Origin of the sequence: Paractinoplanes rishiriensis (assembly GCF_016862375.1) — a bacterium.
GTDB classification, from domain to species: domain Bacteria; phylum Actinomycetota; class Actinomycetes; order Mycobacteriales; family Micromonosporaceae; genus Actinoplanes; species Actinoplanes rishiriensis.
Window position 1 is genome coordinate 1 of record NZ_BOMV01000080.1, and the last position, 57671, is coordinate 57671.

General features: G+C 68.4%; 47 protein-coding genes and 1 pseudogene (1 of these 48 running past the window's edge). 18 read left to right on the forward strand and 30 right to left on the reverse strand.

Annotation, left to right across the window (positions count from 1 at the left end; translation table 11 throughout):
• Positions 1–1136 precede the first annotated feature (1136 nt).
• Complete coding sequence (locus Ari01nite_RS37615; RefSeq protein ID WP_203787459.1) at positions 1137–1760, reverse strand: hypothetical protein; 624 nt, start codon at positions 1758–1760, stop codon at positions 1137–1139.
• Between the two features lie 555 nt (positions 1761–2315).
• Between Ari01nite_RS37615 and Ari01nite_RS37620 the strand changes: the two genes are divergently transcribed.
• Entirely contained in the window at positions 2316–3041 is a 726-nt protein-coding gene (locus Ari01nite_RS37620; RefSeq protein ID WP_239163348.1) for a winged helix-turn-helix transcriptional regulator, read from the forward strand.
• 230 nt (positions 3042–3271) lie between these two features.
• Here Ari01nite_RS37620 and Ari01nite_RS37625 read toward each other — a convergent pair whose 3' ends face one another.
• Positions 3272–3550 (reverse strand): hypothetical protein, encoded by a 279-nt coding sequence (locus tag Ari01nite_RS37625; RefSeq protein ID WP_203787462.1) that lies wholly within the window; start codon positions 3548–3550, stop codon positions 3272–3274.
• A 547-nt stretch (positions 3551–4097) separates the two neighbouring features.
• Between Ari01nite_RS37625 and Ari01nite_RS37630 the strand changes: the two genes are divergently transcribed.
• Complete coding sequence (locus Ari01nite_RS37630) at positions 4098–4304, forward strand: hypothetical protein (RefSeq protein WP_203787465.1); 207 nt, start codon at positions 4098–4100, stop codon at positions 4302–4304.
• A 1317-nt stretch (positions 4305–5621) separates the two neighbouring features.
• Positions 5622–6794 (forward strand): hypothetical protein, encoded by a 1173-nt coding sequence (locus Ari01nite_RS37635; protein WP_203787468.1) that lies wholly within the window; start codon positions 5622–5624, stop codon positions 6792–6794.
• A 723-nt stretch (positions 6795–7517) separates the two neighbouring features.
• Here the strand turns inward: Ari01nite_RS37635 and Ari01nite_RS37640 are convergent.
• Positions 7518–8525 carry a hypothetical protein gene (locus tag Ari01nite_RS37640; protein ID WP_203787470.1) on the reverse strand — a complete coding sequence of 336 codons (1008 nt, stop codon included), beginning with the start codon at positions 8523–8525 and terminating at the stop codon, positions 7518–7520.
• 996 nt (positions 8526–9521) lie between these two features.
• Positions 9522–12470 carry a tetratricopeptide repeat protein gene (locus tag Ari01nite_RS37645; RefSeq protein WP_203787473.1) on the reverse strand — a complete coding sequence of 983 codons (2949 nt, stop codon included), beginning with the start codon at positions 12468–12470 and terminating at the stop codon, positions 9522–9524.
• Between the two features lie 60 nt (positions 12471–12530).
• Here Ari01nite_RS37645 and Ari01nite_RS37650 point away from each other — a divergent pair, with 60 nt between their 5' ends.
• Positions 12531–12677, forward strand: coding sequence for a hypothetical protein (locus Ari01nite_RS37650; protein WP_203787476.1), 147 nt, complete (start codon positions 12531–12533; stop codon positions 12675–12677).
• 1094 nt (positions 12678–13771) lie between these two features.
• On the opposite strand, the gene Ari01nite_RS37655 is transcribed toward Ari01nite_RS37650, so the two are convergent.
• Positions 13772–14638, reverse strand: a complete 867-nt coding sequence (locus Ari01nite_RS37655) for a hypothetical protein (RefSeq protein WP_203787479.1) — start codon at positions 14636–14638, stop codon at positions 13772–13774.
• A 426-nt stretch (positions 14639–15064) separates the two neighbouring features.
• On the opposite strand from Ari01nite_RS37655, the gene Ari01nite_RS37660 reads away from it, so the two are divergent.
• Positions 15065–15328 carry a hypothetical protein gene (locus Ari01nite_RS37660; protein WP_203787483.1) on the forward strand — a complete coding sequence of 88 codons (264 nt, stop codon included), beginning with the start codon at positions 15065–15067 and terminating at the stop codon, positions 15326–15328.
• Positions 15329–15501: 173 nt separating this feature from the next.
• On the opposite strand, the pseudogene Ari01nite_RS51315 reads toward Ari01nite_RS37660, so the two are convergent.
• Positions 15502–15921: pseudogene (locus tag Ari01nite_RS51315) on the reverse strand (DUF8817 family protein); the annotation flags it as partial.
• 295 nt (positions 15922–16216) lie between these two features.
• On the opposite strand from Ari01nite_RS51315, the gene Ari01nite_RS37670 reads away from it, so the two are divergent.
• Positions 16217–16633, forward strand: coding sequence for a hypothetical protein (locus tag Ari01nite_RS37670; protein WP_203787485.1), 417 nt, complete (start codon positions 16217–16219; stop codon positions 16631–16633).
• Positions 16634–16737: 104 nt separating this feature from the next.
• Positions 16738–17169 (forward strand): DUF6010 family protein, encoded by a 432-nt coding sequence (locus Ari01nite_RS37675; protein ID WP_239163349.1) that lies wholly within the window; start codon positions 16738–16740, stop codon positions 17167–17169.
• Here the strand turns inward: Ari01nite_RS37675 and Ari01nite_RS37680 are convergent.
• From Ari01nite_RS37680 to Ari01nite_RS37700, 5 genes are all read right to left on the reverse strand, one after another.
• Positions 17138–18085 carry a nucleoside hydrolase gene (locus Ari01nite_RS37680; RefSeq protein ID WP_239163350.1) on the reverse strand — a complete coding sequence of 316 codons (948 nt, stop codon included), beginning with the start codon at positions 18083–18085 and terminating at the stop codon, positions 17138–17140. The two genes, Ari01nite_RS37675 and Ari01nite_RS37680, sit on opposite strands and share 32 nt — an antisense overlap.
• A gap of 51 nt (positions 18086–18136) precedes the next feature.
• Positions 18137–18970, reverse strand: a complete 834-nt coding sequence (locus Ari01nite_RS37685) for an aldo/keto reductase (protein ID WP_239163351.1) — start codon at positions 18968–18970, stop codon at positions 18137–18139.
• The gene (locus tag Ari01nite_RS37690; RefSeq protein WP_239163352.1) at positions 18967–19950 is read right to left on the reverse strand and encodes a S66 peptidase family protein; all 984 of its coding nucleotides are present in this window, start codon (positions 19948–19950) and stop codon (positions 18967–18969) included. The genes Ari01nite_RS37685 and Ari01nite_RS37690 overlap by 4 nt, the downstream gene beginning before the upstream one ends.
• A gap of 155 nt (positions 19951–20105) precedes the next feature.
• Positions 20106–20384 carry a hypothetical protein gene (locus Ari01nite_RS37695; protein WP_203787490.1) on the reverse strand — a complete coding sequence of 93 codons (279 nt, stop codon included), beginning with the start codon at positions 20382–20384 and terminating at the stop codon, positions 20106–20108.
• A gap of 184 nt (positions 20385–20568) precedes the next feature.
• Entirely contained in the window at positions 20569–22671 is a 2103-nt protein-coding gene (locus Ari01nite_RS37700) for a sigma-70 family RNA polymerase sigma factor (RefSeq protein WP_203787494.1), read from the reverse strand.
• 171 nt (positions 22672–22842) lie between these two features.
• On the opposite strand from Ari01nite_RS37700, the gene Ari01nite_RS37705 reads away from it, so the two are divergent.
• The gene (locus Ari01nite_RS37705) at positions 22843–23136 is read left to right on the forward strand and encodes an ArsR/SmtB family transcription factor (protein WP_203787495.1); all 294 of its coding nucleotides are present in this window, start codon (positions 22843–22845) and stop codon (positions 23134–23136) included.
• 231 nt (positions 23137–23367) lie between these two features.
• Positions 23368–24951: a right-handed parallel beta-helix repeat-containing protein gene (locus Ari01nite_RS37710; RefSeq protein WP_239163353.1), complete on the forward strand. Its 1584-nt coding sequence runs from the start codon at positions 23368–23370 to the stop codon at positions 24949–24951.
• Positions 24952–25000: 49 nt separating this feature from the next.
• Here Ari01nite_RS37710 and Ari01nite_RS37715 read toward each other — a convergent pair whose 3' ends face one another.
• A complete protein-coding gene (locus Ari01nite_RS37715; protein WP_239163354.1) occupies positions 25001–25990 on the reverse strand; it encodes a glycerophosphodiester phosphodiesterase family protein in 990 nt (329 codons plus the stop codon).
• A 158-nt stretch (positions 25991–26148) separates the two neighbouring features.
• Between Ari01nite_RS37715 and Ari01nite_RS37720 the strand changes: the two genes are divergently transcribed.
• From Ari01nite_RS37720 to Ari01nite_RS37730, 3 genes are all read left to right on the forward strand, one after another.
• A complete protein-coding gene (locus tag Ari01nite_RS37720) occupies positions 26149–26703 on the forward strand; it encodes a hypothetical protein (protein ID WP_203787498.1) in 555 nt (184 codons plus the stop codon).
• A gap of 13 nt (positions 26704–26716) precedes the next feature.
• Complete coding sequence (locus Ari01nite_RS37725; RefSeq protein ID WP_203787500.1) at positions 26717–27022, forward strand: immunity protein CdiI family protein; 306 nt, start codon at positions 26717–26719, stop codon at positions 27020–27022.
• Positions 27023–27132: 110 nt separating this feature from the next.
• Positions 27133–28347: a DUF8189 domain-containing protein gene (locus tag Ari01nite_RS37730; RefSeq protein ID WP_203787503.1), complete on the forward strand. Its 1215-nt coding sequence runs from the start codon at positions 27133–27135 to the stop codon at positions 28345–28347.
• A 40-nt stretch (positions 28348–28387) separates the two neighbouring features.
• Here the strand turns inward: Ari01nite_RS37730 and Ari01nite_RS37735 are convergent, their stop codons facing one another.
• From Ari01nite_RS37735 to Ari01nite_RS37745, 3 genes are all read right to left on the reverse strand, one after another.
• Positions 28388–30490, reverse strand: coding sequence for a galactose oxidase-like domain-containing protein (locus Ari01nite_RS37735; RefSeq protein WP_203787505.1), 2103 nt, complete (start codon positions 30488–30490; stop codon positions 28388–28390).
• A gap of 132 nt (positions 30491–30622) precedes the next feature.
• Positions 30623–31000 carry a hypothetical protein gene (locus Ari01nite_RS37740; protein WP_203787507.1) on the reverse strand — a complete coding sequence of 126 codons (378 nt, stop codon included), beginning with the start codon at positions 30998–31000 and terminating at the stop codon, positions 30623–30625.
• A 350-nt stretch (positions 31001–31350) separates the two neighbouring features.
• Entirely contained in the window at positions 31351–34170 is a 2820-nt protein-coding gene (locus tag Ari01nite_RS37745) for an AfsR/SARP family transcriptional regulator (protein WP_203787511.1), read from the reverse strand.
• A gap of 343 nt (positions 34171–34513) precedes the next feature.
• On the opposite strand from Ari01nite_RS37745, the gene Ari01nite_RS37750 reads away from it, so the two are divergent.
• Positions 34514–35551: a hypothetical protein gene (locus Ari01nite_RS37750; protein ID WP_203787514.1), complete on the forward strand. Its 1038-nt coding sequence runs from the start codon at positions 34514–34516 to the stop codon at positions 35549–35551.
• Between the two features lie 5 nt (positions 35552–35556).
• Complete coding sequence (locus Ari01nite_RS37755) at positions 35557–35829, forward strand: hypothetical protein (RefSeq protein WP_203787521.1); 273 nt, start codon at positions 35557–35559, stop codon at positions 35827–35829.
• Here Ari01nite_RS37755 and Ari01nite_RS37760 read toward each other — a convergent pair.
• Both Ari01nite_RS37760 and Ari01nite_RS37765 read right to left on the reverse strand, forming a co-directional pair.
• The gene (locus tag Ari01nite_RS37760; RefSeq protein WP_203787523.1) at positions 35743–37845 is read right to left on the reverse strand and encodes a tetratricopeptide repeat protein; all 2103 of its coding nucleotides are present in this window, start codon (positions 37843–37845) and stop codon (positions 35743–35745) included. The two genes, Ari01nite_RS37755 and Ari01nite_RS37760, sit on opposite strands and share 87 nt — an antisense overlap.
• A gap of 247 nt (positions 37846–38092) precedes the next feature.
• Positions 38093–39220 carry an NAD(P)/FAD-dependent oxidoreductase gene (locus tag Ari01nite_RS37765; protein WP_239163355.1) on the reverse strand — a complete coding sequence of 376 codons (1128 nt, stop codon included), beginning with the start codon at positions 39218–39220 and terminating at the stop codon, positions 38093–38095.
• Between the two features lie 700 nt (positions 39221–39920).
• Here Ari01nite_RS37765 and Ari01nite_RS37770 point away from each other — a divergent pair.
• Positions 39921–40298 carry a hypothetical protein gene (locus Ari01nite_RS37770; RefSeq protein ID WP_203787526.1) on the forward strand — a complete coding sequence of 126 codons (378 nt, stop codon included), beginning with the start codon at positions 39921–39923 and terminating at the stop codon, positions 40296–40298.
• Between the two features lie 118 nt (positions 40299–40416).
• Here Ari01nite_RS37770 and Ari01nite_RS37775 read toward each other — a convergent pair whose 3' ends face one another.
• The gene (locus Ari01nite_RS37775; protein ID WP_203787529.1) at positions 40417–41253 is read right to left on the reverse strand and encodes an SAM-dependent methyltransferase; all 837 of its coding nucleotides are present in this window, start codon (positions 41251–41253) and stop codon (positions 40417–40419) included.
• A 160-nt stretch (positions 41254–41413) separates the two neighbouring features.
• On the opposite strand from Ari01nite_RS37775, the gene Ari01nite_RS37780 reads away from it, so the two are divergent.
• On the forward strand, positions 41414–42070 hold the full coding sequence (locus tag Ari01nite_RS37780; RefSeq protein WP_203787532.1) for a hypothetical protein: 657 nt from the start codon (positions 41414–41416) through the stop codon (positions 42068–42070).
• Positions 42071–42074: 4 nt separating this feature from the next.
• On the forward strand, positions 42075–42422 hold the full coding sequence (locus Ari01nite_RS37785; protein ID WP_239163356.1) for a hypothetical protein: 348 nt from the start codon (positions 42075–42077) through the stop codon (positions 42420–42422).
• A 22-nt stretch (positions 42423–42444) separates the two neighbouring features.
• Here the strand turns inward: Ari01nite_RS37785 and Ari01nite_RS37790 are convergent, their stop codons facing one another.
• The 7 genes from Ari01nite_RS37790 to Ari01nite_RS37820 all read right to left on the reverse strand — a co-directional run bounded on the left by Ari01nite_RS37790 (position 42445) and on the right by Ari01nite_RS37820 (position 51017).
• Positions 42445–43452, reverse strand: coding sequence for a sugar phosphate isomerase/epimerase family protein (locus Ari01nite_RS37790; protein ID WP_203787534.1), 1008 nt, complete (start codon positions 43450–43452; stop codon positions 42445–42447).
• Positions 43453–43592: 140 nt separating this feature from the next.
• On the reverse strand, positions 43593–44558 hold the full coding sequence (locus Ari01nite_RS37795) for a sugar phosphate isomerase/epimerase family protein (RefSeq protein WP_203787537.1): 966 nt from the start codon (positions 44556–44558) through the stop codon (positions 43593–43595).
• 465 nt (positions 44559–45023) lie between these two features.
• Positions 45024–46208, reverse strand: coding sequence for a Gfo/Idh/MocA family protein (locus Ari01nite_RS37800; RefSeq protein WP_203787540.1), 1185 nt, complete (start codon positions 46206–46208; stop codon positions 45024–45026).
• A gap of 10 nt (positions 46209–46218) precedes the next feature.
• Complete coding sequence (locus Ari01nite_RS37805; protein WP_203787543.1) at positions 46219–47259, reverse strand: substrate-binding domain-containing protein; 1041 nt, start codon at positions 47257–47259, stop codon at positions 46219–46221.
• A gap of 46 nt (positions 47260–47305) precedes the next feature.
• Positions 47306–48319: an ABC transporter permease gene (locus Ari01nite_RS37810; protein WP_203787546.1), complete on the reverse strand. Its 1014-nt coding sequence runs from the start codon at positions 48317–48319 to the stop codon at positions 47306–47308.
• Complete coding sequence (locus Ari01nite_RS37815; RefSeq protein WP_203787549.1) at positions 48316–49827, reverse strand: sugar ABC transporter ATP-binding protein; 1512 nt, start codon at positions 49825–49827, stop codon at positions 48316–48318. Before Ari01nite_RS37815 ends, Ari01nite_RS37810 begins: the two co-directional genes overlap by 4 nt.
• Positions 49824–51017, reverse strand: a complete 1194-nt coding sequence (locus Ari01nite_RS37820; RefSeq protein ID WP_203787552.1) for an ROK family transcriptional regulator — start codon at positions 51015–51017, stop codon at positions 49824–49826. Before Ari01nite_RS37820 ends, Ari01nite_RS37815 begins: the two co-directional genes overlap by 4 nt.
• Positions 51018–51311: 294 nt before the next feature.
• Here Ari01nite_RS37820 and Ari01nite_RS37825 point away from each other — a divergent pair, with 294 nt between their 5' ends.
• Positions 51312–52433 (forward strand): YihY/virulence factor BrkB family protein, encoded by a 1122-nt coding sequence (locus tag Ari01nite_RS37825; protein WP_203787555.1) that lies wholly within the window; start codon positions 51312–51314, stop codon positions 52431–52433.
• A gap of 193 nt (positions 52434–52626) precedes the next feature.
• Here the strand turns inward: Ari01nite_RS37825 and Ari01nite_RS37830 are convergent, their stop codons facing one another.
• The 5 genes from Ari01nite_RS37830 to dnaG form a co-directional block, all read right to left on the reverse strand.
• Positions 52627–53436, reverse strand: coding sequence for an ABC transporter permease (locus Ari01nite_RS37830; RefSeq protein ID WP_438872269.1), 810 nt, complete (start codon positions 53434–53436; stop codon positions 52627–52629).
• A 16-nt stretch (positions 53437–53452) separates the two neighbouring features.
• Positions 53453–54211 (reverse strand): ABC transporter permease, encoded by a 759-nt coding sequence (locus Ari01nite_RS37835; protein ID WP_203787560.1) that lies wholly within the window; start codon positions 54209–54211, stop codon positions 53453–53455.
• A gap of 235 nt (positions 54212–54446) precedes the next feature.
• Positions 54447–55367 carry an ABC transporter ATP-binding protein gene (locus tag Ari01nite_RS37840; RefSeq protein WP_239163357.1) on the reverse strand — a complete coding sequence of 307 codons (921 nt, stop codon included), beginning with the start codon at positions 55365–55367 and terminating at the stop codon, positions 54447–54449.
• Between the two features lie 31 nt (positions 55368–55398).
• Complete coding sequence (locus Ari01nite_RS37845) at positions 55399–55920, reverse strand: hypothetical protein (protein ID WP_203787566.1); 522 nt, start codon at positions 55918–55920, stop codon at positions 55399–55401.
• Positions 55917–57671, reverse strand: partial view of a DNA primase gene (gene dnaG, locus Ari01nite_RS37850; RefSeq protein WP_203787569.1) — the 3' portion only. 105 nt of this gene lie beyond the right edge of the window; only the last 1755 of its 1860 coding nucleotides appear in the window; the start codon falls outside the window, past its right edge — the gene reads right to left on this strand; its stop codon occupies positions 55917–55919. The genes Ari01nite_RS37845 and dnaG overlap by 4 nt, the downstream gene beginning before the upstream one ends.

The window sequence follows — 57671 nt, forward strand, 5'->3', positions numbered from 1 at the left end:
CTTTTACGTCCAATTCCGTTCGCGAACACACTCTCGAGCTGGATCTCAGCTCGGAAACGAGACGCGAAATTGACTTTGCATTGAAGCTCGAGTCGGCATTGGGCTTCCTCGGGCCGGCCTTCGAGGGAACTTCAGCACGATGAAGAAGAACTCCCAACAACTCTGGCTCAAGGTTGGAGTGTCATTCGAGCCTAACTGAAAGATTGGGCGATGAACCGTGGGTCCCACTTTTGTAGCAAGTAGACCCGCGTGCCTTCACCTCAGTATGATCAAGTGCATTGTCATCGGCAAATGAAATTGATCACGGCCTAACGATCATTCGACGACGCTATGTAGTCGAAGGCGTCGGGGCTCTGCGTCGATGCGAAGCCCGGCGGCGAGTCGGCGTGGCCTGCTCTGGTGGAACGGGGTCTCGGTGCTGCATGGCCGTGCGGTCGTTGTTCTGGTCATGTCGGGAGTGAAGCGCCGCACGCCGGTCGTGGTGGTGCGAGAGCCGAGGGCGGCGCCCCTGTCGGCGGAGGGTCGCCTGCAGGCGGTCACCGCCGTGGCCGTCATGATCGACCAGTGGTGGTCGGGTGGCCGGGGCCGCAGCGCCGAGACTGTTTGCGGATCGGATTCGTCCGGCGGCGCTGCGGATGGCCGTCGGTGAGCTGGTCAGGTTAGGCGTCGACGTACGGCCGTCAGCGTCACGATCGGCCCCTGAGCAGTGTGAATGCGGTTCGGGTTCTGCCACATCCGGTCCACCAACAGCACGTGACCTGCAAAAACGTGAAACCGGATGTGGCGGTACCCGAACCACTCCAACCGACTACACCTGAGCTGGGCAAACGTAGGCGCAGCAGGTGCTGACGAAAGGCGAGGCGGACGCCCGTCTGAGCTGTTCGAGACCGGTAGCGAATCGGCCGGGCGTTCCGCCCCAGGTCTTGCCGTCATCGATCGCCGGAACCATTCGTAGGGTGATCCCGAGCCGGGAGCCCTCCGCCGTTGAACATCAAGCTGCTGCGGCCGGCGACCAGAACGCCTCCAAGGGGCGGGGTCGGCACCGCGCCTTATCCGCGGCATGAGCGCGCAGCCGATCAAACCGATAACCGCCGGCTCCTGCCGTGAGTTCTCCCGACAGGCACTCGCAGCGCGAGTCAACGCGCCCAGCGGTCCATTGCCCGAGCGGTCCCCACCAGGCACTCCACCTCGGCCGGGAACCCAGCCAGCGCGTGTGCGGTCAACCGCAGGTGGCCTTCCAGACACACGAGCGCATCCCGTCGCGGCCCGGCCAGAATGAGCGGCGGAAAGCGCTGCCCCCGCCGGACGGCACGAGCAGCCGCGACAAACCTGCGGTTCGAAACACCGAACACCCGTATCCCTGACCGGATGCGCTTGGCTGCGTCGCTGGGCAGCCTGCTGCCAGCCGACAACTCGTTCCAGTATGGGTATTCGATGTAACGCACCCGCGCCAGATCCTCCGGCGTCAACACCGCCCGGATCCAACAAACCTGGCCGGGAAAATTCTCGAACAGATCGCGGTTCTCGCCGTAACCACGAGTGGCGCCCAGCAGCTCACGTCGCACCCGGTTGGCGGCCGGATCAATTAGATCCGGATCGGTCAGCAGGAGCTCGGACTCACCGACCACGGCCAGCGCACGCCGGATCCCCGCACCGAACCGTCGGCTCGTCAACTCACCGAGAAGAAAGCAGGCGACCATCTCGTCCTCGCTGCTGTCACCGATGACCCGCACGCCGACAATTATCACGCCGGTCACCACGATGGAACGGCCTGTCCTCGGCATGGTCCTGAGCCGCCCCGCCGCCCCGCCGCCCGTCACGCTCCGTCGCGAGCCGTTCGCGGCAGAAGAGGACGTCAGATCAGGGCGGCCGAAATGAACTCCTGCAGTGGAGAACGCACCGGGCGTCGACCTGTGCACCGGCTCCTAAAGTCCGGGCATAATCCGTATACGTCCTTGCTGCGGGACGCTGAACTCGTCGTCGATTCGTCCTGCCGCCATGGAGGATGACAATCTGCTTCAGCGGGCGTGACGTTGGACAAGGATTCGAACGGAATGATCCGCATGGCGTCATTGAGGAGTGTGACGACCTGCGGTAGGAGCGTCTCGAGGAGCACGCCGGGATCAGCACGTGTTTGCCTTGCAAGGTCGGGCTGGACTGGCCGGTGGTTGGCGCCAGGGGATCCGAACGCCGGAAAGTTTCTGCATCCCGGCCGCGACCACGGGGGGAAACATGCGACTGCGGAAGGCGAAACATTAGTGCTGGACGCTGCGTTCCTGCTGGACTTACTCCAGCCGGCCGAGAGGTGGGAGCACGTGGAGATTCTGGTACTGACGGGCCAGCCCCAGAGTGAGCTGTCACGCCGGGTGCTACCCGCACTCGACCTGCTGCCGCACGCTCTGCGCGTCGCTGGTCACGACGTGACCTCCTTGGTATCGGGTCCTGATCCTGACGTCGTTCTGGTGGACGCTCGGCGCATGCTGGCCGAGGCTCGATCCACCTGCCGGATGCTGCGGAACACCGGCCTGCGGGTGCCGCTGCTCGCAGTGGTGGAGGAGGCCGGCCTGATCGCGGTCGCCGACGACTGGGGACTCGACGACGTCATACTGGCAACCGCCGGCCCTGCCGAAGTCGAAACACGGCTTCGGCTGGCGGTCACCCGGCTCGCTGCCGTAGCGGGCAGCGCCTCCGGCGCGATGATCAACACCGGCGAGCTTTCCATCGACCCGGAGACGTACGCCGCGAAACTCAAGGGCCGCCCGCTCGATCTCACATACAAAGAGTTCGTGCTGTTGAAGTTCCTCGCGCAACATCCAGGGCGAGTGTTTACCCGGGATCAGCTGCTGCGTGAGGTATGGGGCTACGACTACTTCGGCGGTCACCGCACCGTCGACGTGCACATACGGCGGCTTCGCGCGAAACTCGGCAGCGAATACGAGTCGATGATCGGCACGGTGCGGCAGGTCGGGTACAAGCTTGTGCTTCCGCCTCGGGCTGCAGGTCAGGTAACGGTCAAGGACTTGGAGATCCTTCTCGCATAGGCCGGCCCAGCGTGATCACGGCCTTGTAGGGGCCGAGTCGCGGCCCTGATGGTGGGCAGGGCTCGCCGGGTCCCCGCAACCGCCTGGCGACCCCGTCCGGGAGTTGCGGCCCGACTCCTTCCGTAGTCGCCGCACTCGAGACAGCCGCGGTGTGGCCGGCAGCTGGGCGAGGGTGAGGATCTTGGCCAGGGTGCTCAGGTCGGTCTCGACGGGCACGCGGATCGTCACGTTCACCGGCGCCGCCACCGTGCCGCATAGACCTGCTCGGTGACGTACGCGAGCAGCGCCCGCACCTGCGTATCGGTGCGCAAGCCGGCAGCGAGCTCGAGTAGTGGCCGGATCGCGGCGTCGAACGCCGGGTCCTCGGCTGCTCGCCGTTCCAGTGCCGAACCAGGGGCGAGGACTGCTCCCTGGCCGCGCTCGTGGTCGACAAAGAGACGGGTCAGCCAGGCGGCGGTTGGTCCGACGGAGCTCGATATTGGCCGCAGGAGGTTCGCCGGGTCTTCCAACGCTGGGCTCCCAAGTAGCTGACATCGCCTGACCTGACCGCCGCTGCGTGTGAATCTGCGCGGCGGCGGCAAGGTCCAACGCGCATCTCTTTGCCAGAAGAGGGCGCACGCGTCATCGCGCATGGCTACCGTAGGAAATAGCGCGCGGGTGCCAGGATGGGCATCCTATGCTCTGCCGGTCCTCGCCCAAGGTGCGTTGGCTCCGGATGACCGCACCCGCAATCGGAGAGGGTGGCAGCCCGTTCAAGCCGGGCCGAGTCCGGGGGTCGCTCCAGTTATTGGTGCGACACCAAGCCATCATCGCGGCAGAATAGTAACGCGAGGATTGTCTGATGGTTGCGATTCTCGGGGCGGACGTGTTGAGTTAGCCGGCGCTCCGCGCCCATGGGTATGCCGCAGCATCCCGACGAAGGCCTGCGTTCTGCGCACGCACGACGAAGTCGACGCCCGTTCGTACACTTAGTGTATGGCCGACGACTCCTCCAACTCTCGCCAAGAACCTCCCATAATCATATTCGAACGTCGCCTGGAGCCCCCGCGAGTTCCCATGACCATCCTGGAGGGACCGGGCGGCGTCGGGAAGTCGTGGTTTCCGGAGTTGGTTCTTGCTGGATTGGTTTGGTTGGGTGGAACCGTTGCACAAGGAATCATTGGCAACAGCGCCCATGACGCACTAAAGAACCTTATTATGCGGCTTGAACCATCTAAGAAGAGCTATGGCATAACGCACGAAGACGCAATCTTTCTGGCCTAGCTGGCCCTAACTGTCTGGTATCAGACGGAAGGGCTGCCGATGCCCCCCTTCTGGGGCAAGGCCGTGCGCGCTGCGGATGACAATTGGCTTGTCGGTCTACAAGTACTGAAATCGCCTCACACATACTTTGTTGTGCGAGTGCCGGCACAGAATCCGGAGAGCAGCAGGCTGGAGGTATTCAACTTCAGCTTGGGTGCTCCGGACCAGAGTGGATCAAAACCGCCGCGACATGCTCAGGACGGTGATAGCTTCCCAGACTAATCGACCGCCGTCGCACCGCAACGGGCGCCAATAATGCAAGAATAGGTCAATATACCGATCATCGTTGTCATAAGAATTCGCGACGTCGCCCCCTCCTCAGCGCAAGTGCTGACTTATTCTCCGAAGCGCCCGCCGTGGCGATACGCTGCCGATCCGCTTCGCAGGCGGGTAGCCCCGGTGCACTGCTGCACCGAGGCCCCTCAGATCCGTACGTGTCACTCGTCGCGACTTACGGCTCAAGCAAGCCCGATGGCGGCTCGGGCGTGATGTAACCTGACCGTCGGCCAAGCCACCAGCCCTTATCGCCGTGACGATTCCGCCCCGTGACCGCCGTGCGTCGTCCTCGTCGATACGCCAGCGGGTGGCGTCTCCGACGTGGGCCACGTCCTCGGGTCCGTTCACCCATCACGGGTGTCTAACTTGTCCCTCGGTTCCGGTGGCGTCGGTGCTCCTCGTCCGGTCCAGCCGAGTTCGAGTCCCGCCCTGGATCTTCAATCCGGGCGGACACGTCGCTTCGGATGGCCTCGTCAGAACCGGAGCAGCGTCGACGGCGCCGGCGGCGACCGTGACGCCCGCGCCGCTACGACCCGAGAACTCACGCCGCTATTGCCGGGCTGACTTTCGTCGGGTTGCCAGCTTCGTACGCCCGGGGCGTGCTCGACGCACGATGATCCCGGTCAGCATGGGGTCACGCCCAGATCCCGATACGCTCGTCGGCACCGGACTCCCGGCCTCGTACTCTTGATCACGTCGGCCGGCGTTGTACCCGCAACCGCCCGCCGACCCCGCGGCGGCACGGCGTCAACGCGAATAATGACGGTCCCCTCGGTTGGCGCGCCTTATCGCGGCTAGAAGAGGATACGTGATCTTGGAGTGGTCCCAGCAGGTTGAAATGAGCCGAGTCCGCCGCGCTGCATCGGGAGGGCAATCCACCGTTCGTCCAGTGGGCGAGGTTCAAGTAAAGCCTGTCGGAAAACCGACACTGAATCCATAAGGTCCGGGCTGTTACCTTGCTGGCCGCATCGAAATCGCGAGACTCGTGATCCGGGGATGAGGATGTCCGCCACGGCGTGGATGATCTACCGAATTTTTGCGGCTGTGGTGGTTCTTGCCTCCTATGAATTGTTCCTCCTAGCCGTTCCCGACCGAACCGCCGTGACCGTGGACAATGCGATGGTCACCGCGATCACCACGTTTGCGGCGGTCGCCTGCGGCTGGTACGCGACGCGGACCCACGGTTGGGAACGGCGATGGCGGGTCCTGGCAGCTATCGCCCTCGCGGCGAACGCCACCGGCCAGGGGATCTGGACGGCATATGACCTGGCCGGACGGCCCAGCCCGGCCGTGCCGTCCTGGCCCGATCTGGCCTGGCTGATCACAATACTGGCGGTGATCTGCGGCCTGGCGACCGTCGCCCGGCACGCAACGGCCGGGCAGAAACATCGCGGCAGCCTCGCCGAGGTGCGTCTGATCCTCGACAGCCTTCTTGCGTCTGGCTCACTGCTGCTGCTCGGTTGGATGACCGTTCTTGGGGCCGCCTCGACGCACTCCGTGCTTGCCTTCTGGGTCCCAGCAGCGGAGGTTATTCTAATTACGCAGGTCACGCTCATCTACACCACCCGCCGTATCCCCCGAGAGAATCTACGGCACCTCGCAGTGATCGGCGCTGGCCTGGTCGTCGGCTCGCTGTCCGACATCACGTTCAGCATGTATCTAAACGGCACCATCGCCCGCTATCCACTGGTGGCGAGTATCGGCTACATGATCGGCGCCCTGCTCGTTGCCTGGGCAGCCGCCATGCCAGCGTTCCAACCAGGGCGCAGCGCCGCTCACCAGGCGCCACAGGAGACCACCTGGCTCTCCATGGTGGCGCCCTTGCTGCCGCTGGCACTGGTAACGCTGTTCCTGGCCGGCAAGGTACTGTCCGGAACGACCCTGACCACGATCGAGGCCACCGGCGCCGTAGCGATCTTCGTACTCTGCGCCTTGCGTCAGGCCGTCGCTTTCGTCCGGTCACGCACGCCGGAAGAGCTGCCTGCGCCATCGGTGACCATGCCCGATCACCCGTCACCGGACGACTCGGAACTCGACCGGAGATTGCGCGCCCACATGCTTTCCCTGCGCGTTGAACTGCAGCGCGCCAGCAATCGCACTGCGGCTTGGACATTTGTGGGCGGCGTCGTACTCGGCGTGCTCGGCAACGTCGTCGTCGCCGCGTTCATGAACTGATCGGTGCCGGCGCTTCGGCTGCGGCTCGTCGGCGAGCATCTTCGAGTAGCGACGCAAAGCTCAATGGCCACGTCGATAGTCATGTCTTCATAGCCGCCGACGACCCGGCTGCGGCCGAGTCCCGGAAGACCTCGGCCTCCGCGACACCGCGCCGCCGAAGCAAAGGCGCCGTTTGCCTGACTTATCGGCTCGACCGGCCACGCTCCTTCTAGATGACGCAGAGGTTGCCACGTCAGCGAACCGGACGCGCACAGACGGTCACTTTCTGTAGCGAGCCGTCCGCGGCATAGAGAGAGTGCACTCACTCGGCAGAGGAGCGACCGTCTATCCCGTGGTCGAATCCATGCCAAAGCCGGAACGATTCGCTACAGCCTCGGGCGCGTTCTCGATCCGGTCTGTGGGGGTGGGAGTGTGATCCGCCAGTTGTGGCGTGCGGCTTCTTGAAGCCAGCGCTCGGGCAGGTTGGCGTGGTGGCTGACGATGATGTGTATCTCAGGTGCGGGCTTCTCCGTCAGGTGGCGTGTTAGTTCAGCATTCGCGCTTGCCCGACCTCCGGTTTCGTCGCGGTGGGGCAAGTCGTTCATCGTGTCCGTCTCGACGGGGGACCCTGACCGGCTTGCCGAGTACGGTGACGCTGAGCGTCGGCGGGCTGCTCACCGGTACCAGGGAGTCCTTCGCGCCGCCGTCGGGTCATCTCCGGCGGCGCGCCCGCTGCCTGTGAGGTCACGTTGGTGAGGCGTACGCGACGAAGAATTCGTCGGTCGACGCCGGTGTACCACCGGGATGGAAGCACGCTACGCGGACGTGCACGTCAGTGAGGGCGACCCAGAACCTCTGTAGGCCGCAGTAGTTGCCGCTGGCGCCATACGCGGTGACCTGGACGGTGTCCGGGCCAAGCCCGATCAGTGGGAACTGCACTACCGACTGCCCGGGGCCGACCGAGAAGACCGTGTTGGAGCCGCCGCGCGCGTTGAGGTTCGTCCCATGCGGGCCGAGCGGCGGCGGGTTCCACAGGTATCCGAAGCGCCTGCCTGGGAGGATTCCATCGTAGACCGCCTGCCTTCTCTGGTAGGTCAGCGTGAACTGGGTGTCGGCGCGCGCGCCTGCGGTGTCGAAGCAGAGGACGTTGGCGAGCTGGTCGGCGCCGGCGATCCCCCATCTCGCGATCTTGCATCTGGCGGCGACGCGCGGGTTCACCGCGGTGGCCTGCAGGCTGCCCTCGTCGAATGCGCTGGTGAGGAGTCCGGGCAACCTCACCATGTAAAGACCGACCCCGCCGCGCGTGACGGTGTTGACCGCGCTGGTCGAGTTGTATTGCGCGAGGACGGTGCCGCTGGCCGCGCTGTGGACGGTGGCGAATGCGCCGGCGCTGGGCGGAAGGCTGCCATGGCTGCTGCTGAACACCACCGTGAACGCGGCGTTGGCTCGTACACCTGTGGCGTTGTAACAGTCGACATCCACGAACTCGGTCCCGCCGGGGCGTGCCCAGTCGGCCACCTGGCACGAGCCGTTCGTGTTGATCGCGGTCACATGCGCCACTTTGTTGTGTGCGGCGGTGTTCGGGAAGGCGACCTTGTAGCGGCCAACGGCGTAGTTGTCGATCGTGGTCGCTGCCGGGAACGTGCCGGTGGGTGACACAGCGGCGCCGTCCCACAGCGCGAAGCCGAACCGGTCCGGCAGCGCGGTGGCCGGTGCGGGGAGGGCGAACGCGCCGACAACGACGGCGAGCACCGTGAACGCCGCCAGCCGACGCGGTCGGAGACTACTTGAAGTCACGGACAACTCCTCGAATTTGGATGGGCCATCGAAGCATGCGCATGCGCCAGAGCGCTGTCAGGAAGCCGCTACTGCGCGTGAGCTGATAGATCGTTTGCCCATGCCCGTCACGATGTCGGGGGGCGGCAATACGCCGGTCGAGACTCCCGGAAGTGCCGATTCCGGCGAAAGTATGTCGATCATTCGGGCTCGCCACCCGCCCAATTCATTCCGACACGCCCCTTTGTGCAGCTACAACGCCAGGACGGCATCGCCGCTGTCGGCCATTGCTCGGACAGTCCTCTTCGCGGCACAACAACGGACTAAGCCACCAACGTGCTCAAAATAAGCCTCGATGCCACCGACAAATCGGCGCAGCACCACCATCCATGCGCCTCGGGGAGCCGTTAAAGGCCAAAAGAATAGCAGGATCACTTTGACCGCTGCCTTTCAGGTCGCATTTCACGGCACGCGCCATCCGACTTGATCAGGAGCATTATCATCGGCAGATCCGCACAGATGATCATCGTGTGATCGCCGCGGAGAATGACTAACGCGCAGGCTGGCACAGCGCCTGTCTGCTGCTGAAGCCATCCGCTCAGTGCTGTCGACATCGTTTCGAGAGCGTGCTGCACCCGGCAATTGAGCTGATCGCTCGAGAGTGCGGATCAAATGGGAGGCCTCGGTGACCAAGCGGCTACTGCCGCGGCGTTCGGCGATCTTTCGGGCTTTCGGCAGGTCGGCTGCGGCGCCACAGGCCGCGACTGCCGACGTCGCACCACAAGCAGGCCGAGGGAACTGGGTGGCCACCAACGAACGGAAATACGGCGAGGAGTCGTGCCGGCCCTGAGCTTGCTCTCACAGGGAACCTATTGCCTGCCTTCTTGCCGGACGAGCTGCCGCGGTGAGTCCGCGTGACTGCGCATCCATACCCCGCGTCGCCGGCCCCGATGCGGGGTATGCACAGCGGTCTCACTCGATTGCCTCGGCGGGCATTCCGTCGTCGTTGAGACCGTGCCCGCCGAACTTCATCCCCGCCGGGATCGCGTCGGGCCGCACCTCCAGCATTCCCCACTGCAGCTGGGTGAAGGTGATGGCGTCACCGCGATCGATGACCTCACGGACTGCCGCGGCCGCACCGTCGTGGTCGCCAGTCCGGGTGCGCAGCTCGATGAGCGCCCCCAGGGCCTGGGTATAGCCGAGGTCCGCGACCTCACGGCAGGCCGCGGCCGCGCTGCCAAGGTCGCCGGCTTGCGCCCGGAGGTCGGCCAATTTCATCAACGCGCCGGTGTCGCCGCAGTCGGCGGCCTCGCGGTAGAGCGTGGCGGCCCCCTCATGGTCGCCTGCGTGACCTCGCAGCTCGGCCAGCTTGCACAAGGCTTGCGTGCTGCCCATGCTGGCGGCCTGACGGTAGAGGGCGACAGCGTCGTCGCCTTCCCGCAGCTCGGCCAGGTCGACCAGTACTCGGCTGCCGAGGCTTGCCGCCTCCCGGAAGAGAGCCTCGGCGCCGTCGTGATCGCCGGCCCGCTGCAGCCATTCGATCCACCGCCACCGCCAGTCGGGGTCGCTGCGGTCGACTGCGGCGCGGATGGCCGCGATCGCTGCTTCGCTGTCACCGGATCGCAGCAGCAGGCCGACCAGTAGCGGCGTTGACTCATCGTGGCCGCCGTCGACAGCGGCTCGTGCGGCCACGACGGCCCCATCGAGATCACCGGACTGCTCCAGCAGCCAGGCTAACCGCCGTTGTGAGTCGGTATGGCCGTATCCGGCTGCTGCACGAGCGGCCGCAATTGCGCCGGCCGGGTCACCGAGCTGCGTGCGCATGTCGGTCAGGCGGCCAAGAACACCTGGGTCGCCGCGGTCGGCCGCTTCCCGTGCGGCCGCCATGGCGCCGTCGTGATCGCCGGCCTCCTCGCGCAACCGGGTGGAAAGCCACAGCGCATCGGGACAGCCGCGATTGGCAGCCTCTCTGTCCACCGCGACCGCGCCGTCCCGGTCACCATCTCTCAGACGCATCTCGGCCAGCTCCGAGAGCTTGTAGATGTGACCCGCGTCGACGGCGGCGCATGCCGCCGCGATGGCGCCGTCGCGGTCGCCCGCCTGCTCCAGCAACGGGACCAGCAGGGCCGAAGCGTCAGTGTGCCCGGCAGCGACAGCCGCGCGCATGGCCGCGATAGCGCCGTCGCGGTCTAGCAGCCCGGCCAGTAGCCGCAGCCCGGTCGGATCTCCGTACTCGGCAGCCGCGCGGGCGCCCTCGATGGCGCCGTCGCGGTCGCCAGCCCGCTTCAGCAGGTCGGTTAGCACGATCAGACCGGTGGTGTGGCCTACCTTGAGCGCCTCTCGGGCGGCTGCAACCGCTCCATCGCGGTCACCAACTCTCTCCCGTAGTTCTGCCAGTTGTGCCCATGCCTCGGCGTGGCCCCGACCGGCGGCCCAACGCAGCAGCGTGGCGGCGCGACGAAACCGGCCGCGATCGCTCGCCTCGCGGGCGAGTTTCGTCACCGTGCCGGGATCTGTGATCGCGGTGCCGGCGCTGTCCCAGAAACTGGCCGGAGGGTAGACGGCGCTCCGCTCGAGACGGCCGAGTTGTTCAAGGTAGTCGGCGAGCCGGTAGACCGGCGGTCCGGCGGGCTGGCCGGGCCGGGCCCGCACACGCGTGAGGGGTCCTCGCGTGCCGCGGCAGCCCTGGGCGTTGTAGGCCAGCGCGTGGTCGAGCCAGTCGTCGGGCTGCGCATCCCATTCCTGGTCGTCGAGGTAGCCGGGGCCGGCCTGCTCGAACAGGGCGTGTGGTAAGCCGGGGGGATGCCCCAGCCGACGGGCGTCGATGGCCAACTCGATGACGGCCCGGGCGGCCGGCGGGGCCGTCCGGTAGCGGCGCAGCAGCTCCGGCGCCCCGGCGAAGTATTGCGTGATCCGGCCCGGATCGCCGCGTTGCAGCGCATCCCGCCATCGGGGATCGCCGGACCGGCGCGCCTCGGCGACGGCCTCGGCGGTGAAGCGTTCGGGCACATCAACGCAGATCGCGCCGGGGCCGGTCAGCAGGTCGACGGCCTGCGCGTTACCAGGCCGGGCGGTCAGCGCGGCCCAATACTCGGGCCACAGGGTGGCCAGTATCAGCACCGGCCCGCGCCCGGGCTCGCGAAGCAGGGCACGCAACCCGGCCGCGATGCGCTCCCCGAGGCTGGCGTCGGCCGGGGCCAGGTAGAGCTGGGCCTCGTTCAACCACACCACCGTGTGCGGGCCGACCCGGTCAAGGCCCGCCAGGACCGCCTCCGGCCGGGTCGGATCGTATGGATGCCATAACCGCCATCGGTCCGGCATGCCCTGGTCCAAGTGGCGGGCCAACTCCCAGCAGGCGCGAGTCTTGCCGGTCGACGAGCCGCCCACCAGAGTGATCAGCCGGGACTGCCCGGCGAGAGCCTCTTTCCGCAACCGGGCGTCGTGGGCTCGCAGCACGTACGGCGGGAGTCCGCCGTCGCAGCCCGCAACCTCGACGGCGGGGTGCACCTCCAACGCCAGCGGATCACACTCCCCGATCGGGTCACCGGCGCGGTCCGCCACGGGCGCGGCGCGGGCCGGCCGGCCGCCGCGGTTGGCCTGTCGCTGCCGCCGCGCCGCCTGGTGCAGGTCCCGCCACCACTGAAGGTCACGCCGCGGCAGCCCGGCCTGCTGCTGCAACCACCCGACCAGGAACGCCACCACCCGCGGCTCGGCCGGCACCGCCTTGCCGGTCAGCCAGTCGCTGAGCCGCTGCGGTCTGATCCGCACCGGCGGCCGCTGGGCCGCCGCCTGGCCGACCAGCGTGGCGTACGACGGCCTGTCCGCCGCCCTGTACAGGGCCGCAAGTTCGGCGGCGAACCGGGCGGCGGCGTCCGGACCCGGACCGGACCCGGCGCCGACCGCCGATGCTGAGCTGGGCACCCGCCGACGGTAGCTGATGCCGTCTAGCCGGAAACCGCCCGGATAGCCGATAACAGAGGCATGTACACACTGATCCACATAGGCGCCCTGCTGTACGCCGCAACGACCACAGTGGTGGCCCTGACCGGCGCCCTCTCCGCCGACCCGGAACGCCGCCGCGCCGCCCGAGAGATCCTCCGCCTGCTGCTCCGCCGATCAAGACGCTGACCAGCGCTCAAAGCCGAACTGCGGCGGTGAGGACTGCCAGGGCGTCGGCGGTCACCCAGGGGTTGGCGCGGCGGCTGCTCACGAGACCTGGCAGACCGTGAGGGGGCCCTCGGCTGATCATGCGGGGGGTGGGTGATCGGTCGATGCAGGGTTCTTAGCCGCAATGGAGCATGCCGGCATTCGGCATCGCCGCAGCTGCATTTGGTGATGCAACGACTACCGTTATAGCTGCACAAGCTTGAGCGCATTGTTCAAGTAACTATGGGTGTCCTGAGACGCATTATCGCTCCCGGCGAGAGTGGCTGCCGGTGCATTGTTCTCGGCATTTTGGGGCGCTTCGACGGCGTGGCGGAGCGATGCAAGCCGCCATCCACCGGAAAGACGCCTGAACCGGTGCCGTGCCCTGCGTCGGTATCACTGATTTGTCGACGCAACCTCCGGAGCACGGACGATGCCCAGTGAGGGCATTCAAGGAGATGAGTGGGCCACCTAAGTTCCGCTCGACACGTACAACGAGGACGAACGTGGGATCGCCTACGGGACGCGAGTCCTACGGCGACGGAGGTCCGGTAGTAGTCGCAGGAGTCACGACCTGCCAAGGAGGGCGGGAAAGCCGCCTACAGGGCAAAGCGGACCAGGTGATCGGATGTCACGAAGACCGGGAGGTATGCGTAATGCAGAACGCCGAACCGGTACGGGATGTCCAGCGTGATGGCGGGTGCACGCCCGCCAAGTCTCTCACGCGGTGATCACTGGAGAGCCCGTTGCTGGGAAACTGGCACCTCGCCAGCGGCCTACCGGTACTGCGCGGGACTCGGACCCGAGGCTGAGGAGCCTACCGCCATGCGGCTTGAAATGCAGATGCGCATCTGTTGTGCGAGAGCACTTCGAGCGGACGTGAACGATGACCGCAGGAAAGAAGTGATCGCTCCAGAAAGCCGATCGCGCGCGTCAGGTGTCCTCGTTACCGTGATGGCTCGGCGAGGCCGTTTGGCTGGGAGAAGGCAGGTGCCGTGTCTGAGAAGGATTTCGATGGGATTTGCCTCTCGGAGTCGATTACCGATTCGCAGCCTCGCATCACCCTACGCCTCTCCCTAATGGTCGAGACAGGGTGCGGCCGAGTTTGCCAGCCCGGCCTTTCCCCCGAAAAGGTGTCGGACTAGACTGACCTGATTCCAGTTCGGCTCAAGCTGACAAATGTGCCCATTTTCCAACACATCGAGCGACACGGTCTCAACCGTCGGCGGATATTCTCGGGAAGCCACGATGGCGTAAGCGTCGTTGACGCTGATCACCAAAACCGAACGACCGCCGGAGCGATCTTCGATGTTCATTCTGGTCAACCCGTCGACGATGCGACCGACCGCCGTTCGCGGGAAATGATCGATCCGGTCCCACTTCCACTGTGAGACAACGCCCAGTGTGAAAAGCGCGACGGAAATTACCGCAGTTACGACGAATAACCGCCACCGCGGCCGGCGCCGCATCCGTCGCCAGGTGAGGACAACCGCGAAGACGCCGACCTGCAGGACGAAATAGTTGAGGGGCACGAACAAACCCATTCCGCCGGCCAGTATCAACGCCAGTGCGTTCGTCCGTCCCGTACCTAGGTTGATCCACTTACCGTTTGCCAGATATACCATGGACGCAACGATCGCCGGCGAAAATAGCGGAATGAAGAGGATGGCCAGACCCAGCGGGTTACCTTCCTGCACGATCGACCGAAGAAGAATCGTCTGGTCGGCAAGCGCGAGCAAGATGATCACGAATAAGACTGGCAAAGTCGTCAGCGTCGCCGGCATCACGTCATCAGCAAAGGTTGGACGATCGGCAGTCGTCCCTGCCGTGGAGTTGCTGACCGTGGAACGATTCTCGACAACTACGGTATCACTGCCGGTAATGTTGATCACGGACGGCCGCTGCGGCTCTTTCGCTCTGCGTGTCTTGATCTGCTCCCGCATACGCCTCGGAATATGGCCCGGCATTGAGTCACTGTACATCGGACGGTCAAGCTAGAGGAGGTGTGCCACCCAATGCCAGTGGCACACTTGCGACGGTGATCGCCTCACCTAATAGGGTGATGCGATCAGATTTCCCGCTAGTCGAACAACGCAGAGCGAAACGACAAATTTGTACTACGCCAGCCGTCGGGCCTTCGGGATAAAGTCCTCTCCGAGCAGGTTTGGCGTGGTCAAAGAGGCTGAAGTAGCTTCGGAAGGCTCGCCCGCAGATTCTGGCTGATTCAACATTTGCCATGATCAGGTGCACTGTCATCGCCAAATCAGTGTGTTGATCATCGCTTCTAACGATGAGTTCGACGACGCTACGTAGTCGAAGGTGTCGGCGTCGGGTTCTGTGTCGATGCGAAGCCCCGGTGGTGGGCCGGCGTGGGCCTGCTCTGGTGGAACGGGGTCTCGTTCCTGCGTGGCCGCGCGGTCGTTGTGCTGGTCATGTCGGGAGCGAAGCGCCGCACACCGGTCGTGGTGGCGCGAGAGCCAACGACGGCACCGCTGTCGGCGGAGGATCGCCAGCACGCGGTCACCGCCTTGGCCGCCATGATCCACCAGTGGTGGTCGGGCGGCCGGGGCCGCAGCGCCGGGACTGTTTGCGGATCGGATCCGTCCGGCGGCGCTGCGGATGGCCGTCGGTGAGCTGGTCAGGTTAGGCGTCGACGTACGGCCGTCAGCGTCACGATCGGCCCCTGAGCAGTGTGAATGCGGTTCGGGTTCTGCCACATCCGGTCCACTGTACTTATCTGGGAGCGACCCCCAGACCCCACGGTTGGTGGGTGCGCTGGGGCGGTCCGCTCACGGCCGACCGCATCGGGTGCGGGTGCCGGCGTGGGCATCGTGGCGGTGTTCTGGAAGACGCGGATGCAGTTGCCGCCCGGGTCGATGACGCTGAATCCGCCCACCCCGTCGGCGTTCTTTCGAGCCCTGGCCCGGTCATCCGCGGCATTCCGGACAGCAGGACTTTGCCGTATGCGGCCCGCATGCCGGCAGCGAAAGCCCGGTGCAGTTCCGCAATGTCCGAGGCGAGCACGATACAGGAGCCGTAGGACTGCTCTGGGTCGAACCCGGCAATCTCGAAGAACTGCAGATTCAGGTCTTCACGTTGCAGTCCCGTGCAGGGGGTAGGGTTTGCGCTGCTTATACGTGGTCCTGAAGCCGAGAACCCCGTAGAAGGTGACGATGTCGCCAATCGACGCGCAGGGCAGCAGGGGAACGGTTACCTCGTTGGCCATGGCTCTTTCCTAGGCGTGGCGGACGGTCCGTCGCACATGGAAATAGCCGATCATCGCCTGGTCCCATCCGATCGGCCGATGCGACCGCAGTCGGGCAGATCGGCCAGGGCGCGGCCCGCTCAGATCGTGCTGTTGATCTTCGGCCGAACGACGTGCAGAACAGGCGACGTGGAGCTGGCAATAACTGGACGGGCAGTCGCCTATCTCGTGGCTATGTGTCGTCGTCCGGACGCTCCGTATGGCAGTGGATGCCTACTGTGAGGTCCTCATTCTGCAAATGGGACGGAGGCATCGGATGCCCACCTCTAACAAGAGACTTATCGGCGTGCTGGGCGCGGTTCTGGTGACCGCGGGTGTGGTGGCGACCATCGGGGGAATGTTCCTGGAGAAGGACATCAACTCGGTGGGGTTGGCGGCAATATTCGTGGCCGGAATTGGGCTGGTATATGCCGGCATATTTGGTCTGCTGCCGGAGGAGATCGGGTTCGGCGACAAGGGCAAGATCAAGCTGCAGGCGGCCGCCGAAGCGGTGAAGGCGGTCAAGGAGAGCACCAGTTCCGAAGCCGCGGAGATCGCCAAGTCGCCGGATCTGTTGAAGAACGTCATGGCGGCCACCGATGAGGCCGCAGCGTCGGCCGTGGTCGAGGGAGCGCTGCAGGAACTGGTGAACAGGATGCCGGCCACCGCCGACGTGCTCAAGACCGTCAGCTGATCCGCGTGGCTGGATTCCGTGGGCGGGGTCTGGCGACATCTCGGTGAAAGATGGCAATTACGCCGGTGTCGATGGCCGTCGCTTCAGCGAGATGATGCGACACCATGTTGCGTTACCTCATGCCGGTGGTCATAGCGCTCGTCTGGGCCGGCGCCTGTTCGTTCATTCCGGAACCGCATCGCCGCCAGTTCAACGCGGTCTTCGTGGGGGGTGCCGGAGCCGCGTACATCAGCGGCGGGAGTTTTGGTCTGGGCGAACTCGCCTTCACCGCGCTGATGACCGTCATCGCCTACCTCGGACTGCGGTCATGGACATTCATCGGTGTCGGCTGGCTGCTGCATACCGTCTGGGACGTCCTGCACCATCGACGCGGCGACCCGTTGATCCCGTCAGTGCACGACTCGTCGTTCGGATGCGCCGTCTGCGACCCGGTGATCGCGCTGTGGTGTTTCACCGGCGGGCGTTCTCCCGCCGAACTCCCCCGATGGTTCCGCAGGCCGCGATTCACGATCCGAGCGTCCGCACCGCGGCCATGAGCAGCCGCCAGAAGGCTTCCACGTCCAGGTCGACCGCGACGTCCGCGTTCGGGGTGCGTCCGGTGCTGTCGTGGAGGTCCACGACGGTGGCGCCGCGGGTGTGCCGGCCGGTTAGTTCGACGGCGACCGGTGCGGCGACCGTGCGGAGGACCGCCGGGTCGATGACCGCGGCCACGGCGACCGGGTCGTGCACCGGTGGATGCGCGAACCCGAACACCCGGTGATACGCGCCGGCGAAGAACGTCATCAGTTCGGCGCAGACGGTGCCCAGCCGGCTGCCCAAACCGCGGAGCTCGGCGATGATCTCGTCCGTCGCCAGCGCCCGGTGAGTGACGTTCAGCCCGATCATGGTGGTCGGCAGGCCCGATCGCAGCACGATGTCGGCCGCCTCCGGATCGGTGACGATGTTGAACTCGCCGTACGGGGTGGTGTTGCCCCGCTCGGTGGAACCGCCCATGAAAACGATGCGGCGCACCAGCGGCGCGACCTCGGGATGGCGGCGCAGCAGGAGCGCGACGTTGGTCAGCGGTCCGGTGGCGATCAGGGTGACCGGCTCGACCGACTCGGTGATCAGCCGCCGCATCAGCTCGACCCCGTGGACGTCGGCCGGCTCGCCGGTCGGCAGGTCGAGGTCGGGTCCGTCGAGCCCGGACACACCGTGAATGTCCTCGGCCACGGTGAGTTCGCCGACCAGCGGCCGATCGCAGCCGGCCGCGACCGGCACCTCGGCGGCGCCGGCGAGCGCGAGGATCTTCAAGGCGTTCCGCGTCGTCTTGTCGAGAGTCTGATTGCCGGCGACGGTGGTGACGCCCAGCAGGCGCAGCCGCGGATCGGCCACCGCCAGCACGAGCGCCAGCGCGTCGTCGTGGCCCGGATCGCAGTCGACGACCACCGGCCGGGAAAGCAACTCGCTCATCCGCCGACGATAGGTGCCCCGTGCGCGCAGGGAGCGGCCGGGCGACAGCCGTCAACGCAGGAGATCGAGCCTGACACGTTGGGCGTGGGTCAACCGGAGTTCCGTGGCGGCGACGTTCTCCTCCAGATGGTCGATCCGGGCAGTGCCGGGAATCGGCAGCATGACCGGCGAACGGCCGAGCAGCCAGGCGAGCGCCACCTGGGTCGGGGTGGCACCGGCCTCGGCCGCCACCGCGGCGATCTCCGCGATGGCCCCCGAGGTGCCCGCCGCGACCGGCCGCCACGGCAGGAACGCGATCCCGGCCCGCTCGCAGGCGGCGAGGACGGCGTCGTGCTCGCGGTCGAGCAGGTTGTACCGGTTCTGCACGCTGGCCACCTCGACGATCCGGCGCGCCTGCTCCAACTCGGCGACGGTGACCTCGGACAGCCCGATCCGGCCGATCTTGCCTTCGTCCCGCAGGTCCCGCAGCGTGCCGATCTGGTCGGCGAGCGGCGTCTCCGGATCGATCCGGTGCAGCTGGAGCAACTCGATCCGGCCGACCCGCAGCCGGGCCAGCGCCTGTTCGACCTGCGCCCGCAACACCGTGGGCCGTCCGTCCAGTTTCCACTCGCCGCCGGGTCCGGTTCGCGCGACGCCGACCTTGGTCGTGATGACGAGCCCGTCCGGATAGGGGTGCAGGGCCTCGGCGAGAAGTTCCTCGTTGGCGCCGCCACCGTAGAGATGGGCGGTATCGATCAGCGTGACGCCCAGCTCGACGGCCCGCCGGGCCACCGCCATCGAGGCTTCGCGGGCGGCACCCGCCTCGGTCGGCAGGTGCATGGCGCCGAACCCGAGCCGCCCCACCTCCAGATCCCCGCCGATCCGGAAGACCGTCGCTGTCCTCACGGCTGGACGCCCGCCTCGACGGTCAGGGTGCCGGCGGTGGTGTCGATCGTGGCGCGGGCGCCGAGCGGGACGGTCAGCTGGCCGTTGCCGTGGCCGATGCGCAGGCCGCCCAGGACCGGGACGCCGAGGCTGCCCACGCGATCCAGGACCGCCTGGGCCGCGGTCCACTGGCCGCTCACCACCGGGGCGTTGGTGAACTGGCCGATCGCCACGCCGGCGATCCGGCGCAGGGCGCCCGCGCGGGTCAGGTGGGTCAGCATGCGGTCATAGCTGTACGCGGACTCGTCGGTGTCCTCGAGCAGCAGGATCGCGCCGCGCAGGTCAGGCAGGTCGCGGGTGCCCAGGCTGGCCTGCAGCATCGTCAGGTTGCCGCCGAGCAGCGGGCCGGTCGCGACACCGGGGACGGTGACCGCGGCGCTGGGTTCGGCCGGGTCGGTGGTCAGCACGATCGGATCGGTGGTCATGACCGCGCTGCGCAGCGACTCGATCTCGGCCGGGCCGAGGCGCGCGTCGGTCCAGTTCATCATCGGGCCGTAGAAGCTGATCAGCCGGGCCGCGGTCCACAGCCGGCCGGCCAGCACGGTCAGATCGCTGAAGCCGACGAAGACGCGGGGGTCGCGGCGTACCGCGTCCAGGTCGAGGCCGTCCAGGATGCGCTGGGTGCCGTAGCCGCCGCGGGCGGCGAAGACGCCGCGCACGCCGGGGTCGCGGAAGGCGGCGTTGAGGTCGGCCAGCCGGGCCTCGTCGGTGCCGGCCAGGTAGCCGTACCGGTCGTGCAGGTGCTCGCCCTCCTCGACCACCAGGCCGAAGCTCTCCAGGATCTCGATGCCGCGGGCCAGCCGGGTGTCCGGCACGCCGGCCGGGGCGATCACCCGGACCCGGTCGCCGGGGCGGAGCGCGGATGGCCGGATCACCGCTCGTGCGCCCGCCCGCGCGGGCGTGCCGGCCACGACGGCGCCGCCTCCCGCGAGGGCTGCCACAGCGATGAGGGTACGGCGAGAAATGGTCACCCGGCGCACGTTTCCGCGCATGGCGCGCACAGTCAAGGTTGCCGCTCAGCGGAAGGCAAACTCCTCGAAATGGATCGCCCGGGGTGAGACGCCGCTCTGCCGCAGTCCGCGTTCGAGGCTCGCAATCATCGGTTGCGGCCCGCAGAGGTAGATCTCGGCGTCCGCGACCGGCCGATCCGGTCGGCGATCCGGCCGGCCGTCAGCGCGCCCATCTCGGACGAGACGTGCAGGTACGCGTGCAGGCCGGGGTGCCGGCTCCGCGCGTCGAGCACGTCCGGCCAGCAGATTGCCTCGGCGCGATGGCGTACGGCATAAAAGAAATGGACGTCGCGCGGGGTGGGCGAAGGCACGTCGCGGAGCCAGCTGAGGAACGGTGTCACGCCGATGCCGCCGGCCACCCACACCGGTGCGGTAGTCGAGCATGCCGTAGCCGCCCTCGACGATGACGGTGCGCCCGGGCTCCGGGTCGGTGCCGAGCCGGCGCGTGTAGTCACCGAGTTCCTTGATGGTCAGGCGCAGCGCGGTCTCACCGGCGGGCTGGAGATGGTGAACGGATGCGGCTCCCGCATGCACCGTAACGGGTGCCGGCTAATTGCCCGCCGGTGCGGACATCGTGGCGCCGGCGCCGTTCGGACTCACCAGAAAATCAACATTCGGCAGTACGCCGCCGGCCGCGCGCGGGCCCTGGGCGGCGCTCGGGTCGGTGGACCGGAACTGGGCGGCACCGTCGCCGGTCAGCCACGCGTTGCCGCGCTGGGCCGGGCAGTCGCCGAGCCGGGCCGGGGCGCCGTCGTTGCCGGCGGACACGTTGTCGTGCACGGTGCAGCCCGCCGCGTCGAGAAGGTAGAAGCCGTCCGCGCCGTTGCGGAACGCGGTGTTGTTGCTCAGCTGGAGCGCACCCCGGTTGCCGCTGCTGGTGAAGCCGCTGCTGGCGTTGTCCCAGGCAGCGTTGTGCCGCAGCACGTGCGCGGCGGCCGGCGGCGGGTTGCCGCCGCCCAGGTGGAAACCGTCGGCGTTGCTCCGCCACTCGGCGACGTTCCAGCGGTTGACGCCGTTGCCGAACGCCCAGTTGTGCTCGACCGTGACCGGGCTGGCCCAGTCGCCGAGGTCGAACCCGTTGTCGGCGTTGTTGAAGGCGCGGTTGCCGCGGAGCACGTTGCCCTCGCCGGCGCCGTTGCCGATGCCCAGCCCGATGCCCGCCCGGCCGCCCTCGGTGGGGTCGAAATTGTTGAAGAAATCGCTGTCCAGGACCTGATTGCCGACGGTGCCTTCGTCGCGCAGGGTCAGGGCGGAGCGGACGTTGTCGTGGATGGACAACCGCTGGAGAACGTTGAATTGGCAGGCGGTGCAGGCGTACGCGTGACTCTGGGAATTTTTGATCTCCAGGCCCTGCACGGTCCAGTAGCTCGCGCGGTGGGTGACGGTCCACTCGGCGGCGGGCACCCGGCTCGCGTCGATCACCGGGCGCTCGGCGCGGTAGTTGCTGAGCGTGATGCGTCGCTCGGGCTCGCCGTCGACCTCGATGATGAGGCCGGCCGTGGGCCGATAGGTGCCGCCGCGCAGCGCGATCGTCTGACCGGGACGCACGGCCGCGAGGGCCTTGGCGAGAGTGGCGTACGGCCGGGCCAGCGTGCCGGTGCCGGCGTCCGAACCGTTCGGCGCGACGAAGATGTCGGCCGCCGCCACCCCGGTCGGCCGGACGGCGCTGGGCCGCGGCACCGGAGCGGCACCGGTCGTCGGTGCGACCGCGGGCGCCGCGCCGGGCGTGACCACCGCGGATCGGACGACCGCCGGTGAGTCCGTCCGCGGCGCCGGGGACTCGGCCACGGTGTACACGAAGCCACCACCGGCGGCGACCGTGACCACCGCGGCCGCGGCCACCATCTTGGCGATCGAGGTGGCGGACGCCTCCACGACGACCGGCAGCGAAACCACGCCGAGCAGCAGCTTCTCGGGGGCCACCAGGCCGCGCCCGTGTCGGGAGCACCGCGGGCAGGTGCGCACGTGCCGGGTCAGCCGCTTGCGCCACACCGAGTCGGCCTTGCCGTTCCAGCCGTGGGTGACGCGGGACAGTTCGGCGCACCGCGGCGACGCGACCAGCGCGCGCACCACGCCGCGGACCGCCTCCAGCCGGACCTTCATGCGCCGTACCCGGACGCCGGCCTGTTTCGGGTTGATCGCCAGCGCGGCGGCCAGTTGCGTGCGGGTGATCTCGCCGAGCGTTTCACGCCAGTACAGCGAAAGCAGGTGCCGGTCGTCGTCGTCGAGCCATTCGGCGGCGTCACTCAGTTCCTTGCGCTGGCCGGCGAGCACCAGTTCGGTGACGGTCCGCTCGGCGAAGTCGCCGTCCGGGTCGGGCTGGTCGGCTGGTATCTCCTCGCGCCGCTGCAGGTGCGTGCGCCGGCGCCGCAGGTACAGCTGGACCTGCCGGTACGCGATGGCGATCAGCCAGGACTCGAAACGCTCCGGCTCGCGCAGCCCGGGCAGGCCGCGCACCACCCGCACCATCGTGTCCTGCACCACGTCGTCGACGTCGGCGTGGCTCTGCAGGGCCCGCCCGACGACGTTGGAGACCAACGGGAGATGGGCCGAGATCAGCTCGGTGAGCGCCTTCTCGTCGCCCCCCTGCGCCGCCGTGACGAGGCGGGCGATGTCCTGCCCGGCGGTCGTCCCAGCCTCGCTCTCCGCCATCTCCGGTGCTGTCTCCTCTACGTAAGCCGGTGGTGCCCGGTGCCGGCCGAGAGGGCTGAACCCGGCCGGCACCTGGACCGGTTGCGTGGTGATAGATGCCTCCGGCACGGCGCCGGCTGCTTTTTTTGAAGTTTTTGGTCACCGGGGCACCGGCGCGGACACCTATCACGCATGAGCCCTGCACCACTCGATGCCGCCTTCGCCGCCCTTGGTGACCCCATCCGCCGCGCCCTGGTGAGTCGCCTCGCCCAGGGTGACGCCACGGTGCGCGAACTCGCCGAACCGTTCGGACTGACCCAGCAGACCATTTCCCACCATGTCGCCGTCCTGCGCCGGTCCGGCCTGATCGAGCAACGACAGGAAGGCACCCGCCGGCCCTGCCGGCTGCGCACCGATCAGTTGACACTGCTCGGTGCGTGGATCGACGACCAGCGCCGGTCGGCGGTATTTCCCCCAGCCGTATAGACGTCGCTCGCTGCGGCCGGATGTCACAAACTCGGCAACTTTCCCGGAAATCGAAAAAGCCCGCGGGCCAGCAGTTACTGCGAAAACCGGGCCTGCTTAAGGTGCCCTTCACCCGGCCGCCCCACCGACGGCTCGGGCCGACGGGCACCGCCCGCATCGCTGAGAACGGCCGATGGCACCAGCCCGCCATCCGCCGCCGCTGCGGCGAGCCCCGATCTCACGGAGACCTACATGCACGTCAGACCCCTGATCGCCGGCGCCGGTCTGCTGGCCGTCGCCGTCGTCGCCCTGTCACCGTCGGCCGCCCACGCGGCCCCGGTCCGCTACGAGGCGGAGTCCTCCCCCGCGGTGTGCAGCGGCACCATCGACGCCAACTGGACCGGCTTCTCGGGCAGCGGATTCTGCAACGCCACGAATGCCACCGGCGCGTACGCACAGTTCACCGTCAACGCCGCCGCGGCCGGAACCGCCACCGTGGGGGTCCGGTTCGCCAACGGCACCACCACGGTCCGGTCCGCCAACCTGATCGTCAACGGCGCGACCGTGCAGGCGCCGACGTTCGAGGGCACCGGCGCCTGGTCGACCTGGGTCACCAAGACCCTGTCGGTGCCGGTGAACTCGGGCAGCAACACCATCCGCCTGGACCCGACAATCGCGGCCGGCCTGCCGAACATCGACTACCTGGAGATCGACACCGGCGGCACGACCCCGCCGCCGACGGCCAACGCCCTCTACGTCGCGGTCAACGGCAACGACAGCAACACCGGCACGCTGAGTGCGCCGTTGCAGACCATCCAGCGGGCGGTGAACCTGGCCCAACCGGGCCACACCATCTTCGTCCGTGGTGGCACGTACGCGCCGAGCACCAACATCCGCATCCTCACGAACGGCACCTCCAGCCAGCCGATCACGTTGCGCAACTACGAGAACGAGCGGGTCATCATCGACGGCGAGAACATGCCGTACACGCCCGGCGCGCTCGACTCGGACATCCCCCGTCCGGACCGCGGCGCCATCCACATCGAGGGTGACTGGTGGCGGCTCATCGGACTCGAGATCATTCATGGCCCGTACGGGGTCTTCGGCCTGGACTCCAGCAACAACTACTACGAGCGCCTGGTCACTCGCGACAACTACGAGTCCGGCTTCCACCTGTTCCTGACCTCGAGCAACAACCAGATCATCAACCTGGACTCGTACGGGAACCGCGATCCCCGCAATGCCGGCGAAAGCGCCGACGGCCTGGCCATCAAGGAGGGCTCCGGCACCGGCAACGTGGTCCGCGGCGCCCGGCTGTGGAACAACTCCGACGACGGCCTGGACTTCTGGATGTTCCAGTCGCCGATCCTGCTGGAGAACAGCATCGCCTGGGGCAACGGCTTCAACCGGTGGAACCTGCCCGACTACGTGGGTGACGGCAACGGGTTCAAGCTGGGCGGCAACGCGGTCGCCGCCAACCACACCGTGCGCAACTGCATGGCCTGGGACAACGCCCGCAGCGGCGTGATCGACAACAACAACCCCGGCCAGCACGTCATCGACCGCTGCACCGCGTGGGACAACGCCTCGGGCGGCTTCCTGTTCGACCGCTCCGACAGCACGCTGACCCGCAACCTCGCCGTGGCCAACGCCACCAACGTCAGCCTCGGCGCCAACTCCAGCGGCTCGAACAACTCCTGGAACATCGGCGGCACCTGGTCGTTCACCAGCACCGACTCGACCACCATCCGGGGCCCGCGCAACGCCGACGGCTCGATCCCGTCGTCGAACTTCCTGCGCCCGTCGAACGGCGCCGACGTGGGAGCCCGCTTCTGACCGCTTGATCGCGGACCCGGGACGTCTCCGCCCCGGGTCCGCGCTTTTCTCAGGGACGCAGGTGCGGGGCGATCGCGTCGACCCGGTTCGACCAGAGCCAGCCGGACCAGTGCTCCGGCACCTGGTCGAGAGCTTCCTCGCCGTCGAAGCCCGCCGACCACGGCCCGTCGCCGGCGACCAGGATGACCCGGGTGCCGGCGCCGCGCATCCGCTCGACGAACAGGTCGGGCCAGCCCCACAGCAGCCGCCCGTACCGCTGCGGCAGGTGCAGTTCGGTGTTGCGGCAGGCATCCGGGACATGCCCGCTCCAGCCGACGGCGAGATAGCGAAGCAGGCAGTCCTTCATGGTCTGGCGCGAGGCGACCCGCAGTTGCGGCAGCCGCTCCGCCACCGCCCGAACGGCGACGTCTCCCCCGTACACCCCAATGGTTGCCCGGCGCTGAGCCGGCAGCGTGGCGAGAAGATCGGCCAACCGCTCACCATCGGCCCGGTCGTCGTTCTTGAGATCGACGAGCAGTTCCCGATCCGGGAACGCCGCGATGACCTCCTCCGCGGCGGGCAACAGACCGACACCCTTGCCGCGCAGCGGATGAGTGGCCCCACCGTCAGCCGTGTAGCCATAGCCGAGGTCAAGCTTGCGCAGCTCGGCGAGCGTGTGGTCGCGCACCCGCCCGGTGCCGTCGGTCCGGCATTCGAGCGTCGAGTCGTGAAAGACCGCGAGCTGATTGTCGGCGGTGAGCTGAACGTCAAACTCAAGCATGTCGGCGCCGGCGTCAAAGGCGGCCCGCATCGAGTCAATCGTGTTCTCGACGAGAAGATGCTCCGGCGGGTGGATCCGGGTGGCGGTGCAGGTGTCGGCCTCCACCCCGTCGAGCGGGAAGGTCTGCGCGATCCCACGGTGCGCGAGCAGCTGCGGTTGGCCGTCCTCAGCGGCCCAGAGGTCCGAGCTGTTGCCGACGCCGAGGCCGCCGGCCACGACCAGAAGAACACCGACGGTCGCCAGCAGCCGGCGCCAGAGCCTCGACTTGATCAGTTTCACGGAAGAAGTTTCTTACGCTTCGTCAACGCCGTAGCGCTCCTACCACGTAGCGCGACGATGCTCCGACAGCGATGAGCCCGACAGGAGCGGAATGTCGAAGACACCACCGCATTGGTACCGTCACCGTTCGTGGGGACAACAGCCGATCGGACCGGACGGTGACCGGCCGACCGCGGGCGCCCCACGAGCAGGGATCCGACAACGGCATCGACCGGGGTGGTGTTTCGCGGTCGCCGCGCAGCGGTGATTCGGTCGCCGCCCAGCAGGAGACCGCTGCGGAGGTCGCACAAGCCGGGCGCGCGAGCTCAGCCGGCGGCACCGCCGGGACACCGCAAGCTGACCGCCTCTCGTCGGAGCCGCGCCGGCAAAGGCTGCTCGACGAGCTGCGCGACAACGGCGTCCGGCATAATCCGCAAGACATCGTGGCGATCGGCAGAAACGGCGCGGGCGACGTCATCTTTCTGGAGAACGGCAACAGCCGGGCGGGACTGCTCCACATCACGGAACGGCACGCCGGCGACTTCGCGAATGTGGGCGTGCCCGAGAACAAAGTGGGAGCGTTGGTGTTCACGGCAGTCACCCAGGGAACCGAGGTAGGCGCCCAACGCACCCGGCCGATCTACGAGGTCGAGTTCGAGGGCAGAACGTATCGGCTCGCCGTGTCCGTCGGATCTAACGGCTTCATCGTGGGGGCGAATCCCGTTGGGCATTGACGTCATCCGGGTCATGGCGGACTACGAGAGCTTTCCGCTGTGGCGCCGTGCAACGCAGGGAACGTCGAACATCGATCCTGCCCTACTGCCGATCACGACGGAGCTGGCCGGATCGTTGCTGCGCTGGGCCGACGATTACGACCTGACCCTGAACCGCGACGACCCCCTTGCCTCTGGATTCCCCGGTCCCGAGTCGGAAAGCGACTTCTACGCTCGGGGCGAGGCGCTCGCCCGCCGCCTGGCTCGCGAGCTGGGAGACGCTTTCGTCGTCACCTACTTCGACGGCCGGACGGGCCTGGACACGCCAATCACGGCTTGACCACCGGCAGCAAGGCCGCGCGTCGCGGTGTGGGCGTCGGGCGCGAATTCTGGGCGGGTGATGCAGATTCTGTGCACCGTCGATGAAAGGTGCTGCCTACCGTCCGGTGCGTGAAGACAAATCTTGTTGCCGCACGGGCGGGGCTGGCGATTCTGCTGGTGCTTGCCGCTGCCATCCCGATGCTCGGGGACATGGGGGTCGGCGGCCACCCCAAGCAGGCCGCCGCCAGCGCCGCCGATCGGAGCCGGCAGGTTACCGCGGTGTCGCGGGCCACCAACACGCTCGATGCGTTCTGGGTGGACGCCGAGCGACGGATCATGACCGCCGGCTATGTGCCGGGCAGTGGCTGGCGGGCGCCGGCTCAGATCGCCGGGGGCATGGCGCTCAGTGGCACCTCGGTCAACGCCGTGGCGCGCGGGGCCAGCCGGCTCGACATCTTCAGCGTGGCGGCCACCCGGCACGTGCAGACCGCGTTCTGGAACGGGTCGTCGTGGAGTGGCTGGTTCCAGCTCGGCAGCCTGCGGGTGATGAACCCGAGCAGCGTGCACGCCATCGGCGGGCCGGACAATCTGGACATCTTCGCCGTCGGCGAGGACCTGGTCATCTATCACAACCGGTGGACGTCGGCGACCGAATGGTCCGGCTGGCGGGCGCTGCCGGGCCTCACCGCGGCGGCCGGCACGATGGCTTATGCGGTCTATCCGAACGGCGCGGTCGCCAAGGTCCACGTGTTCGCGGTCGAGACGGTCACCATCGCGCGGGTCATCGGGCCGCCGCCGGGACGGCTCGTCAAGGCGAGCTGGAACCTGGTCGGGCGCAACGTGTTCGATCCGGCGACCGGCGGCTGGGCCGGTTGGGACACTTCGCCGCTGATGACGGTCGCTCCTCGGACCACTCCCTACCCGATCTCGCACCGCAACGGCAGCGTCATGCTCTACGGCACCGACGAGAACGGCAAGACCATCCACAACGGATGGTCGACGCGCGCCGGCTGGGGCGGGTGGCCGGAACTGCTCAGCAACGGTGTGCCGCTCAGCGGCGCGACGGTATTGGCCGCCGTACGTGTCAAAAATCCCACCGCGGCGGAATACGCAGCAGTCTGCCAGGGCACCGACGGCCGGGCGTACATCCATCACCTCGGCGAAAGCGGCTCGGCGGGCTGGGAGCAGATCCCGAACAGCCAGATCGCGGGCGACGTCTTCCTGGTCAGTGCCGGCCCGGACCGGTACAACGCCTTCGCCTGGAGCGCCATTACCGGAGGTGCGCAAAGCGCCGGCTGGACACCCACCGGCGGCTGGACCGGCTGGACCCGGATCGACGATTAGGCGTACGCCGGGCGGCGGGTGACCGCCGCCCGGCGTTCCGTTACCAGGTCCACTTCTGGAGCGCGGCGCCGTTGCATGTGTTGAGTTGTACCGCCGCCTTGTTGGCCGTCGACGCGGCGGCCAGGCACATCGCGGTGTTCCCGGCAGGCCGGATCGTGCCGTCCGTGCCGAACTGCCAGGTCTGGGCGACCGTGTTGTTGCACGTGTACGTCCACACGCGCTGACCGTTCACGAATTGCCGCGACGGCACATCGAGACAGTTTCCGAGAACCCGGATCGACCTGTCGTTGGGCAGCCGGACCAGCGCCTGCGCCTTGGTGTTGTTGCAGTCGTGCGCCTGCAGATAGGTGCTGATCGCGGTCGCCGAAGCCGGCACGTCGACGCATCGGCCGGTGCTGTTCTTGACCGGGCTCATCAGCGGGTTCGGGCCCTTCGCGACCTGCACCATCCGGGCCACCGACGGGACGCCGGCGCTGTCGACGACAAACAGCATGTAATAGCCGGGTGGTGCCACGCCGCCGTTCGGCGGTCCGGTAACGGTGAGCGTCGTACCGGAAACCGAATAATTCAGCGGTACGTAGCGCTGGCCCTGATCGACGCCGTGCGTCACGTCGCCGAGCCCGACCAGAGCGACCTTGCGGATCGACGCCGCCTGGGCCGTCGAGAGCGCAAAGTTCGTATTGATGCCGATGCTTGCCGGTGCCGTGCCGATGACCGGTCGGGTGGCCAGCTCGCCGCTGCCGTCATTCTTATAGAGGTACGGCGGGGTGAAGTACTCGATGTTCTTCTCGAGATAACCGACTGTCATGCACGCACCGCAGATGCCACCGCCGCCGGTCATGACCCGGCCGTCGGGCAGCAGCATGGCCGTCGAATGGTATTGCCGGATGCGGCTCGCGCTCGCCAGCACCGCCCATTGACCGGTGACCGGATTCCAGCGTTCGGCCGCGGTCGCGGCATTGTTCAGGTCGACCAGACCCGAGTTGGCGTTGCTGCTCATACCGCCGGTCACCAGCACCGATCCGTCGGCGAGCAGGGTCGCGTTGTGCTGCCGGCGGCCGGTCGCCAGCGAACCGGTCGAGGCCACCGACGGGGCCAGGCCGGTGTTGCTGTTGACCACCACGGCGGTTCGGGTGGGCACATTCGCGACACCGCCCTCGGTCACCTTGCCGCCGCCGACCACAACGGCTTTGCCGATGTCGTATGTGGCGAAGCTGCCGTACTCGCGGGAAATGGTGTCCCGGTTGCTGGTCGCCCGCACCACCCCGTTTCCGCTCGTGTTGACGGTGTACCCGGTGACGTACGGGCCGAAGAGACCGAGCTGGGTGTCCGGCCGCGAACCCATGAACGGGTAGATCTCGGCGTTGTACTGGGTGAAGCCGGTGAGCGCGCGAATGGCGCCGTTGGTCTGGTAGACCTCGCTGACCGCCGGGCCGCCGCCGACGATGACCTCCTCGCCGTTGGCCATTGCCGCCACCGACGGATACCAGCGCGCGCCCGCCATGTCGTTGCCGCGGGTCCACGTTTCGGCCTGCCAGTTGAAGACGTACGTCCGGACCGTGCCGTCAAGTTTCGCGTTGGCATTTCCGCCGGCGATCAGGATGTTGCCGTTCGCGAGATGTGCGAAACCGGCACAGAAAATGTTGGTGCCCTGCAGATCGACCCGCTTGTGCGAATTGTCCGCCGGATTCCACACCATGGCGCGGGTGAAGCTGTGATCCGGATAGGATTCGGCCGCATTGTCGCCGACGGAATCCCAGACCAGTACCTTGCCGTTCGGCAGCACCGCGGTGAACACCGGCACCACCGGTGTGCCGATGACCGAACTCCACACCCCGGCCAGTGCCGGGTCGGCGGCCACCGCGGCAGCCCTGGGTGCGCGGGCGGTGCCGGGCCGCAGCCCGGTCTCGCGCTGGATCCGGGCCGCGGTGCTGGCGGTCTGCTGCTCGATGACCCGCATCGGCGTGCCCACCAGGTCCTGTGCCAGGTGCTCGGCGCTGTCGTCGTGCACGTGCGCGTGGTCCTGGGCGTGCTCGTGCACGTGTCCCAGGTGCCCCCCGCCGCCGGCCGCAGCCGCGGAGGTGCCGAGCAGGAAGAATGCGGACAAAAATGCGGAAGCGAAAAGGCCGCGACGTATACGCATGGGCATTGGTCCTTTCGGAACCCATTTCGGGCAGAGTCCGGCCAGCAGTGTTTTCCGGGGTATTGATCGTCGCCGGAACCGCCGGTCCAATATGGCCGGTGCAGTCACCTTAGCTCTTTATTAAGTCACTCTTCAATGCCGGACAGCGACCCGCTGCGGTCGATTCACAACACCAATCGGCCCGGCCGTCCTGACCGAACGGCCGGTACCGGAAAGGCTGTTTCGATCAAAGTCATGACCGTGCCCGCAAATCCCGGCGCACGCCGGCCAGGAACGAGTCTTCAGACCCGCCTGAGCAAGCTCACTGCGGAAGACCCGGCCAACCCGCCCGATGCACCACGGTCCGATGACTGCCGGACGACCGGGCAGAGAAACTTTCTCGGCCAGAGCTTCCGCGCGCACGCCCCACCACGTTGTTGGCGAGTGGCAGATGGCGGGAAGCAGCGCCTCGGCAGCCGCGCGGTCACCGCGCTGTGCCGCCTCCACGAGTTCCGCATCCGTGGGTTCCACGCCGTCACCTGCCCGGCGGCAAGGGCGCAAACCGGGCGCGGGGAGACGGCCGCCCGGGTTTGGATCACCACGAATTGTTATGTCGGTCGTCGTAACAGCAGGCATAGAAAGGCTAGGCGAGGCGGGTTCACAGGTCTAATGTGATCATGCATCGACCCCCCTCAGCGCCGAGGCAGACCAAGGTGGAACTGTGCCTGTGTTGACGATCGCCGTACAGATTGCCGTCGCCTTGTCCAAACTGGTCAACTGGTGCATTTCCTGGCTATGACGGCTTGCGAACCCGCGATCACAGGGTCACGCAGAGCCACCGGTCACCCCTCCTGCCCTCGCTGACTTTACTTGACGCATGCCTACTTGTCACGCGTCGTCGACAGTAACTTCTCCCGGAGCGGTGACGCGTCCGGTTCGGACAGGCCGACGGCCATCCTGAGGGCCTCGTCGCGGATGCGGGCCGCTTCGCTGCACGCCCGGCTTCGCTGGAGCGCGTCGGCCAGCAGCGCCAAGGCATTGACCTGACGATAGGAATCGCCGAGTTCGGCACAGGCCGCGACCGCTGCCCGAGCATGCGCCACCGCGGTGTCCGCCTCGGCGGCCAGGTCGATGTCGGCCCTGGTGATCAGGGCGTCGCAGCGTCCCGCCGTGTCCTGGATGCGTTCGTGGATGAGCAGCGCGGCGGCGCAGTGTTCCGCGGCCAGGCTCAGGTTGCCGCTTTCCAGGTAGAACCCGCTCAGGCCCTGATGCGACTCCCCCTGGCCGCGCGCCGAGCCGATCCGGCGGCGGATCTCCAGGGCCTCCGTGTAGGTCGCCAGGGCGCGTTCGCGCTGGTTTGCCTGGCGGTAGGCGTCGCCGAGGCGATGCAGGGTGGCGGCCTCGCCATACCGGTTGCCCAGTTGGCGGGACGTCGCGCGTACCGCCAAAAAGATTTTGATTGCCAGCGGCGCGTCGCCGGTCTTCAACAGGGCGCAGGCCAGGTTGTGGGCACACACGCTCTCGGCCGCGACGTCGCCCGACTCGGAGGCCCGGGCGCGCGCCGTCGACAGGGTGACCGCGGCCCGGTCGTACTGGTGCGTCTTGCACAGGGCGTATCCGAGATTGCTCAGATTGGCTATCTCACCGAAAGTGTGTGCGTCCTGCCGGGCCGACTCGGCGCCGATCTGGTTCAAGTTGATCAAGTCGTCGTAGCGGCCGGTCCGGGTTAAGAGGTCGTGGATCGCGGCGGGGATCTGCCAGCCATGCCGGTACAGGCCGTGCGTGACGGCGGAGCGGGCGGCCGCCGCCAGATTCTGGCGCTCCTGCTGGCACCAGGCCAGCGCCGCGGCCTCGGTGGCGAACTCCATGACGTGCGGCGGGGCCGGCGGCAGATCGGGCACCGGTGGCAGATCGGGAGCCAGGACCGCGGCGGCGTTGGTGGCCGAGCGCAGGAACCAGGACAGTACGGTGATCCGGGCGGCGGTGATCTCGGCGGGCGAGTCCTCGCGCGTGCCGGCATACTGGCGCAGCAGGTCGTGCAGGCGGTAATGGCGCGCGGCGTCGTGCTCGATCAGGCTGGCTCGAGCCAGCAGGTTCAGCGTCTGCTCGGTCTGCGCCCGGCCCGCACCGGACAGGGCGGCCGCGGAGTCCAGACTGATCCGCGTGCCGGGATGCAGCGCCAGCCGGCGAAACAGGGTGGCGGCTTCGGGCGACAGTGCGTTGTAGGACCAGTCGAAGACGGTGACCAGGTCATCGTCGCCGGTGCGTTGCCAGAGCAGTTCGCCGGCGAGGTCGGCGATCCGGGCGCGCGGGCGTTCGGCCACCTGCTCGCCGATGATGCGCAGGGCCAGCGGCAGACCACCGGCGATACCGGCCAGCCGGTCCACCGCGGCCGGTTCCCCGGCGGCCCGCTGCTCGCCCACCACCTGCGCCAGCAGCGCGCTCGACTCGGTCTCGGCGAGCGGGTAACCGACCAGGTTGTGCACGCCCTCCCGGATGGTCAGGCCACTGAGCCGCTGCCGGCTGGTGATGATGGTCATGCAGGTGACCGCCGCCGGGATCAGCGGACGGGCCTGGGTGGAGCCGGCGACGTTGTCCAGCACGATGAGCAGCCGGCGACCGTCCACTAGGTCGTTGAACCGGTGCCGCCGCTCCTCGGGGTCCTCCGGGATCTTGTCGGGCGGCACGCCGAGCGCCGACAGAAACCGGCCGAGCGCCTCGGCAGGGTCGACCGGCGTGCCCGAGCCGAACGCGCCGCAGTCCAGAAAGAGCTGGCCGTCCGGGAACTGAGCGAGCCGGCGGCGGGCCCAGTGGACGGCCAGCGCCGTCTTTCCGACCCCGGGCATTCCGGTGATCATCACGACGCTGGGCCGGTCCGGGCCGGTCTCGGCCAGGCGGTCCAGGTCGGCGAGCAGGTCGGCGCGGCCGATGAAACCGGGAATACCGTACGGCAGCTGGCGCGGCCGTCCGGCGGCGGCATTCAGCTGCCCGGAGCGGATCGAGTCGAAGTCGATCTCGGGATCGATGTGCAGCTGCCGGCGGAAGCGCTTGCGAAAGGCGGCCAGATGGCGGCGGGCGTCGTCGTCGCGGCCGTCGGCGCACAGTGCACTGATCCACAGCCGGGCGAGCGACTCGTCCAGGTCCTGTTCGTGGATGAGACTGGCGAGCTGCATGAGCACGCTGGTGTGCTGCCCGATCCGCAGGCGGGCGGCGGCCAGCAGCCGGTGCGCCTCCAGGTGAGTCTCGCCGAGCTGGCGGCGCAGGTGCTCGGCTGCCGGACCGCGCAGGTCCGCCAGCGGCTCACCACGCCACAGGTCGATGGCGCGTTGCAACTGCGCGGCCGCGACAGCCGGTGTCGCCTGGCGGCTCTGTTCCACCAGCGCGCCGAATTCGTGGAAGTCCACGCTGAGTGGATCGATGTCGAGTTGGTAGCCCCCGCCCACCCGATCGAGTGCAAACCGGACGCCGCTGCGCCTGAGGACGGCGCGCAGGCGACTGACCATCGGGTAGATGCTTTTCCGCTGGTCGCCGGTGCCGCCGGGCCACAGGTGCTCGACCAGGGTGTCGAGGTGTACGGGCCGGCCAAAGCGCAGCAGCAACAACGACAGCAGGCCACGCTGCTTCGCGGCGCCGAGCGGGACCGAGCCCTGTCCGTCGCGCAATTCCGTGGGACCGAGTATGCCGAACCGCACGAGATTCACCCCCCAGTGATGCCCCGCCCTCAGTGTGTTGGCCGTTGTCGAGCCCCATTCGCCGCCGTGCGTACTGCGAAATAACTGACACGCGATTGCCAGTTCCCGTGCAAACGAACTGCAAGCTGCTTGGCCACCTCGCTGTCCGTCCCGATTTGCACGCTGAGCCGGTCAGGTCGGATAGGAGCGGGGTCAAAGAATGGATCATCAGTGGATGGCGGTCCCCATTGGAATCGACGCGCATCGCTGGGTTACGCGTACCGGATGCCGTGTGGTTCTGGCGGTGGTCCACACGATTGTCAGTTGTCAGCGGTTGCTCGATGTGATCGATCTGGTGGAATCCGATCACCGCGTGCAAGTGGTTTTCACGGTGGCGCCGGACGTCTTCAACCGCGGCGTCGAAAATTATCTGCGCCGGCTCGGCGCGCTCGTGGTGCCGTGGTCGCAGGCCGTCCGGGAACGGTTCGACCTGGCCCTGGCGGCGTCCTACGGCGGGCTTGCCGAGATCCACGCGCCGCTGGTGGTGATGGCCCACGGCGCCGGGTTCGGCAAGCGGGCGCGGCCGCTCGACCGGGGCGGCCCGGTCGCCGGGAAGCCGCCGGTCTACGGGCTGGACACGCAACGGCTGGTGCGCGCCGGTCGCGTGCTGCCGTCGGCGCTGGTGCTGGCGCACGAATCGGAGCGGGAGGTCCTGCGCCGGCAGTGCCCGGCCGCGCTCCCGGTGGCGTGGGTGGCCGGCGACATCTGCTACGACCGGCTGGTCCGCAGCCGGGCACAGCGCGCCGGCTACCGGCGCGCGCTGGGCCTCGGCGACGCGGAAAGTCTGGTGGTGGTCAGCTCCACCTGGGGCCGATCCGGGTCGTTCGCCGCCGCACCGGATCTGCTGCCGCGGCTGATGACCGGCCTGCCCGCCGGCCACTTCCGGATCGCGGCCCTGCTGCACCCGGCGGTCTGGGCGCACGGACAGCGGCAGGTGCGGGCCTGGACCAGCGACTGCCGTGCGGCGGGCCTGTTGCTGCCCGGGCCGACCGAGGACTGGCGTGCGGTGGTGGCGGCGGCCGACTACGTCATCGGCGACCACGGCTCGGTGACCGCCTACGCGGCCGCGGCCGGCGTGCCCGTGCTGTGCGTCGCCGACGACGAACCGTCCCGGGCCGTGCCGGGCACGGCGCAGGAACTCGTGACCCGCCGGGCCGGCCGGCTCCGCCTCGACCGGCCGCTGGCGGAGCAGCTGTGCAACGCCCCGCCGGTGGACGCCGCAACGGTCGCGGCCCGTCTCACCTCGCACCCGGGCAAGGCCGCGCAGAGACTGCGCCGCCTGCTCTACCGGCTGCTCGACCTGGCCCAGCCGGGGCGGCACCGCCGGGTGGCGCCGGTTTCGGTCCCGTGACGTACGTGTCCGAGCCCTACGTGGTCCGGCACGACGCGACCACGGAACGGCTCGCCCGGCTGGCCGATGTCCTGATCACCACGGCCGACGATCCGGCGCTGTTCGAGAGGTACCCCGGTCTCGCCCTGGTGGTGACCGTCCACGACGGACGGACGATCGCGGTGCGCTCTCGCGACGGCACGGCGACCTTCCTACGGGGCGAGCCGGGCATGCCGCTCCGGCTCACCGCCGTCGCGGTCTATCACGCCTGGGTCGCGCAGCACGGCGGCCCTAGGTGAACCGAGCGCGTCGTAGATCTCCAGCGCGTACTGCCGGTGCCGCCGGCTCTCGGTGACCTCGCCGCGCGCCTGAGCCACCCGGGCCAGCACCTCGACGGCTTGGGCCTCCTCGAACCGCGAGCCGAGGTCACGCATGCCGGCGGCCCCTCGGCTCGCGGTCACGGCGGCCTCGGCCAGGTCGCCGTGCGCGAGGTGGGCGCGGGCCAGCGCGATCTCGGCGCGAAGACCGTTGTAGGGATCCACGTCGGCCAGGTCGCCGAAGACCGCGCAGGCTTTCCGCAGGTGATCGATAGCCTCGTCCGGCTCGCCCGCCTCGGCCAGCAGCGCACCCAGGCTGATCAGGAGCAGCCCGGTTCGCCGCTGGTCCGCGGACGCCTCGATGACGCGCCGATAGATCCGGATCGCCTCCGGCTGCCGCCCGGTGTCCCGGTAGAGGGACGCCATCCGCGCGTCGGCTTCCAGCCCGCCGTCGGGATCACCGGCCGCGCGGTAGCCGTCGGCCGCCAGCCGCAACTGGTGCTCCGCTTCCGCGTGCCGACCGCTTTGCGCGTACGCGTCACCCAGTCTTTTTCGCATCTCGGCCTCGGCCCAGGGTTGCCCCCAGCGCCGCGCTGCCGTCACGCCGGTCTCGTCGATGACGATCCGGTCGCGGTAGTGCTTCTTGTAGAGCAGCAGTGGCCACAGCACGTCGGTCAAATGCCAAGCAAGATCATTCCAGCCGTACGCCAGCGCGTCGCGTCCCGCGGCGAGCAGGCTGGGCCGTTCGTCGTCGAGCCACTGCAACGCCTCGTCCCGGCTCGCGAAGGCGGGAACGGCGACGAGACGTCCGGCCGATTCGTAGGTGAGCGGACGGCGGCGGTACGGGGTGAGAATCCGCTCCGCCGCGGTGGCCGAGGCCAGATACCACTCCAGACAGACCCGTCGCGAGTGGCTCACCTGCGACTCCTCGGCCTCGAAGCACCGCCGGGCGTGCAGGAACAACAGGTCGTGCTGGCGGAACCGGTCGGCCGCCACCTCTTCCAGCAGGTTGGCGCTGACCAGCTCGTCGATGGCCTCGTCACCGTGTTCGGCCAGGTTGGCGATCGGACCCGGCCCGTACTCCCGGCCGGGCAGCGCGGCGAGCCGGCGATAGACCGTCTGCGCCGGCCGGCCCAGGCACCGGTAGGACAGGTCCAGCGAGCTCAGGACCGAAACCCCGTCGGCGGTACGCAGGCCGCGCAGCCGGTTCGTCTCCTCCTCGAGCTCGGCGACCAGCCGGGCCAGCGGGAACCTCGGACGGTTGACCAACCGGGCGGACACCACGGACAGCGCGATCGGCAGGCCGCCGCACACCTCGGCGAGGGCCACGGCCTGCGACCGTTCCCCCTCGACCCGTTCGGATCCCAGCGTCTTTTCGAGCAGTGCGACGGAATCCTCGACGGTCCACGGGCGCACCTCGACCGGGTGTCCGCCGTCGGCGACCAGGCCGGCCAACCGCTGCCGGCTGGTCACCAGCACGAGGCTGGGACCGGCGCCGGGCAGCAGGGTGCGGACCTGGGCCACCGAGAACGCATTGTCCAGCACGATCAGCAGCGCCCGGCCGGTGGTCAGGCTGCGGTAGCGCGCGCTCTGCTCGGCGACCGTGGCCGGCACCTGCTCGGCGGGCAGACCGAGGGCGCGCAACAGGTGGCCGAGTGCCTCACCGGGATCCACCGCCGCCGCCTCGCTGAACCCCTGAAGGTCCACGTACAGCTGGCCGTCCGGGAAGCGGTCCACGACGTCGTGCGCCCACCGCCGGGCCAGGATCGTCTTGCCCACGCCAGCCGGTCCGGTGAGGATCACCACCGGCGCCTCGCCGGCGACGGCAACGCTCAGCTCGGCCAGTTCGGCCGCACGTCCGATGAAGACCCGCGGGCGTGCGGGCAGCTGGCGCGGCGTTTCCGGGCGGGAGGCCTGGATGTGCACGCCGCCGGTGATGGTGGTCGCCTGAACGACGGCCCCGGCGATCGAGCCGTCGACGGAGTTGGTGTGCGGCACGTCGTCCCCCTAGGCCCGGGAGGATCAGGCTAAGGGCACGGCGGCGGGCCGGGCCACCGCGCGATCCGGGACTCCCGGATATCGCGAAACGGCGGGCGCGGTGCTCACTGCTTGAGCTGCTCATGGCCGTGCAGCACGGCCCGGTCGGCGGCGGCCCGGCCGGATGCCCAGCCCGCGCTGTTGTTGATGGTGGCCGCGGCCTGGATCAGGTGCGGGAACTGGCCGCGCAGGCGTCCGCCGGAGCGGATCAGCCGCGACCGAACCAGCGGGCCACCCGATCGGTGCCGAATTCCTTCTTGTCGGCGAACAGCTCGGCGGACGGCCCGATCAGGCGTCCGGCGGGCGTTCCCCCGTACGGGAACGTGATGTCGACCTTGCCGATCCGGCCGTCGCCGAACTCCAGGTAGCAGACGCCGTGACCGTCATATTCCTGGTCGGCGGCCTGACCGCGTACCCGGGCAATGATCTGCTCGGCCACCACGGTCGCCTGGCCCTCGGCGAAGACGCCCGCCTTGGGAGTGCCCACGCTGGTCACGTCGCCGACCGCGAAGACGTCCGGGAATCGGGTGCGCAGCGTGTAGTCGACCGGGATCCAGCCGTCCTCGGCCAGGCCCGACTCGGCCACCACCTGCGGCACCCGGTGTCGGGGCACGGCCAGCAGCAGGTCGAACGGCAGCTCGGCGCCGTCGTCCAGCTGGGCCACCTTACGGTCGGGGACGATCTGGGTCAGGGTCCGCGACGGATGCCAGTCGATGCCGCGCTCGGCGAACACCTCGAGCAGGACGGCCGACGTGTCCGGCGACGGCGGGATGGGCCGGGGCAGCGGCATGACCAGGCTGATGGTGGAGCGGTCGCGGATCTGCCGGCGGGTCAGGAAGTCGTGCATCAGCAGCGCGGTCTCGCTCGGCGCCGGCGGGCACTTGAACGGGGTGGAGGTCACCGCGATCACCACGTGGCCGCCGGGGAAGCTGTCGAGAACCGGCTGCAGGGCGAACGCACCGGCCTCGCTGTAGAACTCGTGACCCGCCTCGACCAGGCCGGGGGTGGCTGCCGGATCGAGGTCGGCGCCGAGCGCGACCACCATGATGTCGGCGTCGAACGTGCCGTCGTCGGTCACCACCCGCCGCTGCTCCGGGTCGATGCTGCGGACCGCCGACCGCACGAAACGCACGCCGGGTTTGACGATATCCGCGTACGGGTGGTGGACCGCGGCCGCCGGCGTGCGGCCGAACATCACGTCGAGCTTGGCGAACCCGAACACGAAGCCGTCGCTGCGGTCGATCAGCGTGATGTCGAGCGCCTCCCCGAACTCGGCCGACAATCTCGTGGTGAGCTCGAGGCCCCCGAATCCCGCACCCAGGATCACGATCCGCATGCGGGCAATCCTAGCCGCGGCGTTGCTCTGACCTCGCGGATTCGCACTTCCGCGATACCGTCAGGGTTGTCAGTGGACAAGTTGGCGCCAAGCCACTAGTGTCGGGACAAGCATTCGAACGAACCGAGGGCCCGATCCGTACACAGCTCCGTACAGAAAGGAGGACCGCACAACGGGGTTCGCCGCTGCGCGGTCCACAAACGTTATGTCGTGGTCGATCGGTGACTCTGCGATCAAGCCGATGCAAGAACAGTCAAGATCAACGCTTTAAGCCAACTAATGCAGTCAAAAAGGACGGAAGGCTCATAGAGCGCGGGCGGAAGCACGCCACCTCCCTTCGCAGACACACCGCTGCCCGGAGATGGATGGACATCCTTCGCCATTGACGGATATCTGTGGATCTTACGGTACAAGACCTCACCCGCACAGAGGCTTCCGCACCTCTTACGCTCCGTGCGCGCGCGTGCGGCACAACCGGCCCGATCCGCGTCCGACATGGCCGCTTCGCACCATCCATCATGGACAATTGCCGACTGGCGGCCGCAGCCCGACACGTTCGGTGATCACTCCATCGGGTGAGTTGACAACCGCCCCGGCGATTCGCACGTTTCGACGGATGGCATTGTTGGGCGATCGAAATCGCGCGATCTCGGGTTACCGATCGTTAACATGAATGCCTGTCGCAACCGGGGGATCGGGCATGTTCGAAGAGGTTGTTCCGGCCATTGCCACGGCGTTGTCCACGCAGGGGTCGGAGCTGGTCATCGCCGGCGGAAAGAGCGCCTTGCGATCTCTGTACGAGGTCATCAGGGCGCGATTCGGCCAGGGCACACCGGAGGGCGAAAGCCTCGAGGCTGTGATCCTGGATCCGGACGATGAGACACGCGTCGAGGAATTCGCGCGATACCTGGCCGCCGCCATGGCACAGGATCCGGAATTCGCCGAGCGGACACTCGCAGCCTGGCGCGGCGCGACCGCGAGCGGATCGGCAGACGGGGCCGCAGTGGTCAACAACTTCAGTGGTCAGGCCGACCAGGTGGTCCAGGCCCGGAACATAAGTGGAGGCGTCAGGTTCTGATTTCTCCGGAATGGTGGGAGCTGCCCCGAGTCCGCCGTGGAGGTTTCTCCGGCGGACTCACGCCACCCCGGCGGGGGCGACCCGCTCATAGCTGCTCCGCAGCCCGCACGCGGAGCAGCTATGCCACCGTTGACGGCTTACGGGCGACGCCGCCGATCATGGTGTAGTAGCTGTCCTTCTGCTCGGCTTCGGCCTCGGCGGCCGGGCGCCAGTCGGAGAGCGCTACCAGTCCGGGCGGAACCAGTTCGAAGTCGCCCAGGTAGGTCATGATTTCGTTGCGGCGGCGCCAGCGGCCGGTGCCCAGGGTCTCGTTGAAGACGCGTTCGGCGTCCTGCACCTTGACCGAGACGTCGGGATGCTCCTCGGCCGGGTCCCAGAAGTGGATCATCGCCACGTGGCTGCCGGGCGGCAGGGCGCTGCGCAGCGTGGCGGAGATGCCGGCCGGGTCCTCGTCGTCGTGCAGGTGGTGCAGGATGGACAGCATCAGCAGCCCGATCGGCTGGCTGAAGTCAAGATATTGCCGTACGACCGGGTGGTTGAGGATCACCTCGGGCTCGCGGATGTCGGCCTGGATGACGGTCGTGGTCTGCTCGTCGGCCAGCAGGGCGCGGCCGTGCGCGAGCACCATCGGGTCGTTGTCGACATAGACCACCCGGGCCGTCGGGTCGATCTCGTGCGCCACCTGGTGCACGTTGGTCTGGGTGGGCAGACCCGAGCCGATGTCCAGGAACTGGCGGATGCCGGCGTCGGCGGCGAGATAGCGTACGACCCTGCGCAGGAACGCCCGGCAGGCGCGACCCGCCTCCTGCGCGTCGGGCATGATCTCCATCGCGCGTTCCGCCGCCATCCGGTCGATCGCAAAGTGGTCCTTGCCACCAACCATGAAGTCATAGACCCGCGCAATATTTGGCTTCGAGACGTCGATGCCCGGCGGCGCCACTTCGTCGTAGACCACTCGACGTCCCTCCCGTGTAGACCTTGGTGCGCGACTGCCCCGGGAGCCTAATGGAAGGTTTCACATCCGTCGACATTCGGTAGTCGTTCTCTGCCTTCAAAGCCTGTCAAGCCCGACATTTCGCGGCTTCCCGTAGACGCCGCTTGTTAGCGTCGGTGCGGTGACCGGACGCCCCCGGCGACCCCACGGCGGCGGAAACCCGCCGCGGCCCACCACTGTGGCCCAGGCCCAGCAGACAACCGCCCAGGTCGCGCACGCCGGCCGGGCAAGCGGCACAGCCTCCGCCCCGCCAGCCCCTTCGTCGCAGACCGGCGGCGCCGCCCTGGCGGCAATCATGGATCGGTACGAACGGCTGGGCGACGAGCCGCCGAGGTTCAACATCGCGCGGAACGACGACGCCTACAAAGCGTATGGCGCACACACCATCGATAGGCACAGCCCCGACCTGCCGCTGCCTCGCGATCCGACCTCGAAGACCATCGAGGGCCGTGTTTATGCCGATAAAGGGTGGAAAGATGCGGTGAATCGTTCGTATCGGTGGACTGATCCATCGACGATGAATCGTGAGATCAACGAATACGTCCGGCAGAACTGGGAGACCATCCGTGGCGATCTGGCGCTCAGCGGGTTCCACGAGGGCACCTTCGACGCCGGCCATCGCGTCGGTGAGGGCTACTACAACAAAGGCATGTGGGGCGCCGGGCCGCGCCAGGCGGAATACGGCGAGACCAGCCAGGTCGTGGTTCGTGTCCGGCTCGTGCCGGACTCGGACCCGCCGGAGCCCTTCATCGTGAGCGCCTTCCCGGGGCTACTGTAGGGGCATGGACGACCCGCGCCTGCCCGAACCGCTCCGTGCGCGTATCGCGGAGTTGGAGGCGCGACCGGCTCTCGAAAAAGTGCGTCACTTTCTGCGCGGTTACGTCGCGGATTCGGACGGTCTGGACGAGATTCGGGACGAGGTTCGGCGCAGCGCGCAGACCAGCACGCATTTTCTCCGGCTGGATCTGGCCGCGTTCGAGTCGGTTCTGGCCGAGACGCACTCTCCGGGCACGTTGCTACGGCTCGTCGAGGGCGACGGTAACCGCGGGCTCGACGACTCGACGGATGCCGGCGCCGCCGCTTATCTGGGGGCGCTCGCTGATCTCCTTCGCGAGGTGATCGGCGAGTAGCGGCGCCGGCGCGTCGGACCGGTCAGGACGACGAGGAGAAGGCTGCGTCGAAGGCTGCCGACGGGGCGTCGAACGCCATCCGCCGCACGAACTGGAGGGCCTCGGGCGCGCCCACCAGGCGGTCCATGCCGGCGTCCTCCCACTCGATGGAGATGGGGCCGTCGTAGCCGATCGCGTTCAGCGCCCGGAAGCAGTCCTCCCACGGCACGTCGCCGTGGCCGGTGGAGACGAAGTCCCAGCCCCGGCGCAGGTCGGCCCACGGCAGGTGGGAGCTCAGCCGGCCGCGGCGGCCGTCGCCGGTGCGGACCTTCGCGTCCTTGCAGTCGACGTGGTAGATGCGGTCGCGGAACTCCAGGATGAAGTTGACCGGGTCCAGGTCCTGCCAGACGAAGTGGGACGGGTCCCAGTTCAGGCCGAAGGCCGGGCGGTCGCCGATCGCCTCCAGGGTGCGGCGGGTGGTCCAGTAGTCGTACGCGATCTCCGACGGGTGGACCTCGTGGGCGAAGCGGATGCCTTCGGCGTCGTAGACGTCGAGGATCGGGTTCCAGCGGTCGGCGAAGTCCTGGTAGCCGCGGTCGATCATGGCCTGGGAGGCGGGCGGGAACATCGCCACCGTGTGCCAGATCGACGAGCCGGTGAAGCCGACGACCGTCTTCACCCCCAGGCGGGCGGCGGCTCGGGCGGTGTCCTTCATGCGTTCGGCGGCCCGCTGGCGTACCCCCTCCGGATCGCCGTCACCCCAGATCGCGGCGGGCAGGATGTCCTGGTGCCGCTCGTCGATCGGGTGGTCGCAGACCGCCTGGCCGACCAGGTGGTTGGAGATCGCGTACACCTTGAGGTTGTGCTTTTCCAGGGTCTCGCGTTTGCGATCGATGTACCCGGGTTCGGACAGCGCCCGGTCGACCTCGAAGTGGTCACCCCAGCAGGCGATCTCCAGGCCGTCGTAACCCCACTCGGACGCCAGCCGGCACATCTCGTCGAAGGGCAGGTCGGCCCACTGGCCGGTGAACAGGGTGATGGGTCGAGCCATCTCAGTAACTCCCTCAACGCAGGCAAAAAGGGCGGCTGGCGAGGGATGACCGGCCTGGATGTGAAAACGACGAGCGGAATCCGTGACTGCGGCCGGGCTTGCGCCGCCCGGCACGGGTCGCCTCCGACTCTAGTCGCGGATCACCGCGCGGGACAGGGCTCGTTCTCCGGCGCGAGGCCGAGGGCGGCCAATTCGGCGAGGAGGTACGCGACGTCGCCGGTCACCTGCTCGGGCGTCGGGTCCGGGCCGCGGGACAGCAGCGTGAGGTATTCGGTGAGCGGCCCGCCGGCGCCGAACACCTGCCGCAGTCCGGCCCGCCACGCCTCGGTGGTGGCACCGGGTACGGCCGCGACGCGGACCTCGATGATGCCCAGTCCGGCATCGGTGATCGACTCAATGCCGGCCGCCGGGTCGGACCAGGTGCGCGCCACGTGGCCCAGGTCGAGGCAGACGCCGAGGCGCTCCTTGTCGATCCGGGTCATGGCCGCCACGGTCTGCTCGGCGGTGTCCAGCACGAAGCCGGGCGCGGGCTGGAAGCCGACCCGCACCGCCCGGCCGTTCTGCCAGGCCAGGTCGGCCAGCCCGGCGGACAACCGGCGCAGGATGCCGATGCCGGCCTTGTCGGAGGCCTCGGCCCAGCCCTCGCGCTGCCCCAGCCCGATGGTGTTGACCGCGCCGCGGACCGCCTCCTCGTCGAGCAGGTCGAGCAGGATGCGGGCCAGATCGAGCGTGTACTCGCGCCGGGCCGGATCGGTCCAGTCGGGATCGGTCCAGTCGGGATCGGTCCAGTCGGGATCGGTCCAGTCGGGGTCGGATTCCTCGCCGCCGCCCCCGGCGAAGGGCGCGCCGCTCAACGTGACGACCTCGAGCCGGCGGGCGTCGAGTTCGGCACGAAGCCGGGTACGGGCGCGGCTCTCGACGGCGAGGGCGGCGGCGAGTGCGGGGGGAAGCCAGAGGTTGACACCGAGCCGGTCGGCGCCGAGGCGGGCGCGGGCCGCGCCGTACGTGTCAAGTTGCGCGACCACGGCCGGTAGATTGCCCACCGGCTGTGCGGCGATCTCACAGCTGAGGTGCACGATCCGGCCGGAAGGATGTCTCAGCCGCATCAGAATCCTCCCCAGACCAGGGCACCGGTGCATCTGCACGTGCATCGGTACGTGCTTCTGCGTCCAGTATGGACCATGCAGCCACCTTTGCTCGACGCGTAGGCGGCAGTCTGTCCGGTTGCCATGACGCCTCCATCCGCGGGTTTATCTGCCCTCGGATACGAGCGTCATGCGCTCACAGGATCAGCGGCGTACCTACCGTGCGACGCGGTGAAGTGGGCGTACATGATCGAGGCGCCCGCCGATGATCGACAGGCGCCGATACGCTTGGGCGTGGTGACCTGCCGGTGAAAGGGTGTGGAGGCGGGCTGGCACCCTCGACGAGGGGTCCCTCAATGTGCACGATGTGCACCTTCGGACATGCACGCAACGATCAACCGTGCACCTGGGAGAGCCGCCGCAAGCCGGTCGACGCGGGGCGCAACCGCGCCGTCCCTCACCGGCTCGCGACGGAAACCCCGAGGGCTAAACCGGTTCGAAGACCGGCTCCACCTCCGTCCACAACGACGATTCGGCCGACTTGGATACCGCGTCCAGCACCAGCTGCACCTGGAGTGCGTCCGAGAAGGACGGTGCCGGATCGGCGCCGGTGGCGATCGCCTCGATCAGGTCGCGCATCTCGTGGGTGAACGAGTGCTCGTACCCGATCAGGTGCCCGGGCGGCCACCACGCGTCCATGTAGGGGTGGTCCGGCTCGGTCACCAGGATGCGGGTGAAACCCTGTTCGGCGGCCGGCCGGGTGGCGTCGTAGAACTGGAGTTCGTTCATCCGCTCGAACTCGAAGACCAGCGATCCGAGCGATCCGTTGAGCTCGACCCGCAGTCCGTTCTTGCGCCCGGTGGCAAACCTGGTGGCCTCGTACGTGGCCACCGCTCCCCCGTCCAGGCGAGCCAGGAACAGCGCGGCATCGTCCACCGTGACCTCACCGCGCGCCGACGCGTCCCCGGACGCGGACAGCCCGGACGAGGCCGCCGGCAACGGCCGCGACTTCACGAACGTCTCGGTCAGCGCCGAGACCGACCGGATCGACTGCCCGGTCACGTACTGGGTCAGGTCGATGATGTGCGCGCCGATGTCGCCCAGCGCACCGGAGCCGGCCACCTCCTTGCGCAGCCGCCAGACCAGCGGGAACTCCGGATCGACGATCCAGTCCTGCAGGTACGCGGCGCGCACGTGCCGGATGGTGCCGATCTGACCGGCCGCCACCATCTGCCGCATCAGCGCCACGGCCGGCACCCGCCGGTAGTTGAAGCCGCACATCGAGCGGATTCCCCGAGCCTGCGCGGCGGCCGCGGCGACCGCCATCTCGCGCGCCTCGGCCACCGTGTTGGCCAACGGTTTCTCGCACATCACGTGCTTGCCGGCGGCCAGTGCCGCCAGCGCGATCTCGGCGTGGGTGTCACCGGGCGTGCAGATGTCGATCAGGTCGACGTCGTCCCGCGCGATCACCTCGCGCCAGTCGGTGGAATAGGACTCCCAGCCGAGCTTGGCGGCGGCGGCCGACACCGCTGGCGTCGACCGCCCGCACACCACCGTCATCCGTGCCGGCAGCGGCAGGTCGAATGCGTGGTTGACGGTGCGCCACGCCACCGAGTGCGCGGCCCCCATGAACGCGTAGCCGACCATGCCGACCCGCAGCTGTTCCGACATGACTAACTCCCTAGAACCCCAGCTTGGCGTACTTCGCCGCGTTTTCCTTGGTGATCGTCTCGGAGGCCAGCATGATCTCCTTGGGCACCTGGAGCTCGACCAGGTCGCTCATCCCCTTGCCCTGGCCGATCAGCCGGGCCAGCGAGATCGCCGAGGAGGCCATCGACGGGCTGTAGGTGACCGTCGCCTTGAGCACGCTGTCGTCCTTGGCGATCGCGTCGATGGCCGCCTTGGACCCGGCGCCGCCGACCATGAAGAACTCGCTACGGTTGGCCTGCTTGATCGCGGCCAGCACGCCGATGCCCTGGTCGTCGTCGTGGTTCCAGAGGGCGTCCATCTTGGGCAGGGCCTGCAGCAGCGAGGTGGCGGCGGCCTGGCCGGTGTCGGCCGTGAACTCGGCCGGGCGCCGGTTGGCGACCTTGAACCCGTACACCGCCAGCGCGGCGTTGAAGCCCTGCGTGCGCTCCTGGGTGAGCTCCAGCGAGTCGATGCCGGGGATCTCCCCGATGATCGGGTTGCTGGCGCCCTTGGCCTTGAGCTGCTCGCCGATGTACATGCCGGCGGCCAGCCCCATGCCGTAGTTGTCGCCCTTGATCTGCAACCGGTACGCGGCCGCGGAGGGGAACGCCCGGTCCAGGTTGACCACCGGGATGCCGGCCCGCATTGCCTCCAGACCGGTCGCGTTCAGCTCCTTACCGTCGTGCGGGAGCATCACGATCACGTTGGGCTTCTGCGATATCAGGGTGGCCAGCGCGGCCCGCTGGGCGGCCGCGTCCGCGCCCGCCTCGACGGAACGCAGCTCCACGTCGGAGTACGCCTGGGCCTGCGCCTTGGCGTTGGCGGTGATGGCCGCGATCCAGCCGTGGTCGGCGGCCGGCGCGGAGAAGCCGATGACGACCTTGGTGCCGGGCTGTGCGTTGGCGTTGGTGTCGTCGCCGGTCTTCACCTGCGCGTCATTCTCGGGGGTGTTGCTGGTGCATGCGGTGAGCAGGGCGCCGGCACCGACGGCCGCCCCACCGAACAGAATTCGCCTACGGGACAAAGCGGACATGATTCCTCCCAAGGGGACACCCGGAGAGCCGATCCGTACTCCGGAGTCAGCGCTTCAGGAGATGGGTGAGCGAACGGAATCGGAACTGCTGGATCAGAACCGCGGCGACGATGATGCCGCCCTTGACCATGTTCTGGACCTCGGTCGAGAGGTTGTTGATCGCGAAAAGGTTGGTGATGGTGGAGAACACCAGCACCCCGAAAAGGGCTCCGATGATGGTGCCGCGACCGCCGCTGAGCAGCGTGCCGCCGATGATCGCCGCAGCGATCGCGTCGAGTTCGTACAGGTTCGCCATGGCGGCCTGTGCGCTGGTGGCCTGCGAGGTCAGCATGATCGCGGCGATGCCGCAGCAGAGACCGGACAGGGCATAGAGAAGTACGGTGTGCAGCTTGACGTTGATGCCGGCCAGCCGGGCCGCCTCCGGGTTGCCGCCGACCGCCACCGTGCGCCGGCCGAAGGTGGTGCGGTTGAGCAGCACCCAGCCGGCCGCCACCACCAGGGCCAGCATCCACACCAGCAGCGGGATGCCCAGCAGCCGGGTGGTCGCGATGTTGTTGATGGTGTCGTTCGCCGAGACCTGGGTCTGCTTGCCGGAGATCTGCGCGGCCAGGCCGCGGGCCGACACCAGCATGGCGAGCGTGGCGATGAACGGGACCAGCCGGCCGTACGAGATCAGTGTGCCGTTGATCAGGCCGACCACGAGACCCACCACGAGGGCCGTGAAGATCATGCCGCCGGCCCCGTAACTCTGCGTGGCCAGCGTGGTGGCCCAGACCCCAGCCAGCGCGATGATCGCGCCCACCGACAGGTCGATGCCGCCGCCGATGATCACGAACGTCATGCCGACCGTGACCACGCCGATCGCCGACGCCTGCTGGAGGATCGTGAAGATGTTGTTCTTGACCCAGGTCGGGTCGCTGTAGAGGTCGGGCCGGGTGGCCGCACCGATGATCACCAGGATGATCAGGACGCCGACCAGGCCAAGGTTGCGCAGCACGCTCTCGTCGATGCCGCGCCTGCGCTCCGAGCGCACCTCGGGAGGCGCCGCTTCGGTGATCATGCTGGCTCCCCTTCCAACAACGACCCCGCCATCACGAGGTCGAGAACGGTGTCTTCGTCAAGCTCGTCGGCCGGCGCCTCGTGAATGAGGTGGCCCTCGCGCATCACCAGCACCCGGTCGGCCAGGCCGAGCACCTCGGGCACCTCGCTGGAGACCAGCAGCACGCCCACCCCGTCCGCGGCCAGCCCGTGGATCACCTGATAGAGCTCGGCCCGGGCACCCACGTCCACACCCCGGGTCGGCTCGTCGAGCAGCAGCAGCCGGGTCTTGCCGAGCAGCCAGCGCCCGACCACCACCTTTTGCTGGTTGCCGCCGGAGAGCGTGCGGGCCGGCCGGTCCACGTCCCGCGGCCGCAGTTCCAGCGAGTCGGCCGTGCGCAGCGCCGCGGCCCGCTCGTCCTTAGCCGCCGTGAAGCCGCCGCGGGCGAAGCCGGCGAACGACGCGAGCGTCATGTTCTTGTAGACCGGCTCGTCGAGCAGCAGCGCCTGGCTCTTACGCTCCTCGGGGGCCATCCCCATCCCGCGCGAGACGGCGGCACCCACGCCGGTGATCCGGTGCCCGTCCAGGGTGACCGTGCCGGCGTCGGCGGGCCGCGCTCCGAAGATCGTCTCGAGCAGTTCGGAACGGCCGGACCCGACCAGGCCGGCGATTCCCACAATCTCGCCGGGCGCGACGGTGAGGCTCGCGTCGGCGAACTCGCCGGCTCTGGTCAGGCCCTCGACGACCAGGATCGGGTCGGCGAGGTCCTTGGCGGTGCGCGGCGGGAAGACGTACTCGATGCTGCGGCCGGTCATCTTGCCGACCAGTTCCCGGGTCGGCGTGGTGCGGGCCGGCAGGTTGGCCGCCGTGGTGCGGCCGTCCTTGAGGACCGTCACCCGGTCGCCGATCTCGCGGATCTCGGCGAGCCGGTGCGAGATGTAGATGACCGCGATGCCCTGCGCCGTCAGCTCCCGGATGATCCGGAACAGGTTTTCCACCTCGTCATGAGCGAGCACCGCGCTGGGCTCGTCCATGACGATCAGCTTGGCGTCGTGCGAGAGGGCACGGGCCATGCTGACGATCTGCTTGCCGGCCGCCGGCAGGGTGCGCACCAACTGCCGGGCCGGGATCTCGGGGTGCCCGAGCCGGGCCAGGATCTCCCGGGTACGGCTCGCGGTGCTGGTCCGGCGCAGAAAGCCGAACCGGCTCTCCTCGTGGCCGAGGAACGCATTTTCCGCGATCGACAGGTCGTCGACCAGGTCGAGCTCCTGATAGATGGTGGCGATGCCGGCCCGCATCGCGGCCTGCGGCGTGGCCGGGGCGAACGGTTCGCCCTGCCAGGTGATCTCGCCGCCGTCCGCGTGGTGCACGCCGGCCAGCACCTTGATCAGCGTGGACTTGCCGGCGCCGTTCTGCCCCAGCAGGCAGTGCACCTCGCCGGCCGTCACCTCGAGTTGCACGCCGTCCAGCGCGCGCACACCCGGGAACGTCTTGACGACGTCCGTCAGCCTGAGCACCGGATCGGTCATGATGCCTGCTCGAAGGCCACGTCGCTGGCCAGCACGGCGGCGCCGGTGACGCCGGCCCGGCCGCCCAGCTCGGAGAGCACCACCGGCAGGTTTCCGGTGGCCAGCGGCAGCGAACGACGGTAGACCACGCTGCGGATCTCGGCGAGCAGTACGTGGCCGAGCTGCGCCAACCCGCCCCCGATGACGATCATCGACGGATTGGCGAAGGAGACCAGCGTGGCCAGTACCCCGCCGACCCGGCGACCGCCCTCGCGGATCAACCGGATGCAGGCCACGTCACCCTCGGCTGCGCCCTCGGCCACGTCCCGCGCGCTGAGCGACGCGGCACCGGGCGCGTCCGCGCCGGCCAGCCGTTCGGCCAGCGCCGGCGACTCGCCCGCCCGGGCCGCGGCCAGCGCGTCCCGGGCCAGTGCCGCGCCGCTGAACAGCGCTTCCAGGCACCCCGCGTTGCCGCACGAACAGACCGGTCCGTTCGCGTCGACCTGGATGTGCCCGATGTCCCCCGCGCAGCCGTCCACCCCCCGGTAGACGGTGCCGCCCAGGTGGATGCCGCAGCCGATGCCGGTCCCGATCTTGACGTACAGGAAGTCGTCGACCGAGTGCGCCACCCCGCCGTGCCGTTCGCCGATGGCCATGATGTTGACGTCGTTGTCCACCACGGCCGGGCACCCGTGCTCGCGGGCCAGCAGCTCACGCACCGGGTACCGGTCCCAGCCCGGCATGATCGGCGGCGACACCGGCACCCCGTCGCGGAAGCTGACCGGACCCGGCACGCCGATGCCGACCGCGTCCAGCCGCTCGTAAACGCCGTCGGTGCGCGCCTTGGCCAGCAACTCGTTGACCCGCTGCACGATCGCCTTGGGCCCGGAGCGGATGTCGGCCGGCTCGCAGTAGGCGGCCAGCGGCTCCAGCCGGCCGTTGACCACCTCGATGTCGATCGAGCTGGCGCCGAGGTCGACCGCCGCGAACCGCAGCCGCGGGTGGATCTCGACGAGCGTGGACCGCCGTCCGCCGCGCGAGGCCGCCATCCCCGCCTCGGCGATCAGATCACCGGCGACGAGACGTTCCACCTCGGCGAGCAGACGCGGCCGGGTGAGCTCGAGCCGGTCGCCCAGCTCGGCGCGGGACACCGGCCCTTCATCCCGCAGCAGGCGCAGGATGCGCAGGTGGGGAGCGTCAGACAAGTGCACGGATACCTCACAGGGCCCCTGGTGTTGTGCCCGTCACACTAAGGTCATTCCGCCGCGAGAGTCCATACCTTCTTGAAGATCTCTACAAACTTTTGTCTCCGGACGAAAAAGTTGGCACGGCAAAGAGCATTTGATCAAGCCGTACGCGCGACGCGCCGACCGGCACGACCGGCCAGGTTAGGAACGCCGAACTGCGGGGCATCTCACGAACGGTGCTGTTTCCGCAGTTGACGGCATGAAGGACGCAATGCGGAACGCCGCAGCAGCACGTCGATCGGCCCGGAAGGAACCGCGATGAAGCTTCGCCCCAAGCCCGACGAGGAATCCCGCTCAGGCGCGTCCGACTCACCCGAAGCCGCGAGCGCCCGGGACAAGGGAGCAAAGGACTACGACGTCGCCGCCGCGGCGACCACCAGGACCGGCGAGGACCAGGACCAGGATCTCTCCGCCGTGCCGCCGTCGGCCGGGCCGGACAGCCCCACGGAGCTGAAGGCCAAGGGCATCTTCGCCGCGGTGCGCCGGACGTTCAAGCAGTTCTCCGAGGACAACATCTCGGACTGGGCGGCCGCCCTGACCTACTACGGCGTGCTGTCGATCTTCCCCGGCGCCCTGGTGCTGGTCTCGATCCTCGGGCTGCTGAGCGACGACGGCCGGAAGACCGTCGAGGACACCGTCAACGAGTTGGTCAGCAACCGGGAGATGCAGGAACTGGTCGGCACGGTGCTGGGCCAGGTCGGCGACTCGGGCGCGGCCAGCTTCACCGCCATCTTCGGTATCGCCCTGGCATTCTGGTCGGCGTCCGGCTACATCGCCGCGTTCATGCGCGCCTCCAACGCCGTCTACGACGTGCCGGAGGGCCGCCCGGTCTGGAAGACCCTGCCGATCCGGGTCGGCGTCACCGCGGTGATCGGCCTCATGCTGATCATCTCGGCGTTCATCGTGGTCTTCACCGGCTCGCTGGCCGAGACGGTCGGCCAGCGGCTCGGCTTCGGCGGCGTGGCCGTCACGGTCTGGGACATCGCCAAGTGGCCCGTCCTGATCATGCTGGTCAGCCTGATGTTCGCGATCCTCTACTGGGCCTCACCGAACGCGAAGACCGGCGGTTTCCGCTGGGTCAGCCCCGGCGGCATCTTCGCCGTCGTGCTGTGGATGGTGGCGTCCGTCGCGTTCGCGATCTACCTGGGCAACTTCGCCAACTACGACAAGACCTACGGCACCCTGGGCGGCGTCATCGCGTTCCTGGTCTGGTTGTGGATCTCCAACATCGCCATCCTGCTGGGTGCCGAGCTGGACGCCGAACTGGAACGCGGCCGAGCGATCGCAGCCGGCCACGACCCAGACGACGAGCCGTTCCTGGAATTGCGCGACGACCGCAAAATCAAGAAGGGCACCGACAAGGGCCTCTCCACCAACTAAAGATCGAGCACCAGACGCGGGCAGGCGCCCGGGACACGCACAGCATCATCGTCCCGCCGCCTGCCCGCTCGCTGTGCTCCCCCGGCGACCGCACGCTCCACCCCGACACCCGACGGCCGCAGGCTCCGTCCCGCCGGCCGCGCGCGACTCGGTTCGGTTGACGGCGACGGGCGGCGGGGGCGAGCGGCGGTCACTACTTGCATAGGAGTTTTTCCATGCGGTGGGCGGCTACAGCCAGGCTGGCTGCCAGGACGGCCAGTAAGTAGAGGACGTCCAGTAGCTGGAGCCAGCCTGCTGAGCCCAAGGTCAGGGCTCGGGTCAGGTCTACCGCTCGGTAGAGAGGGGTTGCCTCGATCAGCCAGCGGAACCACGTGGGGTAGGCGGTGGCGGGGACGAAAGTGCCGGAGAAGAGGAGTAGGGCGAACTGGGCTGAGGCGATCAGGTCGAAGTCCTGCCAGCTGCGGATCAGGGTGGAGATGGCCATGCCGAGCGCGCCGAAGGTGAATCCGACCAGGACTGATGCGGCCAAGGCCGGGGCGGCCCGAGAGACCGTGGTCAGGTCCATGGCGACCATGACGGCTACGAACGCCACCGCGTACACCGTGCCTCGGACCATGGCCCAGGCCAGTTCGCCCAGGGCTATTTCGATGGGGCGCACCGGCGTGGCGAGGATGCCGTCGTACAGCCTCATGAATTTCATCTTGCCGAAGAAGTTGAAGGTGGTCTCGTTGAGGGCGCCGGCCATCGCGGCGGCGGCGAGCATCGCGGGAGCCACGAACTCGGCGTAGCCGACCACCTGGCCGCCGGGGAGGGTGACGGTGTTGATCAGGGCGCCTACGCCCACGCCGATCGAGAACAGGTAGAGCAGCGGCTCGAGGCAGCCGGAGAGCAGGACGAACCAGTACATCGAGCGCAGGGCCGCGACGTTGCGCTCGGTGACCGATCCCGCCCGGCGCAGGGTGCCGTCGGCCGGCCTCAGGCGGGGCAGCAGCAGGCGGGACAGCAGCAGCGACACCATGTCAGATCACCAGCCGTCGGCGGAAGCGGCGGTGTGCCAGCCAGAAGCCGGCGGCGCACCAGAGCAGCAGGTAGAGGACGTGTCCCAGGCCGGCGAGTCCGGGCAGCTGGCCCAGCATCGCGGCACGGCTCAGGTCGACGCCGTGCCACAGCGGGAGGGCGTACGCGACCCAGCGCAGCACCACCGGCAGCAACTCGATCGGGAAGAAGACGCCGGAGAACAGCGACATGGGCAGCACCGCGAGGCGCATCAGAACGGCCAGGTAGCTGTCGCTGGGGACGCTGGCCGTGTATGCGATTGTCGGAGCGGCCACGGCCAGCCCGACCAGCGTCGACACCACCAGCGTCACCGGGGACCACCACGACTGCGCGGCGCCGAACAGGGCGGCCACCACCAGGAACGCGGCGGCGCTCTGCAGCACGCGGAACAGCATGAAGCCCAGGTGGCCGCCGAGGATGTCGGCGACCCGCAGCGGGGCGGCGGCCTGGGCGAAGTAGACCTTCATCCACTCGAAGTAGCTCATCACCGGCCAGGTGGCCTCGCCGATCGCGGTCTGCATCGCGGTAGAGGCGATCAGGCCGGGGACGATCCACTCCAGATAGGACACGCCCTCGACGCCGCCGGGCACCAGGGTGCCGACGCCAACCCCGAAACCGAGCATGGTCAACAGGGGGATGACCAGCGTGGACAGTGCGCTGGAGCGCCACGTGCGGCGGTAGTTGACCAGGTGGTACTCGAGGACGTACACGCTCGCGGTCATCCGAACACCCCACTCGCTCGCGTTGTCTGCCGCGTCACACCTGAGCTACCGTTAAGCACGGACTTCCGGGCTGGGCTTCCTTCCGAGTCGGTTGCCTCGGTCCCGGTGTCCGTAACCCGAGACAGGTCCACCACTGGCTTGTCACCGCCTCGGCCCCGGGCACGTCCCGGGGCCGAGGTATGTCCGGGCAAGATATGTCCGGGCAAGATATGTCCGGGCCCGTCACCAGTGCGCATCAGTCCACCAGCGTCCGGCCGGTGAGATGCAGGAACACGTCTTCGAGACTGCTGCGCCGGACCAGCACGCTGGCCGGGCTGAGCGACCGCCGGTGCACCTCGGCCACTGCGGAGTCGCCGTCCGCCACGTAGAGCAGGATGCGGTCGGGCAGCACCTCGAGCCGGTCGCCCAGGCCGGCGAGCTTCTCCGCGTACGCTTGCTGGCTCTCGGCGGCGAATCGCAGCTCGACCACCTCGCGGGTGGAATGCTGCTCGATCAGCGCCCGCGGCGAGCCCTCGGCCACGATGCGCCCGCCGTCCATCACCACGAGCCGGTCGCACAACTGCTCGGCCTCGTCCATGTAGTGCGTGGTGAGCACCAGCGTGACGCCCTGCTGTTTGAGCCGGAACAGCCGCTCCCACACCAGGTGGCGGGCCTGCGGGTCGAGGCCCGTGGTGGGCTCGTCGAGCAGCACGATCTCGGGCTCGTTGACCAGCGAGCGGGCGATGGTCAGCCGCCGTTTCATGCCGCCGGACAGCGGCTCGACCTTGCTGTCGGCCCGCTCGGCGAGCTGCACGAACTCGAGCAACTCGTCGGCCCGGCTGCGGGCCACCCGGCGCGGGATGCCGAAGAATCGCGCGTACGTGGTCAGGTTTTCCCGGACGGTCAGCTCGATGTCGAGGTTGTCGAGCTGGGGGCAGACGCCGAGCTTGGCCCGGATGCGCGGGCCGTCGCGGCGCGGGTCGAGCCCGAGGATCTCCAGCACCCCGTCGCTGGGCGGCGACACACACCCGATCATGCGCATGGTCGAGCTCTTGCCGGCACCGTTCGGCCCGAGGAAGCCGAACGCCTCGCCGCGCCGCACGTCGACGTCGATGCCGTCGACCGCGGTGAAAGCGCCGAACCGCTTGACGAGACCGCGCGCGTGAATCAGTTCCACGGGACGACCATAGAGAAGGGGTACGACAGAATCAGTCGACCGGCATGGTGGCACTCCGCGCGGCCGACACCAGCTCGTCGGTCAGCTCGGTCACCGTCGACAGCTGCACCGGCGTACCCGCGTCGTAGCGGACCGCCCAGCTCAAGCCGTTCCGCCCGCTCACCCGGCGGCCCACCACGCGCACCCCGCCCGCGGTCAGCGGATGGTGCGTCGTGTATCCCACCGACCGGGTCACCCGGGTGCGCACCTGATCGGGCAGCTCCCCCGGCTCGAGCAGCAGGAACACCGCGATCGGCCCGTCCACGAGAACGGTGTACTCCGGGCGCTCCTCGGCGATCTCGGCCGGCGTGATCCGCAGCTCGCGACCCGACCAGGCCGCCTTGTGGATCTCATGCCAGCCGAGACGCTTACCCTCGGGAAGCCACAGGCCCTGATTGGTCGCCACCAGCGCCTTGTCGTCGTCGACCGGCGCCCACGCCACCACCCGCTCGTCGGGGGCCAGCGCGGGCCGCAGCGCCGCCGGAAGCTTCGGCTTACGTCGAAGGAAGTTCACAGTCCACCTGCCGCCTGATCGCGCAACGCGCGCGCCTGCTGTTCGAGCGAGAAGAGCTCCCCGGCCAAGGCCAGGTATTCATCCTTGTGTGCCACCGGGTTGAGCCGCTGCACCTTCGACTTCAACTCACGAATACGGGTGGTCACCGAACCCACCTGCAGCCGGGCCAGGGTGACCTGCACATACCGCGGATCGACCACGCCGTCGACCCGCAGCGGTTCCACCGACAGCTCGGAGATCAGCCCCTTGCCGGCCAGGTCGGCGCACACGTCGCGGACCTTCTCGATCCAGACCACGCCGCCGGCCGACGCCGACGACGCGCCACCCGCCTCGCCGATCGCGGCCCGGATCGCCTGGTAGACCGGCGAGCCGTAGTTTTCCGGGCCGACCACGTCGAACATCGGACCGGCCAGCACCGGTTCCTGCAAGGCCAGCTTGAGCGACTCGCGCTCGACCAGCCGCTGCGGCGCCTCGGCCGCCTGGCGCGCGGCCGGACGGGCGCCGCCGCTGTCGCCGCGCAGCGCCGAGTTGACGGCCCGCTGCACCGGCTCGAGGTCCATCCCGAGGTCACCGGCGAGCTTCCGGGCGTACTCGGGCCGCTTCTCCCTGTCTTTGATCTTGGCGACCAGGGGTGCGGCGCGGCGCATCGCCTCGACCCGGCCCTCGACCGTGTCGAGATCGAAACGCGCAATCGTGTGCCGCAACGCGAAGTCGACCAGCGGCTCCCGGCCGGCGATCATGTCACGGACCGCCAGATCGCCCCTGGCCAGGCGCAGCTCGCAGGGGTCCATGTTGTCCGGGCTGACCGCGATGAAGGTGCGCCCGACGAAGCGCTGATCCTCCTCGAACGCCCGCAGCGCCGCCTTCTGCCCCGCCGCGTCCCCGTCGAACGTGTAGATGATCTCGCCGGTGAAGCTGTCGCTGTCCATCAGCAGGCGCCGCAGCACCCCGATGTGATCGATGCCGAACGCCGTGCCACACGTCGCCACCGCGGTCGGCTCGCCCGCCTCGTGACACGCCATCACGTCGGTGTAGCCCTCGACGATCACCGCCCGGCCGCGTTTCGCGATCTCCCGTTTGGCCAGGTCGATCCCGTACAGCACATGGGATTTCTTGTAGATCGGGGTTTCCGGCGTGTTCAGGTATTTCGGCCCGTCGTCCTCGTCGAACAGCTTGCGCGCGCCGAACCCGATCACGTCGCCGGTCAGGTCCTTGATCGGCCACAGCAGCCGGGCCCGGAACCGGTCGATGATCGAGCCCGACCGGGCCGGCTTGGTGAGGCCCGCGGTGTTCAGTTCCTCGGCCGTGAACCCCTTTTGCCGCAGGTGCTTGGCCAGGGTGTCCCAGTTGTCCGGGGCGAAGCCGCACCCGTACCGCTGCGCCGCCTCGCGCCCGAACCCGCGCTGCGCGAGGAACTCGCGGGCCTTGCGCGCGCCCGGCGTGGCGAGCTGGTCGCGGTAGAACTCGGCGGCCTCGGTGTGCGCCGCGAGCAGGCGCTGCCGCTGCCCGGCCTGCGGACGGGGCACGCTGGGCGAGTTGTCGGTCTCGTACCGGAGCTGGATGCCGGCCCGCGAGGCGAGCCGCTCAATCGACTCGATGAACGACAGGTGCTCCGCGTCCATCAGGAATTTGATGGCGTCCCCACCCTGGCCACAGCCGTGGCAGTAGAACACGTTGCGGGCCGGTGCCACCGTGAAGGACGGCGTCTTCTCGTCGTGGAAGGGGCACAGACCCTTCAGGTTGCCGCCGCC

What these genes read in the sequence shown, in the direction of transcription:
- Ari01nite_RS37725 (WP_203787500.1), top strand. Translation starts at nt 26,717, where the DNA reads ATGGCGGACTACGAGAGCTTTCCGCTGTGGCGCCGTGCAACGCAGGGA.
- Ari01nite_RS37800 (WP_203787540.1), bottom strand. Translation starts at nt 46,208, where the DNA reads ATGTCGGAACAGCTGCGGGTCGGCATGGTCGGCTACGCGTTCATGGGG.
- Ari01nite_RS37655 (WP_203787479.1), bottom strand. Translation starts at nt 14,638, where the DNA reads ATGCGGGAGCAGATCAAGACACGCAGAGCGAAAGAGCCGCAGCGGCCG.
- Ari01nite_RS37795 (WP_203787537.1), bottom strand. Translation starts at nt 44,558, where the DNA reads ATGCGGCTGAGACATCCTTCCGGCCGGATCGTGCACCTCAGCTGTGAG.
- Ari01nite_RS37735 (WP_203787505.1), bottom strand. Translation starts at nt 30,490, where the DNA reads ATGCGTATACGTCGCGGCCTTTTCGCTTCCGCATTTTTGTCCGCATTC.
- Ari01nite_RS37815 (WP_203787549.1), bottom strand. Translation starts at nt 49,827, where the DNA reads ATGACCGATCCGGTGCTCAGGCTGACGGACGTCGTCAAGACGTTCCCG.
- Ari01nite_RS37810 (WP_203787546.1), bottom strand. Translation starts at nt 48,319, where the DNA reads ATGATCACCGAAGCGGCGCCTCCCGAGGTGCGCTCGGAGCGCAGGCGC.
- Ari01nite_RS37825 (WP_203787555.1), top strand. Translation starts at nt 51,312, where the DNA reads ATGAAGCTTCGCCCCAAGCCCGACGAGGAATCCCGCTCAGGCGCGTCC.
- Ari01nite_RS37835 (WP_203787560.1), bottom strand. Translation starts at nt 54,211, where the DNA reads ATGACCGCGAGCGTGTACGTCCTCGAGTACCACCTGGTCAACTACCGC.
- Ari01nite_RS37770 (WP_203787526.1), top strand. Translation starts at nt 39,921, where the DNA reads ATGTTCGAAGAGGTTGTTCCGGCCATTGCCACGGCGTTGTCCACGCAG.
- Ari01nite_RS37790 (WP_203787534.1), bottom strand. Translation starts at nt 43,452, where the DNA reads ATGGCTCGACCCATCACCCTGTTCACCGGCCAGTGGGCCGACCTGCCC.
- Ari01nite_RS37675 (WP_239163349.1), top strand. Translation starts at nt 16,738, where the DNA reads ATGTTGCGTTACCTCATGCCGGTGGTCATAGCGCTCGTCTGGGCCGGC.
- Ari01nite_RS37710 (WP_239163353.1), top strand. Translation starts at nt 23,368, where the DNA reads ATGCACGTCAGACCCCTGATCGCCGGCGCCGGTCTGCTGGCCGTCGCC.
- Ari01nite_RS37805 (WP_203787543.1), bottom strand. Translation starts at nt 47,259, where the DNA reads ATGTCCGCTTTGTCCCGTAGGCGAATTCTGTTCGGTGGGGCGGCCGTC.
- Ari01nite_RS37650 (WP_203787476.1), top strand. Translation starts at nt 12,531, where the DNA reads ATGTACACACTGATCCACATAGGCGCCCTGCTGTACGCCGCAACGACC.
- Ari01nite_RS37635 (WP_203787468.1), top strand. Translation starts at nt 5,622, where the DNA reads ATGTCCGCCACGGCGTGGATGATCTACCGAATTTTTGCGGCTGTGGTG.
- Ari01nite_RS37700 (WP_203787494.1), bottom strand. Translation starts at nt 22,671, where the DNA reads ATGGCGGAGAGCGAGGCTGGGACGACCGCCGGGCAGGACATCGCCCGC.
- Ari01nite_RS37680 (WP_239163350.1), bottom strand. Translation starts at nt 18,085, where the DNA reads ATGAGCGAGTTGCTTTCCCGGCCGGTGGTCGTCGACTGCGATCCGGGC.
- Ari01nite_RS37705 (WP_203787495.1), top strand. Translation starts at nt 22,843, where the DNA reads ATGAGCCCTGCACCACTCGATGCCGCCTTCGCCGCCCTTGGTGACCCC.
- Ari01nite_RS37670 (WP_203787485.1), top strand. Translation starts at nt 16,217, where the DNA reads ATGCCCACCTCTAACAAGAGACTTATCGGCGTGCTGGGCGCGGTTCTG.
- Ari01nite_RS37630 (WP_203787465.1), top strand. Translation starts at nt 4,098, where the DNA reads ATGACCATCCTGGAGGGACCGGGCGGCGTCGGGAAGTCGTGGTTTCCG.
- Ari01nite_RS37765 (WP_239163355.1), bottom strand. Translation starts at nt 39,220, where the DNA reads ATGCGGATCGTGATCCTGGGTGCGGGATTCGGGGGCCTCGAGCTCACC.
- Ari01nite_RS37785 (WP_239163356.1), top strand. Translation starts at nt 42,075, where the DNA reads ATGGACGACCCGCGCCTGCCCGAACCGCTCCGTGCGCGTATCGCGGAG.